This is a genomic window from Brachyspira sp. SAP_772 (assembly GCF_009755885.1).
In the GTDB taxonomy this organism is placed as follows: Bacteria; Spirochaetota; Brachyspiria; order Brachyspirales; family Brachyspiraceae; genus Brachyspira.
This window is the reverse complement of sequence record NZ_VYIX01000001.1, coordinates 230687-288357: the sequence shown is the minus strand read 5'-3', so window position 1 is coordinate 288357 and position 57671 is coordinate 230687. Positions and strand designations below refer to the sequence as shown.

Annotated in this window: 56 protein-coding genes (2 of these 56 running past the window's edge); 25 read left to right on the top strand and 31 right to left on the bottom strand. The window is 27.7% G+C overall.

Annotation, left to right across the window (positions count from 1 at the left end; translation table 11 throughout):
* Window positions 1-477 carry the 5' portion of an ankyrin repeat domain-containing protein gene (locus GQX97_RS01235; RefSeq protein ID WP_157150149.1) on the bottom strand. It extends 276 nt beyond the left edge of the window, so only the first 477 of its 753 coding nucleotides appear in the window; its start codon is at window positions 475-477; its stop codon lies off the left edge, out of view.
* A 432-nt stretch (window positions 478-909) separates the two neighbouring features.
* Here GQX97_RS01235 and GQX97_RS01230 point away from each other — a divergent pair, with 432 nt between their 5' ends.
* The 5 genes from GQX97_RS01230 (at window position 910) to GQX97_RS01210 (ending at window position 4714) form a co-directional block, all read left to right on the top strand.
* On the top strand, window positions 910-1872 hold the full coding sequence (locus GQX97_RS01230) for a methionine ABC transporter ATP-binding protein (RefSeq protein WP_157150148.1): 963 nt from the start codon (window positions 910-912) through the stop codon (window positions 1870-1872).
* A 1-nt stretch (window position 1873) separates the two neighbouring features.
* A complete protein-coding gene (locus tag GQX97_RS01225; protein WP_157150147.1) occupies window positions 1874-2530 on the top strand; it encodes a methionine ABC transporter permease in 657 nt (218 codons plus the stop codon).
* 10 nt (window positions 2531-2540) lie between these two features.
* Window positions 2541-3344: a DUF169 domain-containing protein gene (locus tag GQX97_RS01220; RefSeq protein WP_157150146.1), complete on the top strand. Its 804-nt coding sequence runs from the start codon at window positions 2541-2543 to the stop codon at window positions 3342-3344.
* A gap of 45 nt (window positions 3345-3389) precedes the next feature.
* The gene (locus GQX97_RS01215) at window positions 3390-4205 is read left to right on the top strand and encodes a MetQ/NlpA family ABC transporter substrate-binding protein (protein WP_157150145.1); all 816 of its coding nucleotides are present in this window, start codon (window positions 3390-3392) and stop codon (window positions 4203-4205) included.
* Window positions 4206-4477: 272 nt separating this feature from the next.
* Entirely contained in the window at window positions 4478-4714 is a 237-nt protein-coding gene (locus tag GQX97_RS01210; protein WP_157150144.1) for a hypothetical protein, read from the top strand.
* On the opposite strand, the gene GQX97_RS01205 is transcribed toward GQX97_RS01210, so the two are convergent.
* Together GQX97_RS01205 and GQX97_RS01200 are read right to left on the bottom strand one after the other, a co-directional pair.
* The gene (locus tag GQX97_RS01205) at window positions 4715-5188 is read right to left on the bottom strand and encodes an ankyrin repeat domain-containing protein (RefSeq protein ID WP_157150143.1); all 474 of its coding nucleotides are present in this window, start codon (window positions 5186-5188) and stop codon (window positions 4715-4717) included.
* An 89-nt stretch (window positions 5189-5277) separates the two neighbouring features.
* Window positions 5278-6666 carry an HPr family phosphocarrier protein gene (locus GQX97_RS01200; RefSeq protein ID WP_157150142.1) on the bottom strand — a complete coding sequence of 463 codons (1389 nt, stop codon included), beginning with the start codon at window positions 6664-6666 and terminating at the stop codon, window positions 5278-5280.
* A 184-nt stretch (window positions 6667-6850) separates the two neighbouring features.
* Here GQX97_RS01200 and GQX97_RS01195 point away from each other — a divergent pair, with 184 nt between their 5' ends.
* Both GQX97_RS01195 and GQX97_RS01190 read left to right on the top strand, forming a co-directional pair.
* Window positions 6851-7585, top strand: coding sequence for a HEAT repeat domain-containing protein (locus GQX97_RS01195; protein WP_157150141.1), 735 nt, complete (start codon window positions 6851-6853; stop codon window positions 7583-7585).
* Window positions 7586-7698: 113 nt separating this feature from the next.
* Window positions 7699-7911 (top strand): hypothetical protein, encoded by a 213-nt coding sequence (locus GQX97_RS01190; RefSeq protein ID WP_232473234.1) that lies wholly within the window; start codon window positions 7699-7701, stop codon window positions 7909-7911.
* A 219-nt stretch (window positions 7912-8130) separates the two neighbouring features.
* On the opposite strand, the gene GQX97_RS01185 is transcribed toward GQX97_RS01190, so the two are convergent.
* Window positions 8131-8799 (bottom strand): transcriptional regulator, encoded by a 669-nt coding sequence (locus GQX97_RS01185; protein WP_157150140.1) that lies wholly within the window; start codon window positions 8797-8799, stop codon window positions 8131-8133.
* 174 nt (window positions 8800-8973) lie between these two features.
* Between GQX97_RS01185 and GQX97_RS01180 the strand changes: the two genes are divergently transcribed.
* The 4 genes from GQX97_RS01180 (at window position 8974) to GQX97_RS01165 (ending at window position 12383) form a co-directional block, all read left to right on the top strand.
* Window positions 8974-10173 carry a MalY/PatB family protein gene (locus tag GQX97_RS01180; RefSeq protein ID WP_157150139.1) on the top strand — a complete coding sequence of 400 codons (1200 nt, stop codon included), beginning with the start codon at window positions 8974-8976 and terminating at the stop codon, window positions 10171-10173.
* A 20-nt stretch (window positions 10174-10193) separates the two neighbouring features.
* The gene (locus GQX97_RS01175) at window positions 10194-11426 is read left to right on the top strand and encodes a dicarboxylate/amino acid:cation symporter (protein ID WP_157150138.1); all 1233 of its coding nucleotides are present in this window, start codon (window positions 10194-10196) and stop codon (window positions 11424-11426) included.
* Window positions 11427-11556: 130 nt separating this feature from the next.
* Window positions 11557-11961 (top strand): SoxR reducing system RseC family protein, encoded by a 405-nt coding sequence (locus GQX97_RS01170; RefSeq protein WP_157150137.1) that lies wholly within the window; start codon window positions 11557-11559, stop codon window positions 11959-11961.
* On the top strand, window positions 11958-12383 hold the full coding sequence (locus GQX97_RS01165; RefSeq protein WP_157150136.1) for a hypothetical protein: 426 nt from the start codon (window positions 11958-11960) through the stop codon (window positions 12381-12383). Before GQX97_RS01170 ends, GQX97_RS01165 begins: the two co-directional genes overlap by 4 nt.
* Here the strand turns inward: GQX97_RS01165 and GQX97_RS01160 are convergent.
* Together GQX97_RS01160 and gltA are read right to left on the bottom strand one after the other, a co-directional pair.
* Entirely contained in the window at window positions 12380-14674 is a 2295-nt protein-coding gene (locus tag GQX97_RS01160; RefSeq protein ID WP_157150135.1) for a DUF3536 domain-containing protein, read from the bottom strand. The genes GQX97_RS01165 and GQX97_RS01160 overlap by 4 nt on opposite strands.
* A 167-nt stretch (window positions 14675-14841) precedes the next feature.
* A complete protein-coding gene (gene gltA, locus GQX97_RS01155; protein ID WP_157150134.1) occupies window positions 14842-16239 on the bottom strand; it encodes an NADPH-dependent glutamate synthase in 1398 nt (465 codons plus the stop codon).
* A gap of 285 nt (window positions 16240-16524) precedes the next feature.
* Between gltA and GQX97_RS01150 the strand changes: the two genes are divergently transcribed.
* Window positions 16525-17208, top strand: coding sequence for a response regulator transcription factor (locus GQX97_RS01150; protein WP_157150133.1), 684 nt, complete (start codon window positions 16525-16527; stop codon window positions 17206-17208).
* A 7-nt stretch (window positions 17209-17215) separates the two neighbouring features.
* Window positions 17216-18982, top strand: coding sequence for a cell wall metabolism sensor histidine kinase WalK (locus tag GQX97_RS01145; protein WP_157150132.1), 1767 nt, complete (start codon window positions 17216-17218; stop codon window positions 18980-18982).
* Here the strand turns inward: GQX97_RS01145 and GQX97_RS01140 are convergent.
* From GQX97_RS01140 to xerD, 3 genes are all read right to left on the bottom strand, one after another.
* Entirely contained in the window at window positions 18979-19482 is a 504-nt protein-coding gene (locus GQX97_RS01140) for a tRNA (cytidine(34)-2'-O)-methyltransferase (protein ID WP_157150131.1), read from the bottom strand. The genes GQX97_RS01145 and GQX97_RS01140 overlap by 4 nt on opposite strands.
* Window positions 19483-19819: 337 nt before the next feature.
* A complete protein-coding gene (locus GQX97_RS01135) occupies window positions 19820-22114 on the bottom strand; it encodes a hypothetical protein (protein WP_157150130.1) in 2295 nt (764 codons plus the stop codon).
* Between the two features lie 31 nt (window positions 22115-22145).
* The gene (xerD, locus tag GQX97_RS01130; RefSeq protein ID WP_157150129.1) at window positions 22146-23072 is read right to left on the bottom strand and encodes a site-specific tyrosine recombinase XerD; all 927 of its coding nucleotides are present in this window, start codon (window positions 23070-23072) and stop codon (window positions 22146-22148) included.
* A gap of 332 nt (window positions 23073-23404) precedes the next feature.
* Between xerD and sdaAB the strand changes: the two genes are divergently transcribed.
* The 5 genes from sdaAB to GQX97_RS01105 all read left to right on the top strand — a co-directional run bounded on the left by sdaAB (window position 23405) and on the right by GQX97_RS01105 (window position 27159).
* Window positions 23405-24079 carry an L-serine ammonia-lyase, iron-sulfur-dependent subunit beta gene (gene sdaAB, locus GQX97_RS01125; protein ID WP_157150128.1) on the top strand — a complete coding sequence of 225 codons (675 nt, stop codon included), beginning with the start codon at window positions 23405-23407 and terminating at the stop codon, window positions 24077-24079.
* A 27-nt stretch (window positions 24080-24106) separates the two neighbouring features.
* Window positions 24107-24988, top strand: coding sequence for an L-serine ammonia-lyase, iron-sulfur-dependent, subunit alpha (sdaAA, locus tag GQX97_RS01120; protein WP_157150127.1), 882 nt, complete (start codon window positions 24107-24109; stop codon window positions 24986-24988).
* Between the two features lie 71 nt (window positions 24989-25059).
* Window positions 25060-25635: a GNAT family N-acetyltransferase gene (locus GQX97_RS01115; RefSeq protein WP_157150126.1), complete on the top strand. Its 576-nt coding sequence runs from the start codon at window positions 25060-25062 to the stop codon at window positions 25633-25635.
* A 98-nt stretch (window positions 25636-25733) separates the two neighbouring features.
* Complete coding sequence (locus GQX97_RS01110) at window positions 25734-26471, top strand: ABC transporter permease (RefSeq protein WP_157150125.1); 738 nt, start codon at window positions 25734-25736, stop codon at window positions 26469-26471.
* Window positions 26461-27159 (top strand): ATP-binding cassette domain-containing protein, encoded by a 699-nt coding sequence (locus GQX97_RS01105; RefSeq protein ID WP_157150124.1) that lies wholly within the window; start codon window positions 26461-26463, stop codon window positions 27157-27159. Before GQX97_RS01110 ends, GQX97_RS01105 begins: the two co-directional genes overlap by 11 nt.
* Here GQX97_RS01105 and GQX97_RS01100 read toward each other — a convergent pair.
* The 11 genes from GQX97_RS01100 to GQX97_RS01050 all read right to left on the bottom strand — a co-directional run bounded on the left by GQX97_RS01100 (window position 27156) and on the right by GQX97_RS01050 (window position 37959).
* Window positions 27156-27734 (bottom strand): lipopolysaccharide assembly protein LapB, encoded by a 579-nt coding sequence (locus tag GQX97_RS01100; protein ID WP_157150123.1) that lies wholly within the window; start codon window positions 27732-27734, stop codon window positions 27156-27158. The two genes, GQX97_RS01105 and GQX97_RS01100, sit on opposite strands and share 4 nt — an antisense overlap.
* An 18-nt stretch (window positions 27735-27752) precedes the next feature.
* Entirely contained in the window at window positions 27753-28778 is a 1026-nt protein-coding gene (gene tsaD, locus GQX97_RS01095; RefSeq protein WP_157150122.1) for a tRNA (adenosine(37)-N6)-threonylcarbamoyltransferase complex transferase subunit TsaD, read from the bottom strand.
* A gap of 472 nt (window positions 28779-29250) precedes the next feature.
* Entirely contained in the window at window positions 29251-30045 is a 795-nt protein-coding gene (locus GQX97_RS01090; protein WP_157150879.1) for a hypothetical protein, read from the bottom strand.
* A 1-nt stretch (window position 30046) separates the two neighbouring features.
* Entirely contained in the window at window positions 30047-31180 is a 1134-nt protein-coding gene (locus GQX97_RS01085) for a chemotaxis response regulator protein-glutamate methylesterase (RefSeq protein ID WP_157150121.1), read from the bottom strand.
* Between the two features lie 30 nt (window positions 31181-31210).
* Window positions 31211-31804 (bottom strand): chemotaxis protein CheD, encoded by a 594-nt coding sequence (locus GQX97_RS01080; RefSeq protein WP_013243419.1) that lies wholly within the window; start codon window positions 31802-31804, stop codon window positions 31211-31213.
* A gap of 16 nt (window positions 31805-31820) precedes the next feature.
* Window positions 31821-32666, bottom strand: a complete 846-nt coding sequence (locus GQX97_RS01075) for a protein-glutamate O-methyltransferase CheR (RefSeq protein WP_157150120.1) — start codon at window positions 32664-32666, stop codon at window positions 31821-31823.
* A 10-nt stretch (window positions 32667-32676) separates the two neighbouring features.
* Window positions 32677-33210, bottom strand: a complete 534-nt coding sequence (locus GQX97_RS01070; protein ID WP_157150119.1) for a chemotaxis protein CheW — start codon at window positions 33208-33210, stop codon at window positions 32677-32679.
* Between the two features lie 14 nt (window positions 33211-33224).
* Window positions 33225-35321 (bottom strand): chemotaxis protein CheA, encoded by a 2097-nt coding sequence (locus GQX97_RS01065; RefSeq protein WP_157150118.1) that lies wholly within the window; start codon window positions 35319-35321, stop codon window positions 33225-33227.
* A gap of 45 nt (window positions 35322-35366) precedes the next feature.
* A complete protein-coding gene (locus GQX97_RS01060) occupies window positions 35367-35735 on the bottom strand; it encodes a response regulator (protein WP_157150117.1) in 369 nt (122 codons plus the stop codon).
* A gap of 40 nt (window positions 35736-35775) precedes the next feature.
* On the bottom strand, window positions 35776-36024 hold the full coding sequence (locus GQX97_RS01055) for an anti-anti-sigma factor (protein ID WP_157150116.1): 249 nt from the start codon (window positions 36022-36024) through the stop codon (window positions 35776-35778).
* A gap of 9 nt (window positions 36025-36033) precedes the next feature.
* Window positions 36034-37959 carry a chemotaxis protein gene (locus GQX97_RS01050; protein ID WP_157150115.1) on the bottom strand — a complete coding sequence of 642 codons (1926 nt, stop codon included), beginning with the start codon at window positions 37957-37959 and terminating at the stop codon, window positions 36034-36036.
* 203 nt (window positions 37960-38162) lie between these two features.
* Here GQX97_RS01050 and GQX97_RS01045 point away from each other — a divergent pair, with 203 nt between their 5' ends.
* Together GQX97_RS01045 and GQX97_RS01040 are read left to right on the top strand one after the other, a co-directional pair.
* Window positions 38163-38891, top strand: coding sequence for a murein L,D-transpeptidase family protein (locus GQX97_RS01045; RefSeq protein ID WP_157150114.1), 729 nt, complete (start codon window positions 38163-38165; stop codon window positions 38889-38891).
* A 75-nt stretch (window positions 38892-38966) separates the two neighbouring features.
* The gene (locus tag GQX97_RS01040; RefSeq protein WP_157150113.1) at window positions 38967-39923 is read left to right on the top strand and encodes a WESB_1763 family membrane protein; all 957 of its coding nucleotides are present in this window, start codon (window positions 38967-38969) and stop codon (window positions 39921-39923) included.
* A gap of 3 nt (window positions 39924-39926) precedes the next feature.
* On the opposite strand, the gene GQX97_RS01035 is transcribed toward GQX97_RS01040, so the two are convergent.
* The gene (locus tag GQX97_RS01035) at window positions 39927-40331 is read right to left on the bottom strand and encodes a hypothetical protein (RefSeq protein WP_157150112.1); all 405 of its coding nucleotides are present in this window, start codon (window positions 40329-40331) and stop codon (window positions 39927-39929) included.
* A 299-nt stretch (window positions 40332-40630) separates the two neighbouring features.
* Here GQX97_RS01035 and GQX97_RS01030 point away from each other — a divergent pair, with 299 nt between their 5' ends.
* Genes GQX97_RS01030 through GQX97_RS01015 form a run of 4 tightly spaced genes read left to right on the top strand, consistent with a single transcriptional unit; the run spans window position 40631 to window position 44355 of the window.
* Window positions 40631-41131 carry a chemotaxis protein CheX gene (locus GQX97_RS01030; RefSeq protein WP_013243429.1) on the top strand — a complete coding sequence of 167 codons (501 nt, stop codon included), beginning with the start codon at window positions 40631-40633 and terminating at the stop codon, window positions 41129-41131.
* A 23-nt stretch (window positions 41132-41154) separates the two neighbouring features.
* Window positions 41155-41817, top strand: coding sequence for a peptidoglycan recognition family protein (locus GQX97_RS01025; RefSeq protein ID WP_157150111.1), 663 nt, complete (start codon window positions 41155-41157; stop codon window positions 41815-41817).
* Window positions 41818-41832: 15 nt separating this feature from the next.
* A complete protein-coding gene (locus GQX97_RS01020; RefSeq protein ID WP_157150110.1) occupies window positions 41833-43203 on the top strand; it encodes a hemolysin family protein in 1371 nt (456 codons plus the stop codon).
* Complete coding sequence (locus GQX97_RS01015) at window positions 43204-44355, top strand: CapA family protein (RefSeq protein WP_157150109.1); 1152 nt, start codon at window positions 43204-43206, stop codon at window positions 44353-44355. It begins immediately after the preceding gene.
* A 363-nt stretch (window positions 44356-44718) separates the two neighbouring features.
* On the opposite strand, the gene GQX97_RS01010 is transcribed toward GQX97_RS01015, so the two are convergent.
* The 10 genes from GQX97_RS01010 to GQX97_RS00965 all read right to left on the bottom strand — a co-directional run bounded on the left by GQX97_RS01010 (window position 44719) and on the right by GQX97_RS00965 (window position 56524).
* Entirely contained in the window at window positions 44719-45699 is a 981-nt protein-coding gene (locus tag GQX97_RS01010; RefSeq protein ID WP_157150108.1) for a glycosyltransferase family 9 protein, read from the bottom strand.
* 18 nt (window positions 45700-45717) lie between these two features.
* Window positions 45718-46908 carry an AI-2E family transporter gene (locus GQX97_RS01005; protein WP_157150107.1) on the bottom strand — a complete coding sequence of 397 codons (1191 nt, stop codon included), beginning with the start codon at window positions 46906-46908 and terminating at the stop codon, window positions 45718-45720.
* Window positions 46909-46987: 79 nt separating this feature from the next.
* Window positions 46988-47773 (bottom strand): nucleoside triphosphate pyrophosphohydrolase, encoded by a 786-nt coding sequence (gene mazG / locus GQX97_RS01000; protein WP_157150106.1) that lies wholly within the window; start codon window positions 47771-47773, stop codon window positions 46988-46990.
* Window positions 47770-48255, bottom strand: a complete 486-nt coding sequence (locus tag GQX97_RS00995; RefSeq protein WP_157150105.1) for a hypothetical protein — start codon at window positions 48253-48255, stop codon at window positions 47770-47772. Before GQX97_RS00995 ends, mazG begins: the two co-directional genes overlap by 4 nt.
* A 102-nt stretch (window positions 48256-48357) precedes the next feature.
* Window positions 48358-48990, bottom strand: coding sequence for a bifunctional 4-hydroxy-2-oxoglutarate aldolase/2-dehydro-3-deoxy-phosphogluconate aldolase (locus tag GQX97_RS00990; RefSeq protein WP_157150104.1), 633 nt, complete (start codon window positions 48988-48990; stop codon window positions 48358-48360).
* Between the two features lie 52 nt (window positions 48991-49042).
* Window positions 49043-50449: a glucuronate isomerase gene (gene uxaC / locus GQX97_RS00985; protein WP_157150103.1), complete on the bottom strand. Its 1407-nt coding sequence runs from the start codon at window positions 50447-50449 to the stop codon at window positions 49043-49045.
* A gap of 74 nt (window positions 50450-50523) precedes the next feature.
* Window positions 50524-51591 (bottom strand): mannonate dehydratase, encoded by a 1068-nt coding sequence (gene uxuA, locus GQX97_RS00980; RefSeq protein WP_157150102.1) that lies wholly within the window; start codon window positions 51589-51591, stop codon window positions 50524-50526.
* Between the two features lie 19 nt (window positions 51592-51610).
* Window positions 51611-53236: a mannitol dehydrogenase family protein gene (locus GQX97_RS00975; protein ID WP_157150101.1), complete on the bottom strand. Its 1626-nt coding sequence runs from the start codon at window positions 53234-53236 to the stop codon at window positions 51611-51613.
* Between the two features lie 256 nt (window positions 53237-53492).
* Window positions 53493-55106, bottom strand: coding sequence for a peptide ABC transporter substrate-binding protein (locus GQX97_RS00970; RefSeq protein WP_157150100.1), 1614 nt, complete (start codon window positions 55104-55106; stop codon window positions 53493-53495).
* A 185-nt stretch (window positions 55107-55291) separates the two neighbouring features.
* Entirely contained in the window at window positions 55292-56524 is a 1233-nt protein-coding gene (locus tag GQX97_RS00965; protein WP_157150099.1) for an NAD(P)-dependent alcohol dehydrogenase, read from the bottom strand.
* Window positions 56525-56984: 460 nt separating this feature from the next.
* Between GQX97_RS00965 and GQX97_RS00960 the strand changes: the two genes are divergently transcribed.
* Window positions 56985-57671, top strand: the 5' portion of a protein-coding gene (locus tag GQX97_RS00960) for a hypothetical protein (RefSeq protein WP_157150098.1). It continues 75 nt past the right edge of the window; the window shows 687 of its 762 coding nt (coding positions 1-687); the start codon lies at window positions 56985-56987; the stop codon falls past the right edge of the window.

Here is a 57671-nt window from a genome sequence, read left to right as displayed (position 1 = left end):
CCCATCTTCATCTTTAATATAAGGATCCGCATCATTGTCTAGTAAATATTGCATTATACCCAAATCTCTATAAAATATAGCAAATATCAAAGGAGTAGCCCCATCAATACTATAACTATCATCCATAAACTCACTATACTCGCTTTCATCTGTGCTTATAGTATCATCAATTAATTGACTATCCATCTCTACTAATTCTGCAACCCTTTTTAAACTATGATTTCTTATAGCATCAAATATATCATACTCTTCGCTATATTCACCCTCTTCTCTATCTTTGTAGGCAAACGCATAGGCACTCTTAGTATCAACAAACTTACCATTAACCTTAACAACATTAGTATATTCTTTATGATATATATTATTAGGGTCGCTAACATAAACTTTATTATTATTAACTGAAACTTCAGATTCTTTCTTACAAGAAAATAATACTATAGATAATATTATAAAAATAATAAACAATACTTTTTTCATAAATTAAAAAACCGCCATTCTATATAACTAATAAATAATTATACCTAAACAACTATATTTTGTCAATTTCTATATTTTTATATATATTATTAACTTTTTTATTTTATAACACTTTTAATACTTCATAAAAAAGTTTTATCATTTAAATATAATATTATAAATAAAACAACTGAATGCATGCACTAAAATCTACACAAATAAAAAACTTAAAAACTATTCTTTAAGAATTTAAAATTATATTTCATATAGCAATCACAATATATAAATTGATTTTTTATTTTTATTATGCTATAATAGCGAAATGATTTCAAATACTCTTTTGTTTTTTAAAGACTATTATTTCCCTCAAAATAATTAATTTCTTAAACCGTGTGTTTATTCAATCCAATTAATAAAAATCTTGTAATTATTCAATAAATAAAAACTAGTATTATGATAAAAATAACAGCATTAAAAAAACAATATAATAATATAGAAATATTAAAAGGTATAGACTTACATATAGAAAGAGGTAAAATTTTCGGCATAATAGGCAGAAGCGGTGCTGGCAAATCTACTTTATTAAGATGTATAAACGGTTTAGAGAAATATGATTCAGGATATTTAGAAGTTAATGGAATTAATATAAAAAGTCTAAATGATAAAGAATTAAGAATGTTTAGAAAAGATGTTGGAATGATTTTTCAGCATTTTTCATTAATTACAAGAGCAAGTGTATATGATAATATAGCATTTCCTATGCAATGCTGGCACTGGAACAAAAAAGAGATAGATGAACGTGTAAGATATTTAATAGATATTGTTGGGATGTATGATAAAATAAATAATCTTGCAAGAGATTTATCAGGCGGACAAAAACAAAGAGTTGCTATTGCAAGAGCATTATCAATGAATCCAAAAATATTATTATCCGATGAAGCTACCTCTGCTTTAGACCCTAAAAACTCTGAATCTATTATGGAACTTTTAAATGATATAAATAAATCTATGGGTATAACAATAGTACTAGTTACGCATCAAATGAATGTTGTAAAATCTATATGCGATAATATGGCAATAATAGAAGACGGACTTATTAAAGACAGTGGTGTAGTTGAAGAAATATTCATTAATCAGCCTCAATCTCTTGTTAATATATTAGGAGATAATAAAATTTTACTCCCTAATTCTGGGAAAAATATTGAAATAATGTATAAAAAAGATGACTCAAATAACATTATAGAAAAATTAATAAGAAAATTTAATGTAAATATAATAGATTTTGTTATGGAAGATTATAAGAATTGCATAATTGGAAAAGTATTAATAAATATTATTAATGACAATGATGTAAAAAAAGTAGAGGAATATCTAAAATCAATGAATATAGAAAATTATAAAATATTAGGAGAATAAATTGGAAAAATATATAAATTATTTTATAAAATTGATACTGCCTTCTACTATAGTAACAATTAGAATAGTATTTTTTACTATATTAATAGGCTTTATATTAGGATTTATAATAGCAGTATTATTAACAATGTACGGACCAAACGGACTTAATTATAAAAAAAGATTTTATAATATATTAAGTTTCATCGTTAATACAATAAGATCATTCCCAATACTAATATTAATAGTTGCAATATCTCCATTTACTCGTCTTGTAATAGGCACAACTATAGGAGAAAAAGCAGTAATACTTCCATTATCAATTACAGCAACTGCATTTATATCTAGATTACTCGAAAGCAGTTTTATTAAAGTTGATAAGCAATTAATAGAAGCAGCCAAATCATTTGGAGCTACTAATATGCAGATAATGTTTGGTGTAATTATTAGAGAGTCAATCCCTTCTATAATATCTGTTATCACTATGGCATCAGTAAATTATATAGCAGCAACTACAATAGCTGGAGCAGTTGGAGGAGGTGGTCTTGGTGCTGTTGCCTTAACCTACGGATACCAAAGTTTCAATAATACCATACTATATTTTTCTGTATTTATTATGTTTTTGTTTGTAAATATTACACAGTATATTGGTGATTTTATATATAAAAAATTAATTTAAGGATAATATTATGGATTTAGAAAAAATTGATAAAGTACTTAACAGTGTATTAGAATTAGAGAGATATCCAATAGGAATAAAATTTATATTTACAGAAGAAGAATATGATAAACTAGATGCAGAGGAAAGCAAAAATAAAACATCTTACTGCAGGTTTGTAAGCCGTGCGAGTGAAGGCAGAAAATTAAAAATACATAAAGGTCATAACGCTTGTTCAGGCGGAGCAGTTGCCCTAGGATTTCAAAGAGTACTGCCTGAAAGTGCATCAGGTATTAGAAGATTAAAAACAGGAACATATAGAGATTTAGGAGTAAGCAGAAAAATCTCAAAAAATATGGTATATTGCGAACATAAAATTTTTGGTGTTTCAATTATGCCTCTAAAAGATTATAAAGAGGAACCTGATGTTGTTATATTTGTATGCAAGCCGTATCAGGCAATGCGTTTAGCACATGCATATTCATATCATTATGGGCATGCTAATGATATAAAACTATCAGGAATGCAGGCTATATGCGAAGAATGCACTTCTTATCCTTATGAAAATGGATGTTTTAATATGTCTATGATGTGCTCTGGTACAAGAATGATGGCTGGATGGAAAGATGATGAAATGGCTGTAGGAATGCCTTATAGAATATTTTTAAATGTGGTGGATGGATTAATAAACACTATTAACCCGCTTGAAAGAAATAAGCATAAAAAAATCATTAAAGAAAAACTTGAAAAAAATAATCTATCTAATTTGTTAGATATAAAAATGAATCAAAATTATGATGATAATTGCTACATAGGAGGAATTGTTGAAAAATAAATAATGAATAATAAATAATAAAAAACAAAAAGGAGAAATTAAAAAATGAAAAGAAAAATATTATCAATTCTATCAATGATGCTTATTATATTAATTGCATCTTGCTCTAACAAAACATCATCTTCATCAAACACTGAAAAAGGTAAAGATGATACCATAGTAATAGGATGTATGGCTTTGAATGCTGAGGCAGTAGAAGAAATTAAAAGATTAATGGAAAATGAAGGCTATAAAATGGAAGTAAAAATATTTGACGGAAATAATTTACCTGCTTTAGCTTTGAGTGCTAATGAGATTGATGGACTAATATTAAATCATAAACCATGGATAGATACTTTTAATAAAGCTAATAACTCACATTTAGTGTTGGTTGATGGATTTAAATATGCATCTTTAAATGCACTTTATTCATCAAAACATAAAACAGTGGAAGATATACCTGATAATGCTGTAATTACTATATCTAATGATCCTAGTAATATGGATAGAGGACTTAGATTTCTTGAAAAACTAGGTCTTTTAAAACTAGGAGAAAAAACTGGAGAATTCTACACAATGATTGATATAAAAGAAAATCCAAAAAATATAAAATTTTTAGAAGTAGAAACTACATCAACAGCTGGTTCTTATGCTGACGCTGATGCCACAATCACATTTTCAAGTGTTATGAAAAATGCAGGATTTGATGCTCATTCATATATAGTAGAAGATGGAGAATATAATAATTTCCCAACAGGATTAGTTGTAAATTCAGGAAATGAAAATTCTCAATGGGCTAAAGACATAGTAAAAGTTACTCAAACAGAAGAATATAAAAATAAATTTAATGAAATATTTCAAGGTGCTTATATAATATATTAATAAATACTATAATAGGAGTTTTATGATTAAAGCTCCTATTATTAGTTAAAAAAATTATTAATATGCTTGCTGCAAAAGTAATTTATAAAATAAGTTGTTAAATTATTATATTTTCTTAATTTTTTATTATATTTATATTAAATTTAATTCTCAATACAAAAGAAATAAAAATATTTACTATTTTAATAATAAACTGTTATAACTAATATATAATTGACTTTTTTAATAAAAAATATTAGACTTTGCTTAAGATTTTTTAGGAGATTTTATTTATGGGACATAATATAATAGACGGATATAGAAAAATAGAAGGTAATTATCCAACATACAGAGAATATTTAATACATTTCTATTGCAAAGATTGTTCTAATTTCTGGGCTGTAGATGATAAAGAAATTAATATAATAGAAGATGATGATTTAACTAATATAGATGATATAATAGATGATTCTGTATCAAACTGCCCTATATGCGGTTCAACAAATATAGCAAGAAGCAATAAAAAATAATTAATTATTTAACTTGTTTCTAATAAGTTCTATAATCTCTTTAGAATTAATTTCATTAGCTAATTGTAGGGCATCTTTATTTTCTTCATTTTTAATGTCTAAATTAGCACCGCTTTCTATTAATATTTTTGCCACATTTATATTATAATTTTTTAAAGCTATTATCAAAGCAGATTCATTTCTAACATCAACATCATCTAAATTAGCACCATTATCTAAAAGAAAGTTAACTGTTTCAATGGCCCCGTCTTCAGCAGCATACATAAGAGGAGTTTTATTACTAAAATCTTTAGCATTAATATTTATACCAGACCTAAGTAAATATTTAATCTTTTTTAAATCTCCATACAAACAAGCTATATGTATATTGTCATTATTAGAATCTAACCTAATATTTTTTAAAGCTCGTTTTAATATAGGTGTAAGTATGACAAGAGAAACTATTATAATAATAATTATAGTACTATTTTCCATAATACAAAATCCTATGATTTCAAATCAACTTAAGAACTACTATAAAAACATAAAATATTTTAATTTTGTAAAAGTATATAATAATATTATTAATTATTCAAATAAATTATATCTTTATTATTAGTATCTATTATAATATTTTTTCCGTCAAATTTTTTAGCATCTTTATAAACTATATAAGGTATATTTAAAGCCTTTAACAGTATACCAGAATGAGAAATAGAGCTGCCGTTCAAAGATACAACCCCTTTAATATTATTAGAAAAATTAGCAATATTCGATACATAAATATTATCTGATATTAAAATTATATCTTCTTTATCTGGTAATTCCATTTTTTTATCTAGCATTACAGATAATACTTGATTTAAAATATCTTGAATATCATATTTTCTCTCTACCATATAAAAATCATCAAACTCATTAAAACAATCATATATATTTTTCATAATATTAGTATACAAATATAAAGCAGTATGTTTGGAAGTATCAAGCAAGTTATCAACATCATTAATAACAGCCTCGTCAAGAAGCATAGATAAATGAGAATCAAATATAAGAATAGCATCATTGGAAATATTTTTTTCTTCTATCTTATTTTTTTGCTTTAATATTTCTTTTCTTACAGTTTCTATTGCATATACAAATTTTTCTTTCTCAGTTTTTATATCAATATCTCTTTGTTCTTCATAACCTATCTTTATATCTAAATCAACATACTTAGCCAAACCACTAACCTTTCCACCACATACAATTTCAAAATCAGAATTAACTGTATATACTTTTTCTGCCTCATTATTAGTAAAATCAAACTTTCCATCAAATAAATCTTGAAAGAACTCTGTCAAAACTTGATGATTATCCCCTTTTACATATACCTCTACCACATCATTGTTTTGTATATTTAATAAAGATATCTTACTCATACTATCAGCATAAACAATATTTTTATTTTTAGTTTTGTTAGTAATATATACAGAACAATTATTTTTTGATACCATATTCATAAACATAAATATAGGTCTAGCATGAAAACCATTTTTTAATTTTACTGTATATTCTTTTTTTATATAATCTTTCAAATTAACATTTTCTATATAATATTTTTTTATATAATTATTTAATTTATCTTCTATCTCATCTATTTTTTTATTTAAAGAAGCTTCAACAGCCGCAATCATTGCCCCTTCTAAAATAGGAGCAAATGATATTCTCACATTTTTTTGCTTTTCTTTATCAAGCATAGCAACAGCCCTCTCGCAATTAACTAAAGCACCTTTACTATCAAAAAATATAATAATACCATCATCAGTATAATTATCATTTATAACCTTATAAATATCATTATGATTAGTACCCAATAAACGCTCCCCTATTCCTCCACAACAAGCAGCAGATATATTACTAACTTGATTAACATATTTTTGTAATGCCATTACAAACTCATTACTATCTGAAACAAAAATTAAACCAACCACATTAAATCCTTTTTATAATTTTTATAAATTAACATATTATTTATAAGATAAAGTATAATAAAAACCTAATTTTTTGCAATATAATAATCTTTTATTATAAAAATATTTTTATCCTCATATTAAACTACTTGCAATTATTTTTCAAAAAATATATTATTTTAACAAATATTAAGGGGGAATTCTAATGTTCAAAAAAATACTTATTTCAACATTAGTTCTTGTTTTTTCTGTAACAACTATGTTTGCACAAGAAACAACAACAGATACAACAACTACTACTACTCAAGATTCTAATAATGCAACAGGTACAAAACCTAGAGAAGAATTAGATCAAAACTTTGTAGATGCTTTAATTAATCAAGATGAAACGCTTTTAATTAATGCTATAGAAACAGGTTCACCATCAGTTAAAGCATTATGTTTTGAAGCTCTAAGCAAAAAAGGTGCTACTAGTGATTTAGCTATAAGAACAATTAACAGATATGTTGGCTATGGTTTAGGTACTTCTGGTGCTAATTCTGATTCTGATGTAAGATATCAAGCATTACAAGCTGCAAAAGTTGCTAAATCTGAAACTAGTGTAGATTATATATCTCAAATGCTTTTTGCTGAACAAGAAACTTTCAATATCATAGCTGCTGTACAAGCTTTAGGTGATATAGGAAGTGAAAAAGCTGTTCCTGCTTTACTTTTCCAATTAAGATTAGGAAGAACTCAAGGTATAGTTTATGAAGTAGCTGTTGCTTTAGGTAAAATAGGAAGTCCTATGGCTTTAGGTGATTTAATAGACCTTTCTCAAGATGATCAATATTTCTTAGCTATTAGACAAGCTGCTGTAGACGCTATTAAAAATATTAAACCAGCTGCTGAAAACAATAATAATAATACTCAGCAAACTACTGAAACTACTCAGCAATAATAATATATATTTATATAATAATATAAAAGCCCTCTATTGTATAAATAGATGGGCTTTTTTAGTTTATAGATTTTTATGACTTTTATAATCTTTAATATGTGTTAGGAGTTTGTATGAATATTTTAAAAAATTATAAGTTTTCATTTATTTTAATTTTGGGAATGTTGATAGGCTCTATTATTGGAGCTATTTTTGGAGAGAAGGCTTCTGTGCTTCAGCCTATTACTGATATATTTTTGAATTTACTTTATTGCTGTGTTGTTTCTATGATATTTGTTTCACTTTGTATATTTTATACCAAAACTTATGGGATTCAATTTGCATAAATTTGCTGCTACACTAATAAATGCACAAATGAGCAGAACTAGTACATGCAAATAAAAAACTAAATACAAAATAATAAATTAATATACTAGAATTTAATTACATACTGTAATTATTATATGCAAAAAAGCAACGGCTCTATTTTACAATATGCAGTTATTTCTCATGACTACACTACATAATGTAAATATTAATAAGTTTTAAAATAAGTCTGATATATTTTATGTATATTTTCTTATATTTGAATAAACTGTATGAACTGAAATATGAAGTTTTTCAGCTAATGCTTCCACAGAACCTTTTAATTGAAAAAATCCTATTTTATGAAGTTTTAATATAATCTGTTTATTTTTTTCCTGATTTGGTATTGACATATCCAGTATTATATCATTAATATTTTTATTAAGTATAGATTTTATCATATCGTCAATATTTGAACTGTAATTTTCAGAATGAGTTTGTTCTTCACCATCATTTTTACTTATAGAAAATTCTTTCATAAAATCTATAATGCTTACTTCCATATTTATATTAATGCATAATAAACCAATTAATTTATCTTTATTTTTTATGGGTATTGTAACGGATTTACATCTGTCTCCATTTGGAAATCTTGATTCATAAGCTTCTAAAAATTTTTTATCTTTATGTACCGAATTTATAAGCTCTAAAGCTAAATCGGTTATCGGTGCACCTACATCTCTTGAAGAATTATGCCCATTTTCTATAAATAAAACAGCTTGTTCATAATTATCTAATGAGTGAACTAAGACTTCACAATACGTTCCTAATATATTCGCTATTCCTTTTACAACATTTTTATATGATTGTATTATAGCCCTATCTGTATCATCTAATACTACAGGGCCAGACTTAGTATAATTATCCATAAAATTACCCCATTAATTATTATTAAATTTATTATATCTTATAATGCTATAAAAAACAAACATTATATATATTTTTATGATAAAATATAAAAATAATATATAAACTATCAAATTTTATTGACAGTATAAACTATTTGTATATACTATATTATATATTTAATTAAGGACTATTTTATGACTATAGAAGAATTTAACAGTAAATATTTGGTAAACAGAGAAGGTACAAATTCTCAAAAATGGGAAACACAAAAAGACAGAAGATTTAAAGTAGGCGGCTTAACACCTATGTGGGTTGCTGATATGGAATTCAGAGCTCCTGATGAAGTAATAGAAGCTTTAAATAAAAGAGTATCTCATGGTGTTTTTGGATACACAGTTTTATGGGATAGCTATTTTGAAGCATTTTTTAATTGGCAAAAAACTAGATACAATATAGACTTAAAAGAAGAATGGATAAACTTTTCAACAGGTTTAGTAACTGCATTATATTGGTTAGTTAATGCTTTTACTAATAAGGGAGACAGTGTTGTAATACTCACTCCTGTTTATTATCCATTTCATAATGCTGTTAAAGACAATGAAAGAAATTTAATAAAATGCGAATTAAAAAATGATAATGGAATATTCTCAATTGACTTTGAAAAATTAGAAAGTGATATAGTAAAAAATAATGTAAAATTAATGATATTCTGTAATCCTCATAATCCTGCTGGAAGAGTTTGGACAGATGAAGAAATAGACAAAGCTTTTGATATATGTAAAAAACATAATGTATATATTATCTCTGATGAGATTCACCAAGATATTAATTTGGGTGTAAGACCATTCATTTCTGCTCTATCTATTAAAAATAAAGATAAATATTTAGACAGATTAGTTGTTTTAACTTCGCCTTCAAAAACATTTAATTTGGCATGTCTTCTAAACTCTCATATAGTTATACCTGATGAAAAAATGAGAGAGAAATATAATAAATATGTTAACACTATTAATAGAACAGAATTAAGCTTATTGGGAATGGTTGCTGCAGAAGCTGCGTATAAATATGGCTCAGATTGGGTTGATGGGCTTTTAAAAACATTAAAACGCAATTATGAATATATAAGAGATGAATTAAAAGCAAAAGTTCCTGAAATAATAACAAGTCCTTTAGAAGGAACTTATTTACCTTTTATAGATTTGAGAAAAGTTGTTAGCCCAGATAGAGTAAAAGAGTTCATACAAGATGATTGTAAAATAGCTATAGACTTTGGAGAATGGTTCTCTGATAATTGTAAAGGCTTTATAAGAGTTAATATTGCAACAGATTTTAAATATATAGAAGAGTTTGTAAATAAAGTAACTTCACAATTAAAAAATAAAAATTATAAATAATTTTTAAAAAGGAGATTTTCATGAAAAGTTCTTTTTGGAAAAATTATAAGTTTCCAATACTATTAGTTTCTGGAGTAGTGATAGGAAGTATATTGGGAATAGTTCTCAAAGAGAAGGCCACTGTTTTAAAGCCATTTGGGGATATATTTATTAATATACTTTTTACTGTAGTTGTTCCTTTGATATTTTTATCTATCACGAACTCTATTATTCAAATGGACAATATGAAGAGATTAGGTAAAATAGTAGCTTCAATGTTTATAGTATTTATCATTACAGGACTTATTGCTGCAACTATAATGATAGTTACTGTTAGAGTATTTAATCCTGCTGAAGGTTTTACTATGCCTATCACTCAAGTTGAAGAGCCTAATCCTCCTAAAGTATCAGAACAATTAGTAAAAATGGTTACAGTTACAGATTTTAAAGATTTGCTTTCTATAAGCAATATGCTTCCTCTTATAGTATTTTCTTTGTTCTTTGGTTTTTCTATAAAATTAGTAGGAGAGAAAGCTAAGCCTTTAATCCCTGTTATTGAAGCGGCCACACTTGCTTTGATGAAATTAGTTAGCATTATAATGTATTATGCTCCTATAGGTTTGGGTGCTTATTTTGCTAATTTGGTTGGTAAATTTGGACCAGAGTTAATAGGTACTTATGCGAGGGCTTGTGCTGTTTATTATCCTGCTGCTTTTTTATATTTCTTTATTTTCTTCCCTATTTATGGATATATTGCTGCTGGAAAATATGGAGTAAAATCAATGAAACATTTAATTACTCCTGTAATAACTTCTTTATCAACACAAAGCTCTATTGCTACACTTCCTATAAACTTAGAGGCTTCTAAAAAAATAGGTATTAATGAAGATATTAGAAATATAGTTTTACCTATAGGTGCTACTGCTCATATGGACGGTACTTGTTTAAGCGGAATATTAAAAATAGCTTTTCTTTATGGTGTATTTGGAATGAACTTTACTGGTATTGAGGTTTGGATTGGTTCTATAATATTTGTTGTACTTGCTGGTATGGCTAATGGTGCTATACCGGGCGGCGGACTTATAAGTGAAATGCTTATTGTTTCTATATACGGTTTCCCGCCTGAGGCTTTCCCTTTAATAGCTACTATTGGTATATTGGTTGATCCTCCTGCTACTATGGTTAATTCTGTTGGAGACAATGTGGCTGGTATGTTGGTTTCAAGAATAGTAGAAGGAAAAGATTGGTTCAAACAAAAAGTTACACAATCTTAAAAATATTATAAAAAAATAAAAGCATGCTAAAATTAATAGCATGCTTTTTTATTATATTAAATGACATAATTGATATTTATTATTCAATGTTATATAATAATATTTACTTTCTATTGAAGGATAATTATATATGAGAAGAGAGTTGGCTGTTGTTTTAGAAACATATAATAACAATATTGCTAAAGTACAATTACAAAGAAGTTCAAGCTGCGATGGTTGTAAAATATGCTCTGCTGGAAAACCTGTTATATTAAGAGCTAATAATAATATAAATGCTGCTAATGGGGACAATGTTATTATAGAAGTAGAAGAACTTAAAAAATCTACTAATTTCTTTGTTTATATAATACCATTACTATGTCTTATAATAGGATATTTTGTTGGTAATTATATATCTAAAATTGCTGATATTAATCATGATTTAGGACCTATAATTTCTTTTGTATTCTTTTTTGTTTATGTGTTTGTTGGCGTACTAAAATTAAAAAAAAATAATAAGGTTATAGCTAATATAATAGCAAAAAATAATTTATGAAAATTAAATATATAATATTTGTTTCGATATTATTTTTATTTGCATCTTGCAAAACTAATTATGAAACTTTTTACAAGATAGGAAATGATACAGTATCTTCTGTTTATAAAATTACTTCTCTAGAAATAAAACCAAAAGTAGAAAAGTTTGAGGATAATTATATATATACTTTTAAAAATGATACAAATGCTTTATATAATAGTGTTAAGTATGCTAATTATTTATGGAAGAATGAAGGTTATTATATCACTCAGCATAATGGTTTCGGTAAAGAAAACGGAAGTGTTGAACTAGCAAAAAGTTCAATAGACCCTAACAAAGTAATAAGAATCAACATTCATTCCTACACTAACAATTCTTTTGATGTGGCTATATCTTTAGTAAACGGAACACTAAAACTAAAAAATAATACAAATAATTAAACTTTATCCATATTGAAATTAAGCCAATAGCCAAGCTCTACAAACAATTTTTTCTCTTCTTCATCAAAACTTATAAGAAGTCCCTTATATTTTAGAAGTATCTTATAAAATATATTTTCATAAGTGTTTCTGTCTATAGGCATATCATTATTAGATAAAAACTTAATATCCCTTAATAAATCAAATATTATTTTTCCATTTCCAGTTTCATAAAGCTCATTTAATGCCTTTTTAATATTCTCTCCAACAACTTCAGATATACCACTGTTAGAAATAAATATACCAGCATTTCTCGCATCTTTTAACTCTTTAGAAACCTCATCATAGGCATCTCTTCCTTTTGAGAGTATAAGCTCTCTTAATATAGGAGAATCCATAGCTCCCATCAATCTTCTATAGTCATAATCTGGTGTAATACCATTTGTGTTAAAATATTTAAATAGTTTTTCATATTCAGGATATATTTTATGCATTATATTATCTAATTTAGAAATATCCTCTTTAAATAAAGAATCTGCAAACTTATCTCTAATATCAGAACTTAAATCTTTCAAACACATAGTATATACTAAATTATCATTACAATCTTTATTTTCAGAAAGTGTAATATTGTTTTTTAATTCATAATTCTCTTCAATAGTGTCAACTTTAAAATATAAATCTGATGTTATATTATCACTCATTACGCCTTCAATATGTTTTTTATCTATTAGAGCAGCTTTAATATTATGTTTAAAAATATTGATCTCTTTTTCTTTATAATCGCTTGCAATTAAATTAAATATAAACTGGTTAATAATATAAAGCTTAGTAAATAAATCTATCTTAGCATTTTTCTCATAAAAATATCTAGCATTATGATGTTCTTTTTTATTACTAATTGAAGTTTCCAACGCTTCTAAAAATTTCTGATAAGCCTCTTCTACAAAAAGAGCATTCTTATCTTTAACAAGCATTCTAGCATAATGGAAAGACCTCTCAGCATATTGCATATTTTTAATAGGCTCTATCCTAGAAACATCCTCAAAAAACCATCCGCAAGAAGTATAAGCAAATAATGAATATTTATAAGATTCCATTAAAAATATAAACTCTTTAAAAGATATATGTTTAGAGCATATTTCATATAAATCTTTAGCATCAGAATCATTATATATAGCCCTAACATACTCTTCTCTAATAGAGTTTCTAGATTCATTAGTGAAGTTTAAAAATAATGCAAATAATTTGTCTTGCATATTCCTAAGTATATCAAAAGCATCTCTAAGCCCCTTTCTCCAAGACAAATCAATAACACCATCTCCTCCGCATCCGCAATTACTTCTCCACCTTTCAACACCATGCGAACAACTCCAAGAAGTTCCTCTTTTACCCTCTCCTTCATGCAATATCACCTCTTCAGTAGGAGGACATATACTTAAATAATGCTCATAATTCGTAGGTGTAATATGATCATAATGAATATTATCATGGAAATATCTAGCTAAACACATATCCCCAAAAGGTTCATGATGCCCATAGCTCTCACCATCTGTAGCAATATTAACAAGCTTCCTATCTCCATAAGCATTTCTTATTCTCTCAGCCAATTTCTCAGCAGAACAAAGCAAATGCTCAAAAGCTATAGCATTTGATATATAAGGGTCATAAAAAAATACAGCAATCCTCTTACCATTATGACCATAAAGCCAATAAGGTTTAGATGTGTCTATTCTAGCCCCAGATACATCACTCTGAGTAATACCCTTAACATAATGTGCCTGATATGGAGAGAGTATTGTAAACTTAACTCCACAATCACATAAAGCATCAACAACATCTAAATTTATAGCCGCCTCAGAAAGCCATATTCCTTTTGACTTTCTTTTAAAATATTTTTCAAAGTTGTAAAGTCCCCATTTAATTTGCACTACCATATCTTCTTTTTTGGCAAGCGGTAAAATTATATGATTATAAACCTGAGCAATGGCATTACCATACCCTAACCTTTCTATACTAAGCTTATCTGCTTCTAATATTCTCTGTAATAAATCTGGTTTCTTATCAGCAATATAATCCAACAATGTAGGTCCAAAATTAAAGCTTATATACTGATAATTATTAGACATATCTGTAATTCTGCCATAACCGTCTAATATTCTTGAATAAGCATTTGGGCTATAGCATTCATTAGTTATTCTTTCATTCCAATCATGAGCAGGAGAAGCACTTATCTCCTTTTCTATCTCTCCTAAAAATGGATTTTCTCTTGGAGGCTGATAAAAATGCCCATGCAATATTAAATATTTCATAATCAGAATCCTAATACAAAAAGATTATTTCATAGTATAAATAAACTTACATATATTTGCAAGTAAATAATTTTTATTTTAATTATCGAAATAAAGGTTTGTTTTTTAAGCATAAAAAAAGCCCAATACTATTTGTATTGGGCATTATTTTTTATTTGGATATATTTTTACTTAGATAAATATTTATGTATACCAGCAGCAGCTCTTTTACCGTCACCAATAGCAAGTATAACAGTAGCAGCACCGCGAGCAGCATCACCGCCAGCAAATACACCCTCTAAAGAAGTAGCACCTGTCTCTTCATCTATTACATAAGTACCTTTTTTAGTAGTTTGTAATTCAGGCACTTTTCTAGATATAAGCGGATTAGGAGTAGTACCTATAGCAATAATAACAGCATCAACATCTATATCTTCAGTTTTTCCTTCAACAGCCACAGGTTTTCTTCTTCCATCAGCATCAGGCTCACCAAGCTCCATAACTTGAGTTCTAACACCTTTTACATTATCATTCTCATCGCCAAGAATTTCTAAAGGAGCTCTTAAGAATCTAAAATCAACCCCCTCTTCCATAGCGTGATGAACTTCTTCAACTCTTGCAGGAAGCTCTTTTTCTGTTCTTCTATATATAATATATACTTTTTCAGCACCAAGTCTTACTGCAGTTCTGCAAGCATCCATAGCAACGTTACCGCCGCCTAATACAGCAACTCTTTTATGTTTTATAACAGGAGTATCTACTTCTGGGAATTTATAAGCACCCATTAAGTTTACACGAGTTAAATATTCGTTAGCAGAATAAACACCGCAGAAATGCTCACCCGGTACATTTAAAAATACAGGAAGTCCTGCACCTGTACCCAAAAATACAGCATCATATTCTTTTCTTAATTCATTGAAATCTAAAGATATACCAGCAACTTCATTTATTTTAAATTTAACACCATCTTTTTTAAGGTTTTCTACCTCATGAGCAACCAATTCTTTAGGCAAACGGAACTCAGGAATACCATACATAAGTACTCCGCCTATAGTATGTAAAGCCTCAAGCACTGTAACATCATAACCTAATTTTATTAAGTCTCCCGCACAAGCCAAACCAGCAGGACCAGCACCTATAATGCATACTTTTTTGCCGTTCTTTTCTACTTTTAAATCTTCATGTTTTGCATGCTTTCTTTCATAGTCAGCAACAAACATCTCTAATTTACCAATAGCAACAGGCTCAAATTTCTTACCAACAACACATCTCTGTTCACATTGTTCTTCCTGAGGACATACCCTTCCGCAAGCTGCAGGCAATGCATTAGTTTCTTTTATTTTTTTAGCTGCTTCTAAAAATTTCTTTTCAGCTATAAGCCCTATAAACTCAGGAATTTTTACTTTAGCAGGACAGCCTTCCATACAATGCGGAACTTTACAGTCCAAACATCTTAATGATTCAGTATATGCTTGTTCTTCTGTATAACCAAGAGGAACTTCTTTAAAATCTTTTTTACGCTCTTCAGCACTTCTTTGAGGCATTTCTTGCCTAGGTATTTCACCTAATTTTGATCGTGGTGGCATATATATATTCTCCTATTTTTTAGAACAATATTAAATAATTTGATAATATTATACAACAAAATAAAAATATAGCAATGATATATTTTTATTTTATCATAATATAATATAAAAAAGAAATAATTAAGTTTAATATATAATTTTTATTAATATTATATAATATAAATATACCATAATTGTTATAAAATATAAATAAAGTTTTTTTTCTTTTTATATTGACAAACACTTGTATATTGAACAAAATAAATATATAATACAAAAAAGAAAAATTATAAGAGTGGAAATTTTATGGAAAAAGAACTTATTTATTCTGTAGAAGATGATGATAATATAAGAGATTTGATTAAATACACTGTTGAAGAGGCAGGGTTTAATATAGAATGCTTCAGTAATGGCAAAGATATGCTTGAAGCTTTAAAAAACAATATACCTAGTTTAATACTTTTAGATATTATGCTTCCTGATATGGAAGGTACTGAGATACTAAAAATAATAAGAACAGATTATGCCCATTTACCTATAAAAGTGATAATGCTTACAGCAAAATCTAGTGAGATTAATATAGTTACTGGGCTTAATTTAGGTGCTGATGATTATATACCAAAGCCTTTCTCTGTATTAGAACTCATAGCTAGAATTAAAGCTAATTTGAGAAAAAAAGATGTGAGAGTGGATACAGAAGAATTGACATTTGGTGAGATAAAACTAATAGTAAAAAAAAGAGTAGTTTATGTTAATGATAGGCAGGTTTCTCTCACACAAAAAGAGTTTGACTTATTAAAACTGCTTATGGAAAATGCTAATAATGTTGTAGATAGAGAGATGATGCTTGAAGAGGTTTGGGGAGTTGAGCATTCTATGGAAACAAGAACCATTGATATGCATATTAAATCTATTAGGCAAAAATTAGATTTACACAAAGAAAATATTATTACTATTAGAGGAATGGGATATAAATTAATAGAAATTTAATTATTTTATGATTAGAAATATATTTTTAAAATCATTATTTATTCTTATATTATCAAGTGCTTTAATGTTTATAGGAATTCTTTTTACAGTGCAGTATAATAATATTATGTATAGCAGAGTAATGATTGTTAATATTATAGAGATGCTTCAAAAAGAAATAAATATATATGATGTTAAGACAGAAGAAGATTTTAAAAATTTTGTATTACAATCAGATAAAGAAGAATTAAGAATAAGTATAATATCTACAAATGGTGTAGTTATTGCAGACACTATCAGCGACACAGCAAAAACTACATTAGGCAATCATAATAACAGAAGCGACGTTATAGAAGCCTTACACAACACAAATGATGAACCTTCTTTTTCAATAAGCACTTCCATTAGTCAAAAAACGCCATACATATATGCATCAAAAAAAATCAAATCTGATGACTTTGTTGATTATATATTAAGAGTATCTATCCCTATGGATTCTATTAATAAATATTTAACTACATTTTTATTTACTGCTGTTATGGTAATAACTGTTGTTGTAATACTCATGGCTTTTGTACTTCCTTTAGTGTCTAGAAATATTATGAATCCTTTTTATATTATTAAGGAAACATTAGACAATATATATAACAACCGCTCACTTACACCTAAAAACCTTACGGGGTTTAATGATATTAACAATATAATTTATGATATTAATGAAGTTGCTGTTGATTTGAATAACAATATCATAGCATATCAAACAGAAAAAGAAAAACTTAATTATGTATTAGAAAATATTGCTCAGGGAATTATTGCTGTTAATAATAAAAAAGAAATATTTTTTATTAATCAATTTGCTATAGATTTTTTGGACATTGGGGAGAGAACAGTTAATAATTTGAATGAGATAATAAAAGATGAAAATGTAATAAAAAAGATAGACAATGCAATAGAATTGGCAAGTTTTTCAAAGTTTGATACAAAAGAACATAATATGGATATAGAAATAACTATAATACCAATACACAACAACGAAAATATATCCGCTTTAATAAAATTTGAAGATGTTACAGATATTAGAAAATTAGAAATAGAAAAACAAGACTTTTTTATCAATGCTTCTCATGAATTAAAAACTCCGCTAACTTCCATTTTGGGTTATTCTGAGCTTTTATTAGCTACTGGCGGAGGAAAGAACTTAAATGATTTTTTAAACAGAATAAACTCAGAAGCATTGAGAATGAAAGAGTTGGTTATGGATATGCTTACATTAAGTAGAATAGAGGCTAATTGGCAAGAGACTATAGATGAGAAAATGGATATAAAAGAAATAATACTTAATGTTTATGACAGCAATAAATTAAAAGCACAAAAAAGAGATATTACAATAGACTTAAATATAGAATCTGCTTTTATAATGGCTAATAAAGAAAAAATAACAGAGGTTATTAATAATCTTGTAGACAATGCAATAAAATATACAGATGATGGCGGAAATGTAAAAATTATTCTAAGTACAGATAAAGATAAAGCAATTTTTACAGTAAAAGATACAGGCTGCGGAATAGCCCCGCAGTATTTAAACAGAATATTTGAAAGATTTTTTAGGGTAAAAAACAATAAATACCTTAAAGTCAATGGAACGGGGCTTGGACTAACAATAGTAAAAAATATATGCAATAATTATAACGCTGATATACATGTAAAAAGCGAAGAAAATGTTGGAACAGAAATAAGCGTTGTATTTACATTGTGTAATGAAGAAAAGGAAAAAACTATAAAGAAAGCTGTTTAAATATTTTTATTTAAGCATAATTGCCTAAAGGCCTCATAAGAAACTATAGCAGCGGTATTCGATACATTAATAGAGCGTATATCATCACTCATAGGCAAATACACAGAATTAGCAGCATCATTTTCCCATATGGATTCTCTTAAACCTGTACTTTCTCTTCCAAACAAAAGTATATCATCATTGCTATAATTAAACTCATCATAACGAATAGCTCCAAACTTTGATATAGGCACTATTCTTTTGTTGTTTTCTTTGCAATATTCTAAGAAAGTGTGTTCATTTTCATGTTTTATTAGGTTTAACTTTTCCCAATAATCAAGCCCTGCCCTTCTAATCTCTTTAGCACTTAGTATAAATGATGGTTTTGACACTATGTGAAGTGATATATTTAATCCCACACAAAGCCTCCCTATATTTCCAGTGTTAGAAGGAATCTCAGGTCTATATAATGCTATTGACACATTAAAATTTTCATTGCTTATATTAATTTTCTCTTTCATGTTTATATATACTAAAAAACTTTAAGTTTATCAAAAATGTTTTTTATTTTAATTATTTGCAGGGCTTTGCCATTAACGAAGTACACACCGTGCAGCACCCCACTTCTTTTACGACCAAAGGGAGTCCTTCAGGACGACCGAAGGAAGTGCCCGTGGTATTGATATAAAAGAAGCAAAAGAACTGCATTTTTAAGTTATTTTTATATTTCACAGCATATTTAATACATAACAATATTTTATTTCACAAAAATTATAATTTATATTTATAAAAAACTAACAAAACATATTTGTTAAATCAAAAAAGGAGCCTTAAAAGACTCCTTTAATTATATTCTAATTAATTGTCATTTACTGCCTTTTCGTTGTTGCTTTCTTCACCCTTAGCTACAATAGCAGGCTTTTCTTCAACTTCTTCCTCTTTTTTAGGTTCAACAACTCTAAGCGAGTTAAGAAGAGTATAAGCAACAGCAACATTTTCTTCACCAGATTCTGACATAACTCTAAATGACATAAGTGAAGAATATCTGCTTTTACCATAAGAATATCTAAATCCTATCTCTACACTAGCTCCAGCATCTATTGTAACAACTTCACTGTCAAGAACAATAGCAGCTAATGCCTGAGATAAATCAGTTTTAATCTTAACATTATTAAGTCTTCTAGAAGTTCTATTAACTATAGTAAGCACTCCTGTTCTGTTTCTCTCATTAAGCTTAACAGTAACATTAAATGGGTTTTCAGAATATTTTTCTTCTATTCTTGAAACTATAGAAGCATTAATATTAGCCCATTCTTTTATAGTATTAGGACCTCTAAACTTAGACCACAACATTCTTGATACATCATGGAAGAATACTCCTCTTATTCTGCTGCTTCTGTTGAATTTAGCCTCAGACTCATAAACCCTTCTCATATATTCAAGCTCAGGTCTCAAACTGCCGTCTTGAAGCCTATTATCAATCATATTACCAACTAAAACATTGTACTCACCAGATAAATATCTAGGCCAAGCAGCAAGCATACCTACATGCTGAGGACGGCTAGCTTCATATATCATAACAGCATCATAGTCAATACCAGCATCAAAGAACATATAAGGATCTTGTCCATGTTCCTGCCCATGATTCCAACCTAAAGTAAATGCCCATAATTTTTTCTTTATTCCAGAATCTTTTATTGCTTTTATAATAAGCGATTCTTTATGAGCTCTATACCATCTCCACTTCATGCCTATTTCTTTTCTGCCTCTATTAACAGCAAGCCAACGCATACGAGCAGCCTTGTTCATAGTAGACCAATTAGCAGGAGTATAAACTCCAGTAAGCTCTACCATCTCATCAACCAACTCATAACCATCAACTTCACCAGTTCTAATAAAGTCCAAACCAATATATGATATATTAGGATTAGCATCATATCTTTTTAATATATCTATTATATCCTGCACTCTCTTAGGGTCGCCCAAAGAAATATGTCTGCTTTCTACCAAACTTTTAGTACTGGAATTGTATCCAACAGAAACTTCATATCCGCCTTTTCTGTGTCCGCCGCCAGCAGCAAAATAGCTCATAACATAAGCACCAAGCTCAACATTGCCCTTAGATTTTGAAGCAGCTAGGTTCTCAACATTCTTAATCATAGCAGAAGCCCAAGGTTTTTCAGGAGTAATACCGCCAGTCCACCCTGTAGTCTGTCCTCCTATTACCCACAAAGTATCACATTTCATATAACGAACCCAGTCGTATATTGCATTATAATCCTCTGTTAATGCTCCTGTTTCTATATTAGGAATTTTCTTAGTAGTTAAATCTATAGCATATTCTAACGTAGTTATCTTTTTTGTCTCTTTAGCAGGCGGAGATTGTCTTCCTTTTACAGTAAAATCTTTTGTATAACCATAAACTCCGCTTTTTGTCTGTACAAGCACAACCGCCTGATATTCACCCAAATCTCCTCCAAATGGATGTAAATAAGTCGCTTTATACTCTGCATTTTTTAATTTAAATACATTAATAGGATATCTATCATCAACATTCTTTCTTACACTTTTATCTTTCTTATACCTTACATAAACACTTAAATTCTCTACTTTATCATCTGTATATATAGAAGCATTTATAACTACAGGTTCATATCTAAATACTGATATCTTAGATAAATCTATAGAAACACGAGGAGCATCTCTTTTCTTAGAATTAGCAATAGCACCTTCTATAGCCTTGCTTAATTTATCAGAAGTTTTATCAGTAGTATTTCCAGAGAAAACCATAGCAGGAAGTACATTAGGATTAGGCATTTCACTGCTCATCTCCTCATCACTCAATAATAATTCCTGATTAAAAAGATCTATATCCTCTCTCACGCTTATATCTTCATCTACATAAAAATCATCCAAATCTACAGCCAAGTTATATTCATTAAATATAGGTTTACTATGAACCAAAGTAAGAGAATCTGGATTATACATATCTATTCTATGCGTTCTTATACTATTATCATCTTCTTCTATCGCATATTGTAGATTGTTATTATAATTAATTATAGTAAGCCTCTCTCCTATACCAAAAGTAAGAAATATAAGAGAAGTTGCTATAAGTAAAAGTATTGTAGTTGCTATAATGCTTTTTTTCATATAAAGTAGTTTCCAATTATTATTTTATTTTTTAGCTGTTTTGTCTAGTATGTTTTGTATATTTAGGGTGTTTTGCAATCTGCTTTTTTAAATGTGTAGAATCAACATGTGTATATATTTCTGTTGTAGTGATATCAGAGTGTCCTAACATTCTCTGAACTGATCTTAAATCTGCACCATGCTGAAGAAGGTGTGTGGCAAAACTATGTCTTAAAGTATGAGGATAAACATTTTTCTCTATGCCGCTTTTTTTCATCGCCTCTTTTACTATCTTCCAAATACCTACCCTAGAAATTTTATCTCCTCTAAAGTTTAAAAATAATTCACTGGTCTTTTTACCCTTAACCATTACTACTCTGCTAGTTTGAATATATCTCTTTAAAATATCTAAAGCTTTATCATTTATAGGAACTATTCTCTCTCTTTTACCTTTACCGCAAATTTTTAAATATTTTTCGTCAAAGAATATATCTTCTATTTTCAATGAACAAATTTCACTAACTCTAAGTCCAGAAGAATACATAAGTTCAAATATAGCCTTATCTCTCAAACCCTTATCTGTTTTTTCATTATGCACAGATAATAAATCATCAACCTCTTCAGTAGTTAAAGATTCTGGCAACACTCTTTTTAAACGTATTACCTCTAAATTATCAGTAGGGTTCTTAGAAATATAATTTTCCATTACTAAAAATTTATACAAATTAACTATACTTACTTTATTTCTTGCAACTGTTCTAGACTTTGAGCCCTGCTCTTTTCTTTCACTCAAGAACTTTTCTATATCTTTCCTAGTAGCTTTCAATATTGTTTTTTTATTTCTGCCTAGAAAATCTAAGTATATTACTATGTCTCTTCTATAAGACTCTAGTGTATTTTGTGACAACCCTTTCTCCATTGACTCATAATTTAAATACATTGATAATATTTCTTGATCTGAAATTTGCTTCACTGACATTTAATATTGCCTCTTTCTTTAAGATATATACATAATTTAGTAAACATAAAAATTTTATAATATTCTGTTCACTTGCATATATTATCGGTAATATAATCAATATATTTAAACATAATATATTGTTTATAATATTATTATGTTTAAATAATATTAAATATTTTAAAAATTAAATGTTATTTTTACTATTTTTTTATAAAAAACAATATTATAAAAAGTAATATTTTAATATTTTATTTATTTTTTCTTATTTGATATAAAAAAAGTTAACAAAATATATATCTAAAATATATTGAATATGTTAAATTATATATATAAAAATGGAGGCTAATTTTATGGCAACTTTATTTGATATAATAGGACCTGTAATGATAGGACCTTCTAGTTCACACACGGCAGGGGCTTGCCGTATAGGTAAACTAGCTAAGAATATTTTGGGAGAGGATGTAAAAGAAGCCAAAATATATTTACATGGATCTTTTGCTCTCACTTGGAAAGGTCATGGCACTGATAAAGCTATTTTAGCTGGTCTTTTAGGATTTGAAACTTATGATGCTAGGCTTAGAGATAGTTACAAAATAGCTAATGAAAATAATCTTAAATATGAATTTATACCTACAACTTTAAGAGAAGCATTTCACCCTAACAGCGTTTATATAGAAGTAAAAGGTGAAAATAATGAGGCAAATATTTTAGCTTCATCTATTGGAGGCGGGCTTATTGTATTAGATAAAGTAAATGGTATAGAAGTGCATTACAAAGGAGACTTCCCCACTATAGCTATAGTTAATAAAGATGTACCCGGTATTATTGCTAAAGTTACTTCTATCATCTTTGAAAAAGGAATTAATATAGAAAATATGAATGTTACTCCTCAATTTGAAGGCCCTAATAAAGGATATGCTATTATAGTTATTGGTATGACTGATGTTATATCAAAAGAAATAGAAGAGAAAATTAGAAAAATAGAAAATATAAGAGATTTTGTATTTTTAGATAAATTATATTAAATGTTATTATTAAAAGGAAAATAAATTATGGATATAAAATCTATTGAATCATTAGTTACTACAGCTACAGAGCAAAATAAAAAAATTAGTGATATAGTTATAGATATAGAGGCTAATAGTCAAAAAGTTGATAGAAGTAAAATAATAGAACAGATGTCTAGCTATTATGATATTATGAGAGAATCTGTAATCAATGGAAAAAAGGATAAATTTAATTTTGTAACAGGACTTCAAGAAGACTGTGTTGATATAGTAGAGAAGTTTTATAAAAACAAAAAAAGCATATTAGGAGAGACTATAGGGGAAGTAGTTACTGCTGCTATGGCAGTCAGCGGTTATAATGCTTGTATGGGTAAAATTATAGCAGCACCAACAGCAGGAAGCTGCGGAATAATGCCTGCGGTGCTTACTGTATGCGAAAACAGAGGATATAAAAGAGAAGATATAGTGCATTCTATGTTTACAGCTGCGGGACTTGCTGATATTATTGCTCAGCTTGCTACATTTGCTGGGGCTGGCGGTGGTTGTCAGGCTGAATGCGGAAGTGCTTCTGCTATGGCTGCTTGTGCTTGTGCGGAGATTATGGGAGGGACTCCTGAACAGTGTGCTAATGCTTTTGCTTTATCTTTATCTGCTATACTAGGGCTTGTTTGCGATCCTGTTGCTGGATTCGTTGAAGTGCCTTGTATGAGTAAAAATGTTTTGGGAGCTGTTCATGCTATAGTTTGTGCGGAGATGGCTTGTGCGGGATTCAAGAGTGTTATTCCTGCTGATGAGGTTGTTATGGCTATGAAAGAAGTTGGTGATGGTATGGATGAAAGATTTAAAGAAACTTCGCAGGGCGGACTTGCTAACACTCCTACAGGACGTGCTATTGCTGAGAGACTTTTAGGGAAAATTAACAAATAATTTTATTATAATTAATAAGGGCTTACAATATTTTGTATGCCCTTTTATTTTTAACTTTTATAAAAAATAATATGATTACAACAGAAAGACTCATCATAAGAAAATTTAATATTAATGACGCAGAAGCATTATTTAGCATTTTGTCAGACAAAGAAGTTAATAAATATCTTCCTTGGTTTCCTTTCAAAACTATAGAAGAAACTAAAAATCATCTAGAAAAATTTTATCTAGAAACAAATGAGAATAGCAATTTTTATAGATACGCTATTTGCCTTAAAGAAAATAATATTCCTATAGGCTATATACATTTTGAAAACAATAATGATAGTAATGATTTTGGATATGGGCTTAAAAAAGAATACTGGAACAAAGGCATAATAACAGAAGCTTCAAAAAAAGTTGTAGAAAAATTAAAAAATGATAATATCAAATATATTACAGCTACTCATGACATAAATAATATTGCAAGCGGGGAAGTAATGAAAAAAATTGGCATGCATTATAAATATAGTTATGAGGAACTCTGGCAGCCAAAAAATATATTAGTAACTTTTAGAATGTATCAATTAAACTTAGATGATAATAAATCAAGAGTTTATGATGTTTATTGGAACAGATACAAAAAACACTTTATAGAACAAATATAAAAAAATTATAAATAAAAACTATAATCAATACAATTTGACAATTTATTTTTTTCTAGTATCATTAAAAAATTAAATAATAATTCAACATGTTTAAAACAATGAAAAAAAACAATAAAAAAAAGATTATATATTTTTTTATAGGAATCATATTATTTATAGCTATATGGAGTTTTGTTTCTATAAAAATTAATTCTGAAATTATTTTTCCAAGTATAGATAAGATTTTTTTAGATTTAACAAATATAATATCACAAAAAGATTTTTACTCTAATTTATTATATACATTCATGAGAGTAATAGTTACTTTTGTGCTTTCATTTTTGCTTGCAATAACATTAGGAATAATTGCTGGCATATTTAAAAGTGTTAGATATATTTTAATGCCTATTATAAACTTTATTAGAACAATTCCAACTATACCTCTTATTTTAATAGCAGTATTATGGTTTAATAATAATTTAGTGCCTATATTTGTATCTTTGTTTGTAATATTTCCAATAATATATGATGCTGTAGTAAATGGAATTATAAACATTGATAAGAACCTCATAGAAATGTCAAACTCTTATAATGTGTCTTTTAAAAATCAATTAATAAGTTTGTATATACCATCAATAAAACCCTATATACTCACTTCAATATCTCAATCAATGGGTATGACTTGGAAAAGCGTATTAGCTTCAGAAATTATAACTCTCCCAACATTAGGACTAGGCACAAAACTATATGAATCGCATTTATATTTAAACACAGTTAGTTTGTTTGCATATTGTTTGATTGCAATTATATTTAATATTATATTTGAAATTATAATGAGGCTTCAAAATGATTTGTGATGATAAAAAAATAATTAATAATGTTTTGCAAATAAATAACATAAACCTCTCATACAATAACAACATAATATTTAAAGATTTTTCTATTAGTTTACACATAAATAAAATAAATATTATATTAGGCTCATCAGGATGCGGAAAAACTTCGCTTCTTAATATAATCGCTAAACAAATTGACAGCCCCTCTTTTGTGTATCAAGAGCCAAGATTATTAAATCATTTAAACGCATACGAAAATATTAATTATATTTTAAAAGACAAAATTAAAGATAAAAACCTAAGAGATAAAACTATAAAAGAAGCATTAACTATAACCAATCTAATTGATAATATACATAGCAAACCAAATGAGCTTAGCGGAGGCATGAAACAAAGATTATCATTAGCAAGAGCATTAGCCTATAATTCAAGCTTCTTACTAATGGACGAACCATTGCAAGGTCAGGATATTAAAAGAAAAAAAGAATTATTGGATATAATTAAAAACATTCAAATAAAAACAAACAAAACTATTATCTATGTTACGCATGATATATCAGAAGCTTTGATACTTGGAGATTATATATATATTCTCTCAAAAAATAATAATTCTACCAAGTTAATATTTCAAACAAAATTAGAAAGCAATGATTTAAATAATAATATAGATATGCAGTCAAAGTTAATGGATATTCTTATAAACAATTAATCTTTTAATATCTCTAACGCTTTATCATAACCTAAATCTGCAGACTTTTTTAAATATTTTTGAGAGAGCTTTTCATATTTTTCTTTTTTCTCATTATCTTTTTCATGCTTTAGAAAAATGTTATATATTCTATAAACATCATAGCAGGCAATATAATCTTCACTGTTATATTTTAAAGTCTCTTTTAAATATTTAAGTGCTGTTTTGTATTTCTTTTGTCTTCTATAGCAAACGGCAAGTAAATAATAAGCATCAGAATAAGCCTTATTTAGAGATATTGCTTTTTCTAAATCTTCTATAGCTTTTTCTATTTCATTTCTCTCTAAATATATTTGAGCCTTACTATAATAAATATCAAAATCATGCGGATATATTTCTATAGATTTATTATAAGTTTTTATAGCATTATCATAATCCTTAATATCACAATAAACCGCAGCCAAATTATAATAAGCATCTAAATTCTTTTCATCTAATTCTATAACCTTTAATAAATCTTCTATAGCCTTATCATATTCTTTTTTATTGATATTATTTAAAGCACTGTAGAAATATTGATTTTCTTTGCTGTTCATTTTTATTTCCTAAATATATTAGTTTTTTATACTTTTATTTTTATTATATTTTTTATTTAAAACCCTAGAAGAGCAATCCAAAGCATAATCAGCAAACTCTTCTTTATCTTTCATATGGTATGCAAGCCCTGCAACCATAGCAGCATTGTCTGTAGTATATTTTAAAGCAGGAAGATAACATTCAAAGTCTTTAGAGTTTCCAAACCTTTCACGCAAATAACTATTGCATGCCACTCCCCCAGATAATGTAACTCTCTTTATACCGCTTTTTTCAACATATTTAAGAGTTTTTATATATAAAGGCTCTATCGCACTTATTTGAAAAGCAGCTGCTATATTTTCATTAGTAGGCTCATAACCTTTTTGTAAATATTTTTGTGTAGAATATACGCAAGCAGTTTTAAGTCCGCTATAAGAAAAATTAAACTCATCAACATCATTAAGAAGCACTATAGGATATTTTATAGCTTCTTTGTCTCCCTCTCTTGCAAGCTTGTCTATAATAGGTCCGCCCGGATAACCAAGATTTAAAAACTTAGAAACCTTATCATAAGCCTCACCCACAGCATCATCTAAAGTAGTGCCAACAACTTTATACTCGCCATAATCATGAACTTCTGTAATGATTGTATGTCCGCCTGAAACAACCAATGCTATATACGGAAACTCTATATTGTTTGTAAGATGAGGCGAATAAATGTGTGCTGCTATATGGTCTAATGCTAGTAATGGTTTGTTAAGAGAAAAAGCCAAAGCCTTAGCACTTCCAACTCCCACAAGAAGCGAGCCTAAAAGTCCGGGACGGTTTGTAACAGCAAATAAATCTATATCATCTAATGTTGTGTCAGCGTCTTTTAATGCCTTATCTATCACATAAAGTATAGCCTCCAAATGCTTTCTTGCCGCTATCTCTGGAACTACACCTTGAAACTCTTTATGAGCATCTATAGAAGAACTTAATACTGATGATAAAACATTATTTCCATCTTCTACTATAGCAACTGAAGTATCATCACAAGAAGTATCTATACCTAATATTTTCATTTTTTGTTTTCTCCAAAGTGCATATTTATTTTATAATATATACTTTTTTCAATTATTTGTAAACATTAATTGTTTTTATACTGCTTCAAATTTAATATATATTGAAAATTTTAAGTTTGTCAATTTTTGATTTTTAACTTTGGGCACTAGTCCCCCTGCGAAGCGTACCCGTAGAGTAAAACCCATACTTATTTTGCGACCGAAGGAAGTGCCTATGGTACGGCCGCAAAGAAGCAAAAACTCTACATTTCTAGATCAAATTTAGATATTATACCATATTTAATACATATCTCATACATATAAAACTAAAATATTTGGCTTTCTTGAAGTATATCCGTATGATAAAAACTTTATCGAAAATTACATTTCAAATTTGGAAAATAACTATATATCAATAGGAAGAGCTAAATAAAACAAAAACTTATAAATATAAATATTCTTTTTTACAAAACAAGTAATATTAAAAAAACTATTACATATTCTCTTCTATGTATTTTCTTAGTTTATATAATGCTATTAATACATTTTTTCTGTTAATATTATTTTTAGTTGAAAATAAAACTTTAATGTCATTAATCTCAGAAAGTTCAATATAATCTTCAGAAGCAATTTTGTCATATAAATAATTTATAGATTTTAATAAACCATCATTATAATCTTTAAAATTAAAATATTCATCAGGAACATTCCATACTAAAGCTTCAATAATTTCATAATTAAATTCATTTAATTCTTTTATCTCACCATTGAAACTTTGAAATATGTATTTAAATATTTTAATTAAATTGATAAAATTATCTTTGCATTCATGCTCTTTTTTATCAAAATTCTTATTGTCTAGTTTAGGATAATATATATTATTCTCTCCGTCAGAAGAAGTAATTAAAGCCGCTTCAATCTTATTGTTCTCTTCTTCAATTTTGAAACTAGGTCTTAATATAATCTTTTCTTTATCATAATCAATAACAAGATAATCTAATATATCATTATATTCTATATTTTCTTTCTCTAATATCTTTGAAATATCTTTTTTAAAACCTCTAGTATCTTTGGAATTATTTTTATTATCATCAATTAAAAATAAATTAAGATACTCCATATAGCTAACATTGGTATTATTTCTTTTAGCACCCGTAGCAATTATAGATATGTTATTGTTATTTATAATGTTAGCTACAAAATCTAAAGCTTTATCAATTTTATATCTTGGATAAATAGTGGTATTTCCAACTAATTTATTTATATAATCATATATATCATTCATAATTTTATGCTTTTTTAAGAGCAGCAGCTAATATTCTATCAAGAGGAAGTATTTCATCTACCCCACCTCTAGCAATAGCTTCTCTTGGCATACCAAAAACAGTACAAGTCTCTTCATTTTGAGCAATATTATAAGCACCAGCATCTTTCATTTCTTTCATTCCATTAGCACCATCATCACCCATTCCAGTAAGTATGATACCTATAGCCTTATTCTTAGCATATACAGCACCGCTTCTAAAAAGTACATCTACAGAAGGCTTATGTCTAGTAACAGGCTCACCGTCTACAACCTCAATATAATACTTTCCATTTTTAACTTTTATCATAGTATGCTTTCCGCCTCTTGCAAGTACAGCCTGACCGCGTCCTATGCTCATACCATCTTCAGACTCAAAAACTTCTATTTTTAATACTGTGTTTAATCTTCTAGCAAATGAAGTAGTGAAATGTTCAGGCATGTGCTGAGCAATAACAATAGGAGGAGCAGAAGGAGTAACATTTTTTAAACATTCTATCAAAGCCTCAGTACCGCCAGTAGAAGAGCCTATAAGTATTATTTTATCCATAGCAACTTCTCTAGAAGGTACAAGCGGAAGTATAATATCAGCACTATTTTTTGGATAAACCTTAAATCCAGAAGTTTTAGGAGCTTCTACAGCAACTCTGCTAGGAGCAACATTGCTAGTTGTTTCTGTAGGCATAGCAACACCATGCTTTTTATAAAACTTAGATCTGTTGTTGTAAGCATTTTTTATTTTTTCAACTAAATCAGTAGCTAACTCTTCAACTCCATCTCTTACATTAGCAGAAGGTTTTATAACATAATCAAAAGCCCCAATATTTAAAGCATCCAATGCTAACTCTCTATGTTTATCAAGCAAAGAACTAAACATTATTACAGGAATAGGATTATTAATCATAAGTTTTTTAAGATAAGTAATACCGTCCATCTCAGGCATTTCTATATCTAAAGTAATAATATCAGGTTTTATAGTTTTTAATTTAGCCTCTGCAAGTATTGGATTAGCAGCAGTGCCAACCATCTCCAAATCAGGGTCAGAATTAACAATTTTTGTAAGAAGTTGTCTTATTAATGCACTATCATCAATTGATAAAACTTTAATTTTATTAGCCATATAATTTTTTCCTTTAATGTTTTCCTTATATTAAAATAATGTAATATCAGATTTCTCTTCAATTTTTTGCTGTAAGTTTTTAGAATACTTAATTTCTTGTTCGGCAGAGAACTCTTTAGTTTTACCTTCAATTTTTTTCATAAGCACTCTATTTTCTGTATTGAAAAAAAATACTTTTCTAGGCCAAGAACCTCCAACGTCCTCACTAATAATAGGAATATTTTCATCTGCTAAAAATTTTCTAGCGAATCTAATATTTTTATCTGGCACCTGAAGCACATTACTAGTCATACCAGTTAAAACGTGCCCACCCCCAAATATCTTAGCAGTAAGATTAGCCTTTTTACCCCCAAGTTTAATTATCTCGTTTATTAATACCTCCATAGCATAAAGACCATATCTAGTATAATTATAATCATCTTCCGGATTCTCCCATTCCTTCATCTCTGGGAGCATAAAGTGATTCATCCCACCGAACTTCAAATTATTCTCAAACAAACAAACCGATATACAACTTCCCAAAACTGTTTTTATTACCGCAGGCTGTCTAGAGGCATAATAACCGCCTATATATATAGTGATTCTTTTAAAATTGCTGTTGGCAGCTGATGGAAAATCTAACATATATCAAACCCCGCAATTAAATCTTTTTATAGATATTGCTAGAAATATATTTAAATAAATCTGAAATACCAAATAATGTTTCAGAGTGCCCTATAAATACATAACTATCATCTTTCATATATCTATAAAATTTATTAAATAATTCTTTTTGAAACTCTTTATCAAAATAAATAATTACATTTCTGCAAAATATCAAATCAAACTTAGTATGTATATCAAAATCTTCATCTTTAAAATTAAGCTGTCTGAATGATATACATTTTTGCAAAATATTTTTTACTTTGTAAAGACCAGCATTATTTCCAGTACCTTTAAGAAAATATTTTTTTAAAGTACTAGTTTGAATAGTTTCTACTGTTTCTTCTTTATATATACCAGCATAAGCATGTGCTAATACATTAGTATCTATATCGCTTGCTAAAATCTTTATATCATAATGATTAAATCTCTCTCCAAAATAATCATGAAGTGTCATAGCAATGGTATAAGGCTCTTCACCAGTAGAACAAGCAGCAGACCATATTCTTAAATTATTAACCTTTCCTTCCTTGTAGTTTTTTTCCCAATTTGGAAGCAAGGTAGTTTTCATATATTCAAAATGCTTATTTTCTCTAAAGAAGTCCGTTTTATTTGTAGTAACAGCATTAATAAAATTGGTAACTTCTTCATCTGGAGCACCTTTCAAATAGTCTATATATTCTTTAAAAGAAGACATATTTAAAGCTCTAATTCTCTTACTTATCCTAGAAGTAACTAAAGCTCTTTTATGTTCAGACATTTGTATACGAGTTTTATCATAAATAATTCTCACTAATTCATTAAACTCGCCGTCTGTTAAAGGTGCAAGATTCAATTCACTCATATAAAAAACCTCAAACTATGGTCTTATTCATATCGTCATTAGATTTTACTATATCCTCTATAGGAAGAACCATAATAATCTTATTTTCAAGTCTAATAACATTAGATATCTGTAAACCGCTAACATTAGCAATAGGAGTAGCAGTCATCTGGCTTTCATAAACAGTAATAACATCAGAAACCATATCAGCAAGTATGCCAAATCTTCTGTTAGAAGTAGATATTACTATAATAACATCATTTTCTATAGAACGGTCATCTCTTCTTTCAAGACCAAAACGCATTCTTATATCAACTATATGTAAAATATTACCCCTCAAATTAATGAGCCCTCTCATATATTTAGGACTTCCCGGTACAGGAGTAATAGTAGTAACACCAACTATACCCTCTATACTTAACACATCAAGAGCATATTCTTCGTTATCTATCTTAAAAACAAGAAATTGCTGACTTGGCTCTGTGGAAGCGTTCTCTTCAGCACCTATACCCACACCGCCAATCTGTGCTATTTCACTAGCATTAATTTTTTGATTATCCAACATATTAAAATCCTTTATTATTTAACGCCATTATTAACTTTATTCTGTAAAGATATATTAACAAGCCCCTGTATATCTATAATGAGAGCTATTCTACCATCTCCAAGTATAGTACCGCCTGCAATTCCTGCATGCTTGCTGAAAGCAGAATCCAAAGACTTAATAACAACCTGCTGCTGATCAAGTAACTCATCTACAAATATAGCACATTTTCTATATCCTGCCTCAACAACTACAACAATACCATCATCTATCTCATTAACTTGAGTATCTATCTCAAATACCTTGTGAAGTCTTATGAGAGGTAAATATTCATCTCTGATTTTTATCATCTCACCTTTACCCTCAAAAGGTTTAACTTGATCGCTTTTAATTTTTATCTGCTCTATGATAGATATTAATGGCATTACATAAATCTGCTCACCTATAGCAAAAGTAATACCTTCTATAATAGCCAAAGTTAAAGGAAGTTTAATAATAAATGTGCTTCCAACTCCTTCAGCACTCTTTATCTCAATCTTTCCTTTCATCTTTTCAACATTCGCCCTAACAACGTCCATACCAACACCCCTTCCGGATATGTCAGTAACTTTTTCTGCAGTTGATAAACCCGGGCTAAATATTGTTCTATATATTTCAGCATCAGAGTAATTGCCGTCTTTTGATAATAAGCCTTTCTCTACAGCCTTATTAAATATTTTTTCTTTATTTAAGCCATTACCGTCATCAGACACCTCTATAACAACATGCCCTTCTTGGTGAGCTGCAGACATTGTAATAGTGCCATATTCAGGCTTTCCTCTTGCAATTCTCTCTTCTTTAGTTTTTTCTATACCATGGTCCATAGAGTTTCTAATAATATGTTTAAGCGGGTCGGATAATTGCTCTAACATATTTTTATCTATCTCTGTAGTTTCACCTTTAAGAACCAATTTTACTTCTTTGTTTAATTCTAAGTTAAGGTCTCTTACATATCTATGGAATTGTGTGAATATAGGGCCTATAGGCATCATTCTTATATTCATAACCTCTTCTTGTATTTGTCTTGAGGTTCTGTCCATAGAACTAACTGCCTCTTTTAAGCCATTATCTATATCTAAGTTTTGTGTTAGCTGCATTATTCTTGACTGCGCTATAACAAGCTCTCCAATCAAGTTCATTAAGCTGTCTAATTTTCTTATATCAACCCTTACAGTAGAAGGAGCCTGTACCTTAGTTCCTGTAGGTTTAGCAGCTGGTTTATTTTCTTTAGCCTTATCATCATGAACTTCTTCTTTCTTCTCTTCTTCATGCTTTTCTTCGGCTTTCTCTTCAACTTTTTCTTCTGCCTTTTCTTCAACAGGTTTAGCTTCCTCTTCTACCTTCTCAGTAATATTAATATCATTATCATCTATAACAAATAAGAATATATTTTGAACTTGCTCTATTGTAGAAGAAGTTTCAACATCTAATGAAAATTGAGTGTAACAAGCATAAGGATCTTCTAAATCTGATATAGCAGGTAAATTGCTAATATCTATTTTTAAATTGCTAATAGTACCTATAGCCTTAAGGTCATTTAAAAACATAAGAGGGTCTATACCATTATCAAAAATGCTAGGCTTAAATATCATTTCAATATGAAACATATTATTTGAAGAAGATGATTTAGTTTCTTCTTTAGGTTTTTCCTCTGCTTTAGGAGCCTCTTCCTTTTTTTCTACAGATACAGTGCTTATATCATTTCCTTCTGCTATAGCTTTTATTTTTGCTTTTAGGCTTTCTATATTTGTAACGCCATCTGCTTCACCAACACCATCTACTATGTTTTTAAGCATAAGTTTTACAGTGTCCAAAAACTCTAATAGAACAGTAATCATTTGCGGAGTAACATCCAATTTGCCGCTTCTTACCTTCTCCAATAAGTTTTCTGCCACGTGGTTTAACTCACTCATTGTAGTAAAACCAACTGTACCAGCAGAAGATTTTAAAGTATGGGCACTTCTAAATATTTTATTTAAAAGGTCTTCATCACTTTTATTATCTTCGAGTAAAACTAAATCGTTTTCTAGTCCTTCAACTATCTCATTAGCCTCACTCAAAAATATCGAAATAAATTCATCACTATCAAACATATATAACCTCTGATTTATTACATACTACTACACAAACATTAAACATTAATTTAAAAAACGTTTAACAACATCTAAAAGCTGTGTAGGGTTGAAAGGTTTTACTAACCAACCGCTAGCTCCTGCTGCCTTACCTTCCATCTTCTTATCATCTTGAGATTCTGTTGTAAGCATAAGTATAGGAGTATATTTATACTTATCAAATTTTCTAACATTCTTAATAAACTCTATACCATCCATCTTAGGCATATTCAAATCTGTAATTATCATATCAATGTTTGAAGCCTTATTTACAGCTTCTAAGCCAGTAGTACCATCATCAGCAGAAATTACATCATAACTTCCCTTTTTCAAAGTATACTCAACAGATGCTCTAGCAGTATTTGAATCGTCTACTATTAGTATTGTTTTAGCCATACATTTAACCTCTTATTTTTTCATTAAATTTATATATTAATTATTTGTTTACCATATTTAAATATTCTATAAAAGAATTATCTAACCCTTCTACTATAAGTTTTTTTTGATTTTTATCAAGTTCTTTTTTTATAGAATAAAGTATTTGTAAGCCAGCTAAGTCTAAATGACTATCCTCTGGGAATTTTATTGTTGTATCTTCATTATAATTAGCTGCCTTTATAACATTCTTAAAATACTTACTCATAGTTCTTATATTAAGATTTTCGTCTATTTCTATAACAGCCATAAATACCTCCTAAAATAATGTAAAATCTCCACTATCCGAACCTTCTTCTATATTAATATCGACATTTAATGTCTCATCTCCAGATAAAATACTGTTCGCTATAGTTCTCTCTTTCTTTATAGTATAATAATTTACTATTTCCATATATTTATCACTTTCTATCTTCCAACTCTCTATATTTAAAGTTTTGTAATATTCATTTTTCTTATTTCTTATAATATCACGCATCTTATTAAATACTTCCATTATCTCATTAATCTTTGTTAAGAGAGTAGTTAAAGAACTTAAATCTATTAATGTTTTTTCTATTAAATTAAACAATTCTTTAGCATGCGTGTCTAGTCCTTTAATATTATCTTCTATAATACCTTTAGACTCTTCCAAACGTTTATAAATATTATCCATTATAGATTCTATATATAAATTTTCTACAGACTGCTGACTAATATTAAATTTAAACTTATTTATAGCACTAAATATTGTAGTTTTTATATTTTCAAATTTCTCCAAACAAACATCTACTGTATCTGTGATATTTGTAGCTATAGATTCTACACTAACCATAGAAAATGTTTGAGAATCACTAAATATATCACTATTTTTCTCTAATTCTATTTTAGCTAAAAAGTTAATAGAGTTAAATGCCTTAGCAATATTTTTTGTCTCTAAAAACATATTCTCTAGCTCTTCTATAGAATCTATTATACCCGCATTATTATCAGATATTCTATGTTTATTACTCAAAAATAATTTAAAATTGTCCAAATATAGCTTAATAAAACCTAAATATTCATTAAATATAGAGTCTGATACACTAAAAGGAAACTCTGATTTACCTGATTGTGCCCCTATCATATATTCAACTATTGTGTTTCTGTCTGACGATATATCAAGTAAGCTTTCTTTAAGCCCCCTTAAACTATCATTTATACGAGCATTATTATCTAAAATCTCTTTATGTATAGACTTAAAATTCTCTATTATCAAACTTAAAACTACATCATCAAAAGTAAGCAAATCTAATAATTTATGCTCTAAAGATTCATTATTTTCTAACTCAGCAGCGTTATTTATAGCAATTACCTCTTTTCCATAAGTATCTATAAACTTTCTATTCTCTTCTACAACAAGTTTTATAGAGTCTATTATATGCTCTGTTTGCTGCCTAATTATGTCTTCTTGCGGAAGTATCATCATCACTTCAAATATATAATCATAGCTATTATCTACTCTTGATATTATATCAGAAATCATATTAGAAAAAGTAGCAAAAGAATTAACCATATTGTTATGCTCTCTATCTAGCTGCTCTCTCATTATATTGAAGCTTCTTCTTTGCATCTCATTAGTTTTTAATATTTCATCTTTAAACTTATCAAACTGTACAAATAATTCCTGCCCTATTCTATTCATTTGGTCGGCTTGTTCGTTGGAAGTTTCTGACATTTTTATGATGTTTTTCGATATCTCTCCAAATGCCTTACCGCCAGAACCATACTTCGAAGCTATGATTATAGCATTAAGAGAATAAACCTTTATCTGATCTGCTAATTTTCTTATCTCTTCTATGGATTCCATTACATTACTAATAATATTAACGTCTTCAATAATGGAATTTGATAAAACATCATCTTGATTAATTAATGTTTGCATTCTATCAAAAGATTTAAAAAAATCTTCTTGATTTTCTTGGAAGTCGCTTGAAAAATTTTTTTCACTATCTTTTTCTGTAAAATAGCTTAAGAGAGAAATAGACTTCTCATTTTCATTTTTCATTTCTTGTTCTATTAATGGAAACTTCTCTCCTATAAAGCTATAAACTCTTCCGAATTCTGTTAAGAAATTTTGTATATCTTTCACAGTAGCTTCTAAAATTGCAGAATAATCAAGAATATTCTCATTAACATTACCATAAACTGTAGTGCTATCCGACACTTATATAATATCCTTATTTTAAAATACATTAAAAATATAACATTTATTATCGCTTTTTGCAAGTAAATTATTAAATTACATACTGTCTATTTATATCGACTTTAATATTTTAATCTTTTAATATTTTAATAATTAAAAAGAAGTTTTTTACCGACAATAAAAAATTATAATTAACTCTCTATAGAATAGAAAAAGGATAAAAAATGCTAAAATATATAATAACATCATTATTTATATTAAATACAATGCTATTTTCAGCAGACTTTTTAAACGAACAAAAAAGATACCCAAGAGTAAGAAAAGCAATAGAAGATAAAGAGTTAATAATCAAACAAAATCTACAAAACAATAATATATCTCTAAATAAATTAAATATAATAATTGCAGCATATAAGGAAGAATCTATATTAGAAATATATGCAAAAAATAATACCGATAAAACCTACAAAAAAATAGTTCAGTATAATATAGCATCAAAATCTGGTGTATTGGGCCCAAAAAGAATGGAAGGAGATTTGCAAGTTCCAGAAGGTTTTTATTATATAGATAGGTTTAACCCAGCAAGCAGTTATTATTTATCTTTAGGCATTAATTACCCTAACAAATCTGACCAGATAAAAGGAAAAAGAAACAAATTAGGAGGAGATATATTTATACATGGCTCTGATGTTACTATAGGATGCATACCTATGAAAGATGATAAAATAAAAGAAATCTATTTGTATGCAGCATACTCTAAAGATAATGGGCAATCAAAAATACCTGTGTATATATTCCCATTCAAAATGACAGAAGAAAACATCAAAAATAGAAGAGAATCACAACAATTAATAAACTTTTGGAAAAATATAAAAGTAGGATATGATGTATTTATAAATAGTAAAAAAGAAATAATATACAAAATAGATGAAAATGGAAATTATCAATATTGAAAAACAATATAAATCTTATATAATAGAATATCATTAATAGTAAAAAATATTTAATGATACTGGAAAAATAAACAAATGATATACTTATCAAAAAAAATAAATAATGTATCTTTTATAAATACATACCGTATTTGGGCTAATTATTTTGTTATTGCCGTATTGTTAAATTTTATATTTTTTAGAGTTTTTATTATTGATAATGAATCTGTATTTTACTTACTTTCTTTTATACTTAATTATGCTATTTTAATAACTTTTTTTTTACTGCTTTTCTATAAATTTTATAATTGCATGTTTGATTCTCAAATTTCATATTCCATAATTGGATTAGTATTCCTCATTACAGGCACATTAAAACTATATATAACTCATATAAATACATATAACATCATAGAATTACTATTTTTTATTTCTACTCTAGTACTTACTATATATATATTAGTTCCAATCATAATAAAAAAAGATATATATGAAATAACGAGAGGAGTATATATTTTTATATTATTAACTTTAGTATCATCTAATCTAAACTATATAATAATATCAATCAATAAATTATTAGATTTTGATTTTTTACATTATTTCTCTTCTTATTTATCCATATATTTATCTAAAGTGTCTTCAATATCTTTTATAATGTTGATGACAGCGTATATAGTTGTGTTTATGAATGAAATAATAATAAAAAACATAAATAAGTCTTCTGCATTATTAATGCTTATTGTTATATCATCAGCAACATTTTTATTTAGAGAAAGTTTTTTATTTTTTACAATTTCTTTATACAATGCTCTAAATATAGGAATATACCTTCCTATATATATATACATGATTATAATAATTTTATTTTTAATAGCTATGTTTAGCTCTTTTACGGCATCATTGTTTTTAAAAAAGTATTATCCAGAACTTATAGCTTTTAGTTTGCTTATTATGGCTGGACTTGATATGAATAACTTTTCTTTAAGATTAATATCAATGTTTTCAATAATGGAGCTTGCTAATTTAATTAATAATAATGAAACCGAATAACAATTATGCCTTATTTAGATTCAATGCCTGCTGTAAAACATCTTTTAAGAATATTGAAGCTTTAGCATTATCTAAATTATTATTATTAAACTCTAATATTATATATGTAATATTATCTACTTGTAATTTAAATATTTTATCTTCAGAGTTAGGCTCCCCAACTTTAATCATACCATTATAAACCATCCAGCCTTTCAAAGTTACATAAGCATAACCGCTATTTTTTAAGTCAATATTTAAAACAAAATACGGGCTTTTAGATTTATATAATCCAGACCTATCTTTTAATGTGATTTTACTTTCTATTTCTTTATAATTTGTTGCAGCAGTATCAATAGTATTATTATTAACACTTTTGCAAGAGATAATTAAACTAATAAAAATAATTGAAATAATAAATTTTTTCACCAATATTCTTCCTTATAGTTTATACTTTGATTTTTTTGACTTTATTTTGACTATTCTTTAAAAGCATTATAACAAAATAAAAGCAAAAATCAATAATTATATATTTATAAAATTAGTTCAAATATTTAAATCTAATATTGAAATAAAAAACTACTTTTATGAAATTATAAAAATTTTTAGTATATTATAGTTATATGTATAAGAAGTTTTAGTAATCAAAAAACTATTGAAATAAAGATATATATATGCTATACTAAAACTATTGTAATTAATATTTGATGTTTTAAGAGGAAAATTATATGGCTACTACTCCTATAAAATTCATGGATGTTAGATTTATAAATCCTTTCATAGTATCTCTGGTTTCTATATTTAAAGAAATGGCTGGTATTCCTATGGAAAAAGGAACTTTGGTAAAAGGACAAGGACGTAAATTATTTTCAGGTTATGGTGTTGCTATAGGAATAGTTGGAGATGTTAATGGGCAAGTTTTGTATGAATTCCCTGAAAATTTTTCTCAACTTCTCACAGAAAGCCTCACCGATAAAAAACGCAGTGATTATGACTCTGAAGATGAGTTTGAAGATATGATGAGAAGCGTTATAAATGAAATGGGTAATACTATAAGCGGACTTGCTATCACTAAATTATCTGAAGAAGGTATAAGCTGCGATATTACTCCTCCTATACTATACTATGGAAAAGAAATTCAAATTATCCCAAAAAACTTACAAACTATCATAATACCTTTTCAATCTAATATTGGTTTTGTTAGCGTTAATATAGCTATGGACGCTTAAATATTTTATTATATAATTGCTGTATGAAAAATATTGTTATATTATTCTTTTTTATAACTATAATATCATGTAGTAGCAGTAAAAAGATTATATCTAATAAAGAAAATAATACTATAGAAATACACAATATATATAAAATATATCCAAGTACATTAAAATTAAGTTTAATGTCAGAATATAGCCAAAAACATTATGGTTATCCAAATTATAGTTTGGTGAACCCTCAAATAATAGTTGTACACTCTACCGAAACAAAAAATTTACAAATAGCTCTTAATGTTTTTCAAAATGATTTTCTTATAGGAAGAGCGGATATAGATTCTGGAGGAGATGTTAATGTTGGTACGCATTTTTTAATTGATACAAACGGTACAATATATGCAAGTACTCCTTTAGAATATATGGCAAGGCACACTATAGGGTTAAATTACACAGCAATAGGTATAGAAAATATAGGTTTTGCTGGTCAGCTTACAAAAGAGCAGCTTAATTCAAATATTAAACTAATTAAATATTTAAAAAATCATTATAAAAGCATAAAATATGTCATAGGGCATTATGAATATAGAGACACCAACGCAGCTCATTATCATCTTTTTAGAGAAATAGACCCCACATACAGATTCACTATAAAAACTGACCCCGGATATGATTTTATGCAAGAAATAAAACAAAGGATACATTAATTTTTTATTACGATTATGGAAGTTATATTTATTTATTTATTTGAAATTTTTAGCATATTAATACTAATAATGCTATCAGGGCTTTTTTCTGGAAGTGAAACGGCATACACAAGCATAGATGAAGTAACATTAATGCGTCTTGTGAGAGAAAAGAAAATTAAAGAAGATGATACAAAGTATTGGGGTAAAAATAATTCTATGATACCTACCCTTCTTGTAGGAAACAATATAGTTAATATTACAGCAAGCTCAATAATAACTGTATTTGCTATAAAAATAGCCCTTGCCCTACCAAATATTTCTGAAAATATGATGGTAACAATTTCTACAGCTACAATCACAATACTTATTATTATATTTGGAGAAATACTTCCAAAAGTACTTATGAGAGTAAATGCTGAAAAAGCTATACCATATTTGCTATACTTTATGAAGCTTTGTCATTTTATTTTTAAACCAATTACTTTTTTAATGGATAAAATAACAACATTTATAATGAATTATTTTGTACCAAAGAAATTAAGAAACAAAGAAAAAAAGAGTGCATTATCAAGTATAGACGACATCACAACAATAATTAATTTAGGGCATAAAGCTGGAATTATAAAAGGATATACACATGATTTGCTTACTGGTGTAATGGATTTTAGAAACAAAACAGCAGAAGAGATAATGACGCCTCGTGTAGACATGGTATGCATAGAAGCTGATACTGATATTGATGAAATTATGCGTTTAACGGTGGATACTGGTCTTTCAAGATTTCCTGTTTATGAAGAGACTATTGACCACATTATAGGAATATTTCACACAAGGGCTTTATTTAAAGATTATATCAAAAATAACGGCAAAGCAAGCAAAATGAAAAAGAAAGCAATAGATTATATTATGCTTCCGTATTTTGTACCTGAAACAAAAACTATAAGCAGTTTATTTACAGATATGCAAAAAAGAAAATTGCAGATGGCTATTACAATAGATGAATACGGCGGCACTTCTGGACTTGTTACTATGGAAGACATTGTTGAAGAGATTATGGGTGATATTGAAGATGAGAGCGATAAAAAAGAGAAAGATTTAATAAAGTTAAAAGGAAAAAGAATCATAGTAAATGGAACAGCATCAATTGAAGATGTTAATGAAGTATTGAACTTAAATATAGAACATGAAGAGTATCAAACTATAGCGGGATATGTATTAGATAAATTAGACCATATACCTGATGTAAATGAGAGGCTTATATTGAATGATTATAGGGTAAGGATAATGAAAGTTGAAGACAGAAGAATAATAGAGATGGAATTTACTCCTATAAATAGCATTAGAATATCCGATGTAAATAATATAAACAATACTGAAGTTAATACAGATAAGGAAGAAGAATAAATGAAAAAATTTATTAGTATATTATTTATATTGATGTTTCTTTTTTCATGCGAATCAAAAGAAAACAAACAAAATAATGAACCTATAAAAAAGGCAAAGTTAGTTTTTACAGGCGACATTATGACTCATCCAAAAGTTGTAGAAGCTTTTGAAGGTAATGATATACTAATAGATTTAAAAGATTATTTTCAAGGTGATATTGTATTTGCCAATTTGGAGTTTGTGGTAAATACCAATAAACCTCCTATGCCTTATCCAGAGTTTAACGGCTCTAAAGAGTATTTAGAATATTTCTTTAATTATTTTAATACTTTCTCTATAGCAAATAATCATGCTTATGACCAAGGAGCTAAAGCAGAGGCAGAAACTGTATCTATACTTCATCAAAACAACATACTCACATTAGGAGGCTCAACAAACTCATCAGATATATCCCCTATAATAACAAATATAAACGGCATACCAATATTTATATCAGCATACACCATGCTTGATAATGCCTTAAGCCACAAAACAAATAAAGACGGTTATTTCTATTTTATGAACTTCTACCCAAAAAAAGATGATTTGATAGCAAAAGTAAAAAGTGATATGTCTTTAGCAACAAACAATGAAATAAAAATAATATCTTTGCATTTTGGATATGAATATACAATCGCTCCAGAAGATACCACTATAGAAACAGCAAGAGCTTTAATAGAAAATGGAGTAGATATTATAATAGGTCATCATCCGCATGTACCAAGACCAGCAGAAGTATATAACGGCACTAACAACAGTGGTATAATAATATATTCTTTAGGTAATTTTATTGCTAATCATAAGGGAAGATATCCGTATTTAGATGTAGGAACTATTCTTTCATTAGAAATTGATGAAAACAGAGAAATCAGTTTTTCTTATGTTCCAACATATTATGCATTTTTTAGAGATAATGGCTTTGAGTTTGTAATGAAGCCAATAAAAGAAAACCCTAGTATTAATATGCCTACACTATCAAGCAATTATGTTTATAGTGCTTATGACACTAATGCTATAAAATCAGGCTATCAATTAATAAATAATTTTTACTCACCGCTTACAAACGAAAATGTGAAAGATATTTTTGTATTAGATAAAAAAACAGCAAATAATAGAATGGCTAAAAATTGATTTTTAGAGATGTTTGAAAAGTATTAATAAATGTTTTAACTTTGTATGTTAAAAATATACTAAAAATTTTTTTTAACTTATCAATTTTAAATTTGATGTTTTCATTATTTACGGGGACTAGCCCCCGTACCCCCACTTCTTTTACGACCGTAGGAAGTGCCTTCGGTATTGGTATAAAAGAAGCAAAAGAACTGCATTTTTAGCTTAAATATAGATATTATTATATATTTTATCTAATACATATTGTAAACCTACAAATCTCAAGTACTTGCACTTTTTGCAACTTTTTGCGGCGGGAAAAAGTTGAATAAAAAAATTATATGATAAAATATAGTTGTTTATGTATATAGTGAAAATTACTTTTTATAATTTTTTATAAATAGATACTAAATATGGCAAAATATCTCTATAATCTAACTTATTTAAACAATCTATAGTCTTACAGCCTCTTCTTATATACTCGCAATGAAAGCTTTTTATCTTATTACAATATTTTTCTCTCGCTTCTATATTAAAAGATTTATCTCCTCGAACTCCGTATATTAAAGGAAGTGTATCTCCAAATATGCCTATAGAATATATTCCAAGTGCATTTGCAATATGCAATGGTGCACTATCGCCTCCAATTAAAGAATATGAATATTTTATTACAGATATAAGCTCTCTTATTGTAAGTTTATCAGTAAAATCTATTATATCGTTAATGTTTTCTTTCATAGTGTTGGCAAAAGCGATATCATCTTTAGAGCCTATAATAACTATTGGCACATCATTAAAGTCTTTTTTAAACTCTTTAATTAACTCTGCAAAATGAGTATATCTTTTACTTATGCGTGTAGCTCCGCCATGAACAACTAAGGCATTTTTATAATCTTTCATTTTGTTATAACCGAATGCCTCTTCTTCTTTGCTTAAAAATAATTCTGTATGAAAACCATCATCTTTTATATTTAAAGGTTTTAAAATTGAAAGTATAGTATCAACAATATGTCTACTGTGTTTTTTCCAAGGAGTTTTATGTGTAAGCAAAAATCCTCTGCATTCACTATTAACACCAACTCTCACTGGTATATTAGCTTTTTTTAAAATAGATGCCGAAACAAATGATGTGTTTACAGCAAAACCTATATCATAATTTTCTTTTTTTATAAACTCTAAATTATTTTCATCTCTAATAATGATATTATCTATATACGGATTTTCTTTTAATATATCAATTCCCCTACTTCCATTTATTACATCAATAGTGCAACTATCAGCATAATGTTTTTTTATAGCCCTTATAATTGGAGTAATAAATATAGTATCTCCAATATAGTTCATTCCTATTATTAATATTTTCATTGATAAAAAATTAAACCTTTAAATATTGTTTCTATTTTTTCTATTATGTACACGATGTCTTTTAATGCTATTAATTCTTCTTATCCTAGTATTAACAAAATTATTTACAGCTCTTTTTCTCTCTTCTTTATCAGAAAACAATTTCTCTTCATTATACATTCTCATAATTTCAAAGAATAATATAAAAGTTAAAGGACCAAGTATAATTCCAGAAAGTCCGAAAAATAAAACACCGCCCAATATAGCAAAGAATATAAATAATGGGTGAAGCTCTATTCTATTTCCTAAAAGCAAAGGACGAACAAAGTTGTCTGGTATAGTGATAAAGAACCAAGAGACTACTAAAAATATTATGGCTCTTAAAATTTCCCCATTAATTATAAAAAGTACTCCAAGAGGTATCCAAATAATGGTAGTACCAATAATAGGCATAAATGAAGCTATAATTGTAAGAAGTGCAAAAGTTAAAGAATTAGAAACGCCAAATATAGAATAAACTATAAAAGCACAAATACCTTGAAATATACCAGTAAATAAATTTCCAAATATTATTCCTCTTATACCCTCAGAAGCCTGTTTAAATAATCTGTCTAAATATTTTTTCTCTATTGGTATTAATGAACTTACTTGTTCTTTAAGATACTCCCCATCTACAAAAAAGAAAAATAAAGAAAACATCATAAATATAAATGAACTTACAAACTTACCAGTTCCTTTTAATATGCCTGCAACATTTTGCGTTAAATAAGAACTTACCGAAGTTAAATTTGATAATAAACTATCTTGTATTCTTCTTAATATCTCTGTAGCAGATATTTCTACGGGAAGCAATGATAATAATTCTCTTAATCTATCATTATTTAAAATAGAATTAAAATCTAAGTTCATAAAATATTTTATACTAATATTTGATATATCTATAAGCTGAACTATTATAGTATATAATAACAAACTAGTTGGCACTAAAAATATAATTAAAGATGTTAAAGAAAATAATAAGGCCAAAGTGTGCCTTTTAATCATAGATATCTTATCTTCTTTACCATAGCTTTTGCCTATAGCCTTTTTAAATAACGGTGATAAAACAACATAAAAAACCAAAGCAAAAAATATCACCATACCAAATGGTCTTAAAAGCTGATACATTATAAATATTGATAAAAAGATAAAAGTGATAAAAAATATTTGACCTATATTATATTTGTTCATCTATATTCCTAATATATTTTAAATACTAGTGTATTATATTATATTATTTAATATTGTCAAAGAAGTAAATAAATATTTTTTATTGATTATTATTTTTTTCTATAGCCTTACATTCATTCCAAAGATTATCCATCTCTTCCAAGCTCATACTCTCTAAGCTTCTATTCATTTTTTTTGCCATATCTTCTATATATTGAAATCTTCTTCTAAACTTTTCATTTACTCTTAATAGTGAATTAACAGGATTAATTTTATTCATACGAGCAAAATCCAAAACAGTCATTATTAAATCGCCTATCTCTTCTTCTAAATGCTCTTTATCTTTTTCGTTATATGCCTCTTTAACTTCTATAAGCTCTTCTTCTATCTTATCTAAAGAATCATCTATATGCTCATATTCAAACCCAACACTAGCAGCTTTTTTCATTAACTTGTATGATTTTTCCATTATAGGCAAAGATTTTGGTATGCTGTCTAGTATGCTTCTATTATCGTTTTTCTTCTCTTCTTTTTTTATCTCTTCCCACTGTTTTAATATGCCATTAACATCTTTTACTTGGCTCTCTCCAAATACATGTGGATGTCTTCGTACAAGTTTTTCATTAATGTTATTACAAACATCATCTATATTAAATTTATTTTCATCATTAGCAAGCTCAGAAAAAAATACAACATGAAGCAAAATATCTCCAAGCTCTTCTTTTATATTCTCATAATCTTTATTGTTAATAGCCTCAACTACCTCATAAGCCTCTTCCAAAAAACAAGGTATCAAACTATCAAACGTCTGAACCCTATCCCAAGCACATCCATTCTCTCCACGAAGCTTTTTAACTATAGATATCAACTCTTCAAAAGATTTCATTTATTTGTTTCTCTCTTTATTTTTCTATAATAGTTTATTCTCTTAGGCTCTAGTATAGCATTATATATAATAGCATTTTTTATATCCAAAGAAGTAAGCATATGATTAACATGTCTTCTATTTTGATTTGATACATTAAATATTGGACTTTCTTCTGTAATTTTAGATTTTTGAGATTCTAATTCTCTTATTCTAGAAGCATATCTATTTTGCTCTTCTAATATTTCATTATCAGGTTCATATTCATCATCATAAAAGTCATCATTATTTTCATTTATATTTTTTAATTCACTTATGCTTTTTCTAAGATTTCTATATATCTCATCATCATTATTATTATAAGATTTTCTATTGTTAGTGTTAACTTTTTTATTAATAGTTTTTGGTCTACTAACTTTTTTTGAACCGCCTTTTGCTGCCTTTTGTATTAGACTCACTATAAGCCAAATTATACCTATTATTATATATAAAATTAATTCCATAAAACATTCCTTAATAAAAGTTATTATATTAAGTTAATATAATAATGTCAATATTGAATATTAGTTTAATATTTCCAAGTTATTAAACTTCAAAATAAATATTTAATTTTTAAGTTCTTTTATTAATTTATTAGCCTCTTCAAATCTTCTTTTTATTTCTTTCCAATTTTTCTCTTCTATTAGATTTCTTGGGCATAGCCAAGTACCTCCGCATGCAAATACATATTCATTTTGAAGATATTCTTTTACATTATCAATATTTACACCGCCCAAAGGCATAAATTTCACTCCTGTGTGCTTATAAACAGGTGCTATACTTTTTATCCAATTAATTCCTCCATAAAGACCAGCATGAAAAAACTTTATATATTTATACCCATAAGCTAAACATTGTTCAACCTCAGAAGGAGTTGCAGCACCGGGTATGTAATAATAATTTTTATTCTTAGCATATTCAAGCATCGTAGGCTGAAAACCGGGACTTATTATTATATTTGTGCCTAAATCAACTACTCTGTTAACTTGTTCTATATTTAAAACTGTAGCAGCAGACCTTTGAATAGTTGGATAATCTTTAGCTAATATTTCTAATGCTTTATATCCGTATTCTGTTCTTAAAGTTAATTCTATAGAAGGAAGAAACTCCAAACAAAGTTCCGCTATCTTTCTTGTCTCTTCTTCATTTTCTACAATCACTACTGGTATTATTTTAGTTTGTATATATTTTTTAAGCATATATATTCCATCAAAATTATTTTTATTTAGCATTCTATTTAATTTACCATACTTAACTGTTAAAGTAAATATTAGTATTATTAAAGCATATATTCTCTATAATGTTCCCTAAATATTTAATATCATTAGGCACTTCTCCATTTTCTGCCCACTCGCCTATAATATTACATAATATTCTCCTAAAATATTCATGTCTTGAATATGATAAAAAACTTCTTGAGTCTGTAAGCATTCCAACAAATAAACCCAATGAAGCAGTATTAGCAAGAATTTTAATCTGTTCCTCAATTGCATCTTTATTGTCTAAAAACCACCAAGCAGAACCAAGCTGCATTTTTCCTTTTATACCTTCACCTTGAAAACATCCCATAAGAGTTAAAAGAGGATAATAATCTTTTTTGTTTAAACTATAAAAAATAATTTTTGGAAGCCCTCCTTCATTGTTAGCAGTTTTTAATAATAATGATAATTTTTCTATAATATTAGAATCTCCTATAGAATCGAATCCTGTATCAGCACCTATTTTTTTGAACATCACTTCATTATTGTTTCTCATAGCAGAAATATGTATTTGCATAACTAAGTTTGATTCTCTATATTTTTTAATTAATTTTAGCAGCATGTATGTTTTGTATTTTTCTATCTCTTCATTAGACAGTATTTCTTTATTCATAGCTTTTTTAAAAATATCATCTATTATTTTTTCATTATCAAAATTAAAAGGAATTACATATAATGAACAATCACTAGACACACAGCCTAAACTCTTAAAATAATCTACTCTATTATATAAAGCTTCAATTAATGATTTTATGTCTATAATATTTATTTTACTTGCCTCTTCTAGTTTTTTTACATAATCACTAAAATCAGACATTTCTATATTTATAGCCTTATCAGGTCTAAAAGAAGGGACAACTTTTGTATCAATATTTCCTATTTTTGATTTGCCTTCATTTATTAATTTATGATATTCTAAATTATCTATGGGGTCATCAGTTGTACCTATTGTATGAACTTTAAATTTTTTGAGAATATCTTTAACAGTCATATTATCTAATTTTTCATTTGCTTTTTTCCATATTGTATCAGCATTATCTTCATTAATAACTTCATAAATATTAAAATATCTCTGAAGCTCTAAATGACTCCAATGATAAAGAGGATTTCCTATTAAATTAGGAACTGTTTTTACCCAAGCCATAAACTTATAATAATCATCAGCATCACCTGTTATAAACTTTTCCTCTACGCCATTAGCTCGCATCATTCTCCATTTATAATGATCACCATAAAGCCAAATTTCTGTTAAATTTTTAAATTTCTTGTTTTCAGCAATTTCTTTTGGATTCAAATGACAATGATAATCAAATATAGCACATTTATTAGCATAATTATAAAAAAGCGTTTTTGCTGTTTCACTACACAATAAAAAATCTTCACCCATAAAAGTTTTCATTATATTACCTCTTTTGTTTATAAAGTTATAAAATAAATGTAATAAATTATAATTTTAAAAAATATACAATTAAATTATTTACTCATTTTGTCTATTGCTTCCCATAACCCCTGCAAATAAACAGCTCCCAATGCCCTATCATAAAGTCCATAACCGGGCATAGACACTTCACCCCAAATAGCTCTTCCATGATCTGGTCTAAATGGTCCTTCAAAACCTATATCATAAAATGCTTTCATTATAGCAAACATATCCATTGAACCATCGCTTGATAAGTGAGCTGCTTCTTGGAATTTACCCTGTGCTATATGCTCTAAGTTTCTCACATGTGCAAAGAAGATTTTTCCTTTTAAGCTTCTTATTATATCAGGTATATCATTTTTAGGATTAGACCCTAAAGAGCCAGCACATAATGTAACTCCATTACAATAGCTATTAACACTATTAACCATTCTTAATATATTCTCTTTATTAATTATTATTCTAGGAAGTCCAAACACAGGCCATGCAGGGTCATCAGGGTGTATAGCCATTTTTATATTATATTTCTCACATGTAGGCATTATTGCTGTTAAGAAATATTTTAAGTTTTCAAAAAGCTTTTCATCATCAACATCTTTATACATTTCAAAAAGTTCTTTTAATCTGCTTAATCTATCAGGCTCCCAACCGGGAAGTACAAAACCATTAGAATTAGAATCAATTTGTTCAAACATTTTTTGTGGGTCTATTTTATCTATTATCTCTTGGTCATAAGACAATACTGTAGAGCTATCAGGCCTTACTTTTGCTAAATCACTTCTAGTCCAATCGAATACAGGCATAAAATTGTAGCATACTAAATTAATTTCATTTTTGCCTAATACTTCTAATGTTTTTATATAATTTTCTATATATTTATTTCTGCTAGGAAGTCCTATTTTTATATCGTCATGTATGTTTACACTCTCTATACCATATATTTTAAGTCCTGAGTCTTCCACTTCTTTTTTTATATTTTTTATATCTTCATCTTTCCAAGCTTCTCCTACTTTGCTATCATATAATGTTGTTATAACTCCTTTCACCCCGGGTATTTGCCTAATTTGTTTTAGAGTTACAGAATCAAAATTCTTTCCAAACCATCTTAAAGTCATTATCATAATTAATAATTCTCCCTAATTATTTTATATATTTTTCTAAGCATTCTTTTACAGCATTCTCTTTACTTATCATTTCTTTAAAATAACTTTCTATTTTGTCTGCTAAATTTATTTTTTCATCATATAAATCAACAGCAAATATAGTCTTGTTTGATAGTATAGGTTTTAGATTATTTCCAACACTTTCTATATTTTTAAATTGAATATTTTTTATATGTTTTTGTAATTCTTCTAGCATTGGGTCTGGGCTTATTTCCATAGGCTTTCCTTCATCATCAATACACATTAAATACCTAAGCCAAGCTGCTATTGTTAGAGGTATGCCTACTAAAGAAGAAGCATCAAATCTTTTTTCTATATAAGATTTTAAAGTTTCTCCGTATCTTATAGGAATTTTTTGTGAAGTGTCTGTTGCTATTCTTTTTGGAGAATCCGGTATATAAGGATTTACTAAACGCTCTTCAATTACCTCTTTTATAAAATCTTTAGGGTTCAAAATTTTAGGATCAACAACTACTTTCATGCCTTCATCATATCCTATTTTTTCAACTAATTTTTTTAATGCATGATTTCTCATCTCTTCGTATATAAAATTATAATTTAGCAAACATCCAAACACTGCTAATGCTGTATGAAGAGGATTTAAACAAGTTGTAACTTTCATTTTTTCTGCAATTTGAACAGTTGTTCTATCTGTTAAATATACCCCAGCTTTTTCTAACGCTACCGTTCCATTAGGAAATAAATCTTCAATTATTAAATATTCAGGAACCTCAGCATTAACAAAAGGAGCCATATTGTTATCCCCTACTTTAAATACTGACATATCTTCAAGCCCTATCTCTTCTAATTTTTTTGCTATAATATCAGAAGGTCTAGGAGTGATTTTATCAACCATACTTAAAGGAAAAGAAACTTTTTTACTATCCTCAATATATTCTATAAATCCATCATCAGCAAAACTTTTTTTTACCCATTCTTTAGATATTTCAACAATAGATGATTTTAATTTATCTCCATTATTAGAACAATTATCTACACTAAGTATAGCTATAGGATAAGCTCCATTTTTATATCTTTCTAAAAGCATAGCAGCAGCAATACTCATAATATTTTTTGCTTTTTTTGGTTCATTATTAATATCTTCTTGAACTATGCTGTTATAATTGCCATTCAAATCTTTTATTGAATAGCCTTTTTCTGTAATTGTAAAACTTGCTATTTGAAGCGAACTTGATATAAATATTTTTTTTAATGCATCGTAATTATTAATAAAATCAGCATGAATTACATCAGTTATACTTCCTATAACTTTTTTATCTATTTCTCCATCGCTTTTAATAGAAGCTAAAAGAGTAAGATTATCAAAAGGCTTATAAACTTTATTAATCATTTCATAATCATCATCTCTTCCAAAAGCATGAGTATCTACTGCTATTATACCAGTATCTATAATATTATCATTCAAAAGACTGTCAGCTATCCTTGCTATAAAACCTCTAAATATGTTTCCAGCTCCAAAATGAATCCATGTTGGTTTTTCAGCTGTATTTTTTATAATTTTATTTATATCATATTTAGGTATTTTTATACCCGCATTTTTCCAAAAACTTTTATCATTCAAGTTTTCTACATTGAGTTTCATAACATATCCTACTGCTTTAATAAAAAATATTAAGTGATATTATAATTTATAAATTTTGATATTTATTGCAACCATAATTTTATCATATATTTTTAGAATATACATAAAAAATATTTCTACATAATAAAAATTTCAAATAAAAAAGGCTGTATAATAAATCTAATAATTAAATATATTATACAACCTTGAATATTTTTAAATCTTTAATTAATTCTCTAATAAATCTATATAAATATTATCATATATATACTAATGATTAATTTTCTATATAAGCATAGCTAAATTTATGGTTTGCTAAAGTATCATATACAACACCTTTCAATTTAGGATTAACTAAAGTAGGTACAGTATAATAGTATAATGGTATTATAACATCATTGTCCATAAATATTTTCTCAGCCTTATGCATAGCATCCATTCTAATATTTTGATCTATTGTACTCATAGCAGTTTGAAGCAAATTATCATATTCTTTATTTGTAAATAAAGCATGGTTTTGAGGGCTATAACTTAAAAACATACCTAAGAATGTCATAGGATCATTATAATCACCTGTCCATCCGCTTCTTCCTATCACATAATTCTTATCAGTATATAATGTTTGTAAAAATACTGCCCATTCCTGCTGACTTATAGCTGTGTCTACTCCTAAATGTTCTTTCCACATTTGCTGAACTGCTTCAAATATAGGTATTTCTCTATTTGAATCAACTAAAAATTGAATTACAGGCAAACCTTCCCCATTTGTATAACCTGCTTCTTCCATTAACTTTTTAGCTTTTTCTACATTTTTTTGATAATCTTCAGGCTTAACACTTATATAATCCCCGCCTACCTCTCTGAAATCTCCATTAACATCAGATGCTCCAAACGGTACAAATGCTCCAGCAGGTACCCCAGCCTTTACTACATTATCAACTATGTAATTTCTATCTATAGCCAATGATAAAGCCTTTCTAACTCTGCCGTCTTTTAAAATATCATTAGTAAGATTTACAGCATAATAGTATGTTCCAAGACGTTTTACCATTTGAAGTAATCCTTCTTCCCTTAAAATATCAATATCCTGTGCTGGAACTCTGTCAGAAAAATGTAAAGAGCCTTCCTTTATGCCAGCAACTGAAGCTGTAGGATTATCCATTAAAACAAATGTTATTTTTTCTGGAACTAAATTCTCATAATCCCAATAATTAGTATTTTTTACCATTACTATATTATCATCTATATTACGCTCTATCATCACATAAGAACCATTCCCTATATAACTCTCTGGGCTAATAGTCCAAGAATTGCCATATTTTTCTATAATATCCTCACGAATAGGAAAGAATGTAGGAAATGCTGTTAATTCTAAAAAATATGCTGTAGGCTTTTCTAATCTTACTTCTAAAGTATAATCATCAATAGCCTTCACTCCTAAAGCATCTAAATCCATTTCACTTGCATTAATAGCCATCGCATTTTTTACAGGCTCAAACTGATAACTATATTCACTTGCTGTTTTAGGATCTACCGCTCTTTTCCAAGCATATACAAAATCTTTAGATGTTAATGCTGTTCCGTCAGACCATTTGCCGTTAGTTCTTAAATGAAATGTATATGTAAGGCCGTCTTCACTTATATCCCAACTCTCAGCAGCTCCACCTACTAATACTCCATCTTTATTTTTTGTAGTAAGTCCTTCAAATGCATGCACTATATACACAGCTGCATCTACTGCTATATTTAATGCCGGATCTATGGTTTTAGGCTCTGGACCCACATTGATAAATAAACCTTCATCTTGATTTTGAGTTTTTGATGAACAAGATGTTATTATCAAGCCTATTGATAATAAAAAAATAAAAAATAAATTAATAGCACTTTTCATAAATCAATATCCTTTTTTTGTAAATAATTAGAAAATATATTATATTATCAATTATGAAAAATCAATTGATTAATAAAAAATTATGAGGATAGTTTTTATTGATATTAAAAAAAATTTTTAAAATAAAAAATAGCAATATAATCAAATAAACTATATTGCTATTGAATTTATAATTTTACAAATAATTATTCTATAGTACGCATGTCTATCACATATCTAAACTTCACTTTTCCATCTATCACTTTTCTATAAGCATCTGATATAGTTTGAGCATCTGCTTTTATTATTTCAACAGTAGGATAAATATTATTTTCTATAGAATAGTTAAGCATTTCCTGAGTTTCTTTTATGCCTCCTATAAGTGAACCAAATAATTTTTTACTGCCATGCTGACCTACCATTGCTATAAGTGTAGGCATTTTTGATGTGCGAGGAAGACCTAATATACACATAGTACCTCCTCTTTTTAGCATACTCATATACATATTAACATCATAGTAAGCGGGAATTGTACTTATCACATAATTAAGAGTGTTGTTAAGATTTTTTAAATCATCTGGATTATTAACATTAACATATCTTACAGCACCCATATTTAAAGCGTCCTCTCTTTTGTCTTCTGTAATGTCAAATACTGTAACTTCTGCCCCTAACTTCACAGCATATTTTACAGCCATAGAGCCAAGCCCTCCAAACCCAGCAATGCCTATTTTATCACCTTTTTGTACATTCATAACTTGTATTGGTGAATAAGTCGTGATGCCCGCACAAAGAAGTGGAGCAATCTTTTCAAGCTCTGCATTGTCTGGTATGAGTATTGCAAAATCTTCAGATACTACTATATTGTCAGAATATCCCCCTTGAGTAATTTCATTATCATGGAATCTGTCTCTTGAACCATAAGTAAAAACAGCCCTATTTAAACAGTATTGCTCTAAATCATCTAAACAACTCTCACACTCCCCGCAAGAGTTTACCATGCATCCAACTCCTGCGAAATCTCCAACTTTAAATTTTGTTACTGAGCTTCCAACCTGTATAACCCTTCCTGCTATTTCATGACCAACTACTAAAGGCGTATTGCTTGATTTACCTTCAACCATATGTATATCGCTATGGCATATCCCAGCATAAAGTATCTCTATTAAAACATCATTGCTTCCAACAGAGTGCCTTGTAAACTCATGATATTTAAAATCCATATTAGCAGAAACTGCAGCGAATCCTCTTGATTTTATTCTTCCGTCTGCATTGGTTTGTATGTTAATAGGGGCCTTTTTTAATTCTTGATTATACACTGCATTAGAAGAACTGTTTTGATTATTAATTTTATTATTGTTATTTTGTGTTTGAGCATTAGAAGAATTGTTGCATGATATAATAGATAACAGCATCATTATTAATATAGCTTTTTTCATTTTTTTATCTCCTTACATATTTTTATAATTATATTATATCATTGAAGTAAACTCTAGGGTCAAGATTTTTTTAAAATTTATTTATATTTTAAAATTTTATTCTAATTCCCCACCCTTTATTCTTGTTAAGTTAATTTGTCATTATTGCAATATTATTTTTTTAGCTTTTATTGTTATTTTAATACCCACCCTAGCGTTATTTCAATATTAAATCCCAATACCGCACGCAGAATAATATTAAAAATATAAATTTATTTTTAATATTAATTTTAATCATATATAAAATTTAGCTTATCGTGCGTTGAATAATGCGTTGAATAAATTGTTAATCTAATAAAAGCTTTGGCAGGCATGCATTTTTTGATTAAGCGTAAAATAATTGATGTTATAATTTTTAATTAAGCAATGAAAAATAAATGGCGAATATGTAGTTTTATAACTTAATAATAGGAGCATTAAAATGAAAAAACTATTTATTATAATTTTATCATTTTTATTATACTTTACAAATTCATTATTTTCACAATTTGATGCTAGTATATATGCACCATTATCTTTTACATTAACATTTCCTATGTTGGATACTAAAAATGTTACTGTAAATAATCTTGAAGGAAACAGCAGTTTTTCTGCAGGAGTTATAGGAAATTTCGGACATAAATTTTCTATAAATGATGGAAAATACTCTATAAGCCTTTTAACAGAGCTTGGATATTATAGACAAACTTTTTCAGCATCATTTCATTATTCTTCTATAGAGTTTAAAGATACTTTAGCTTTTGATACTTTATTAGTTGGAATAATGCCGAAATTAAATATAGATTTAAAAGACTTTTTAGCATCTATAAATCCAAATTATAATACAAAAACTATATTGAGTATAGGTATCGGTTTTGGAATGAAAATACCTTTTGGAGGATATGCAGCAAGTTATATTGATAGTACAGGAGAAAATCAAAAACTTTCATTCAATGATATAAATAAAAATTTTACTTATCCTATTATACCATATATAAAATTGCAATTAGATGATTATTTTTATTTTAATGAACATATTGCATTTTTATTTGGAGTTAATATCACTTATGATTTTGGTATATTTTATGATATTAATTATATTGACAGTCAGTTAGCAGTTCCATTATTA

Coding starts and splice junctions, on each gene's coding strand:
- GQX97_RS01230 (WP_157150148.1), top strand. CDS start 910: ATGATAAAAATAACAGCATTAAAAAAACAATATAATAATATAGAAATA.
- GQX97_RS01220 (WP_157150146.1), top strand. CDS start 2,541: ATGGATTTAGAAAAAATTGATAAAGTACTTAACAGTGTATTAGAATTA.
- GQX97_RS01215 (WP_157150145.1), top strand. CDS start 3,390: ATGAAAAGAAAAATATTATCAATTCTATCAATGATGCTTATTATATTA.
- GQX97_RS01210 (WP_157150144.1), top strand. CDS start 4,478: ATGGGACATAATATAATAGACGGATATAGAAAAATAGAAGGTAATTAT.
- GQX97_RS01205 (WP_157150143.1), bottom strand. CDS start 5,188: ATGGAAAATAGTACTATAATTATTATTATAATAGTTTCTCTTGTCATA.
- GQX97_RS01195 (WP_157150141.1), top strand. CDS start 6,851: ATGTTCAAAAAAATACTTATTTCAACATTAGTTCTTGTTTTTTCTGTA.
- GQX97_RS01190 (WP_232473234.1), top strand. CDS start 7,699: ATGAATATTTTAAAAAATTATAAGTTTTCATTTATTTTAATTTTGGGA.
- GQX97_RS01185 (WP_157150140.1), bottom strand. CDS start 8,799: ATGGATAATTATACTAAGTCTGGCCCTGTAGTATTAGATGATACAGAT.
- GQX97_RS01180 (WP_157150139.1), top strand. CDS start 8,974: ATGACTATAGAAGAATTTAACAGTAAATATTTGGTAAACAGAGAAGGT.
- GQX97_RS01175 (WP_157150138.1), top strand. CDS start 10,194: ATGAAAAGTTCTTTTTGGAAAAATTATAAGTTTCCAATACTATTAGTT.
- GQX97_RS01170 (WP_157150137.1), top strand. CDS start 11,557: ATGAGAAGAGAGTTGGCTGTTGTTTTAGAAACATATAATAACAATATT.
- GQX97_RS01165 (WP_157150136.1), top strand. CDS start 11,958: ATGAAAATTAAATATATAATATTTGTTTCGATATTATTTTTATTTGCA.
- GQX97_RS01160 (WP_157150135.1), bottom strand. CDS start 14,674: ATGAAATATTTAATATTGCATGGGCATTTTTATCAGCCTCCAAGAGAA.
- gltA (WP_157150134.1), bottom strand. CDS start 16,239: ATGCCACCACGATCAAAATTAGGTGAAATACCTAGGCAAGAAATGCCT.
- GQX97_RS01150 (WP_157150133.1), top strand. CDS start 16,525: ATGGAAAAAGAACTTATTTATTCTGTAGAAGATGATGATAATATAAGA.
- GQX97_RS01145 (WP_157150132.1), top strand. CDS start 17,216: ATGATTAGAAATATATTTTTAAAATCATTATTTATTCTTATATTATCA.
- GQX97_RS01140 (WP_157150131.1), bottom strand. CDS start 19,482: ATGAAAGAGAAAATTAATATAAGCAATGAAAATTTTAATGTGTCAATA.
- GQX97_RS01135 (WP_157150130.1), bottom strand. CDS start 22,114: ATGAAAAAAAGCATTATAGCAACTACAATACTTTTACTTATAGCAACT.
- xerD (WP_157150129.1), bottom strand. CDS start 23,072: ATGTCAGTGAAGCAAATTTCAGATCAAGAAATATTATCAATGTATTTA.
- sdaAB (WP_157150128.1), top strand. CDS start 23,405: ATGGCAACTTTATTTGATATAATAGGACCTGTAATGATAGGACCTTCT.
- sdaAA (WP_157150127.1), top strand. CDS start 24,107: ATGGATATAAAATCTATTGAATCATTAGTTACTACAGCTACAGAGCAA.
- GQX97_RS01115 (WP_157150126.1), top strand. CDS start 25,060: ATGATTACAACAGAAAGACTCATCATAAGAAAATTTAATATTAATGAC.
- GQX97_RS01110 (WP_157150125.1), top strand. CDS start 25,734: ATGAAAAAAAACAATAAAAAAAAGATTATATATTTTTTTATAGGAATC.
- GQX97_RS01105 (WP_157150124.1), top strand. CDS start 26,461: ATGATTTGTGATGATAAAAAAATAATTAATAATGTTTTGCAAATAAAT.
- GQX97_RS01100 (WP_157150123.1), bottom strand. CDS start 27,734: ATGAACAGCAAAGAAAATCAATATTTCTACAGTGCTTTAAATAATATC.
- tsaD (WP_157150122.1), bottom strand. CDS start 28,778: ATGAAAATATTAGGTATAGATACTTCTTGTGATGATACTTCAGTTGCT.
- GQX97_RS01085 (WP_157150121.1), bottom strand. CDS start 31,180: ATGGCTAATAAAATTAAAGTTTTATCAATTGATGATAGTGCATTAATA.
- GQX97_RS01080 (WP_013243419.1), bottom strand. CDS start 31,804: ATGTTAGATTTTCCATCAGCTGCCAACAGCAATTTTAAAAGAATCACT.
- GQX97_RS01075 (WP_157150120.1), bottom strand. CDS start 32,666: ATGAGTGAATTGAATCTTGCACCTTTAACAGACGGCGAGTTTAATGAA.
- GQX97_RS01070 (WP_157150119.1), bottom strand. CDS start 33,210: ATGTTGGATAATCAAAAAATTAATGCTAGTGAAATAGCACAGATTGGC.
- GQX97_RS01065 (WP_157150118.1), bottom strand. CDS start 35,321: ATGTTTGATAGTGATGAATTTATTTCGATATTTTTGAGTGAGGCTAAT.
- GQX97_RS01060 (WP_157150117.1), bottom strand. CDS start 35,735: ATGGCTAAAACAATACTAATAGTAGACGATTCAAATACTGCTAGAGCA.
- GQX97_RS01055 (WP_157150116.1), bottom strand. CDS start 36,024: ATGGCTGTTATAGAAATAGACGAAAATCTTAATATAAGAACTATGAGT.
- GQX97_RS01045 (WP_157150114.1), top strand. CDS start 38,163: ATGCTAAAATATATAATAACATCATTATTTATATTAAATACAATGCTA.
- GQX97_RS01040 (WP_157150113.1), top strand. CDS start 38,967: ATGATATACTTATCAAAAAAAATAAATAATGTATCTTTTATAAATACA.
- GQX97_RS01030 (WP_013243429.1), top strand. CDS start 40,631: ATGGCTACTACTCCTATAAAATTCATGGATGTTAGATTTATAAATCCT.
- GQX97_RS01025 (WP_157150111.1), top strand. CDS start 41,155: ATGAAAAATATTGTTATATTATTCTTTTTTATAACTATAATATCATGT.
- GQX97_RS01020 (WP_157150110.1), top strand. CDS start 41,833: ATGGAAGTTATATTTATTTATTTATTTGAAATTTTTAGCATATTAATA.
- GQX97_RS01015 (WP_157150109.1), top strand. CDS start 43,204: ATGAAAAAATTTATTAGTATATTATTTATATTGATGTTTCTTTTTTCA.
- GQX97_RS01010 (WP_157150108.1), bottom strand. CDS start 45,699: ATGAAAATATTAATAATAGGAATGAACTATATTGGAGATACTATATTT.
- GQX97_RS01005 (WP_157150107.1), bottom strand. CDS start 46,908: ATGAACAAATATAATATAGGTCAAATATTTTTTATCACTTTTATCTTT.
- mazG (WP_157150106.1), bottom strand. CDS start 47,773: ATGAAATCTTTTGAAGAGTTGATATCTATAGTTAAAAAGCTTCGTGGA.
- GQX97_RS00995 (WP_157150105.1), bottom strand. CDS start 48,255: ATGGAATTAATTTTATATATAATAATAGGTATAATTTGGCTTATAGTG.
- GQX97_RS00990 (WP_157150104.1), bottom strand. CDS start 48,990: ATGCTTAAAAAATATATACAAACTAAAATAATACCAGTAGTGATTGTA.
- uxaC (WP_157150103.1), bottom strand. CDS start 50,449: ATGAAAACTTTTATGGGTGAAGATTTTTTATTGTGTAGTGAAACAGCA.
- uxuA (WP_157150102.1), bottom strand. CDS start 51,591: ATGATAATGACTTTAAGATGGTTTGGAAAGAATTTTGATTCTGTAACT.
- GQX97_RS00975 (WP_157150101.1), bottom strand. CDS start 53,236: ATGAAACTCAATGTAGAAAACTTGAATGATAAAAGTTTTTGGAAAAAT.
- GQX97_RS00970 (WP_157150100.1), bottom strand. CDS start 55,106: ATGAAAAGTGCTATTAATTTATTTTTTATTTTTTTATTATCAATAGGC.
- GQX97_RS00965 (WP_157150099.1), bottom strand. CDS start 56,524: ATGAAAAAAGCTATATTAATAATGATGCTGTTATCTATTATATCATGC.